This window comes from Marinitoga sp. 1197 (assembly GCF_001021165.1).
Classification (GTDB): Bacteria; Thermotogota; Thermotogae; order Petrotogales; family Petrotogaceae; genus Marinitoga.
Genome location: NZ_AZAY01000034.1, coordinates 1 through 57,671, shown reverse-complemented (window position 1 = coordinate 57,671; position 57,671 = coordinate 1). Strand labels below are relative to the sequence as shown.

At 27.3% G+C, this 57,671-nt stretch carries 49 protein-coding genes, 2 pseudogenes and 1 riboswitch (1 of these 52 running past the window's edge); of the genes and pseudogenes, 20 read left to right on the top strand and 31 right to left on the bottom strand.

All coding sequences use genetic code 11. The features are described 5' to 3' along the window. Together pfkA and pyk are read left to right on the top strand one after the other, a co-directional pair. Positions 1-277 carry the 3' end of a 6-phosphofructokinase gene (gene pfkA, locus X275_RS08895; protein ID WP_047268488.1) on the top strand. It extends 683 nt beyond the left edge of the window, so only the last 277 of its 960 coding nucleotides appear in the window; the start codon falls outside the window, past its left edge; it ends in the stop codon at positions 275-277. Between the two features lie 11 nt (positions 278-288). After that, positions 289-1,707 carry a pyruvate kinase gene (pyk, locus tag X275_RS08890; RefSeq protein WP_047268471.1) on the top strand — a complete coding sequence of 473 codons (1,419 nt, stop codon included), beginning with the start codon at positions 289-291 and terminating at the stop codon, positions 1,705-1,707. Between the two features lie 38 nt (positions 1,708-1,745). Here pyk and X275_RS08885 read toward each other — a convergent pair whose 3' ends face one another. The 4 genes from X275_RS08885 to X275_RS08870 all read right to left on the bottom strand — a co-directional run bounded on the left by X275_RS08885 (position 1,746) and on the right by X275_RS08870 (position 6,377). Further along, complete coding sequence (locus X275_RS08885; RefSeq protein ID WP_047268470.1) at positions 1,746-1,952, bottom strand: heavy-metal-associated domain-containing protein; 207 nt, start codon at positions 1,950-1,952, stop codon at positions 1,746-1,748. Next, a complete protein-coding gene (locus X275_RS08880) occupies positions 1,949-4,105 on the bottom strand; it encodes a heavy metal translocating P-type ATPase (protein ID WP_084825165.1) in 2,157 nt (718 codons plus the stop codon). Before X275_RS08880 ends, X275_RS08885 begins: the two co-directional genes overlap by 4 nt. Before the next feature lie 10 nt (positions 4,106-4,115). Continuing rightward, positions 4,116-4,475, bottom strand: a complete 360-nt coding sequence (locus X275_RS08875; protein ID WP_052913792.1) for a carboxymuconolactone decarboxylase family protein — start codon at positions 4,473-4,475, stop codon at positions 4,116-4,118. Between the two features lie 135 nt (positions 4,476-4,610). Beyond that, positions 4,611-6,377, bottom strand: a complete 1,767-nt coding sequence (locus X275_RS08870; protein WP_084825167.1) for an alpha-amylase — start codon at positions 6,375-6,377, stop codon at positions 4,611-4,613. Positions 6,378-6,803: 426 nt separating this feature from the next. Here X275_RS08870 and X275_RS08865 point away from each other — a divergent pair, with 426 nt between their 5' ends. Beyond that, complete coding sequence (locus X275_RS08865; RefSeq protein ID WP_047268468.1) at positions 6,804-8,000, top strand: DUF438 domain-containing protein; 1,197 nt, start codon at positions 6,804-6,806, stop codon at positions 7,998-8,000. A 27-nt stretch (positions 8,001-8,027) separates the two neighbouring features. Further along, a complete protein-coding gene (gene hcp / locus X275_RS08860; RefSeq protein WP_047268485.1) occupies positions 8,028-9,689 on the top strand; it encodes a hydroxylamine reductase in 1,662 nt (553 codons plus the stop codon). A 35-nt stretch (positions 9,690-9,724) separates the two neighbouring features. Here hcp and X275_RS08855 read toward each other — a convergent pair whose 3' ends face one another. Together X275_RS08855 and X275_RS08850 are read right to left on the bottom strand one after the other, a co-directional pair. Beyond that, entirely contained in the window at positions 9,725-10,396 is a 672-nt protein-coding gene (locus X275_RS08855; RefSeq protein ID WP_047268467.1) for a Crp/Fnr family transcriptional regulator, read from the bottom strand. Between the two features lie 143 nt (positions 10,397-10,539). Continuing rightward, positions 10,540-10,854: pseudogene (locus X275_RS08850) on the bottom strand (putative PEP-binding protein); the annotation flags it as partial. A 184-nt stretch (positions 10,855-11,038) separates the two neighbouring features. On the opposite strand from X275_RS08850, the gene X275_RS08845 reads away from it, so the two are divergent. The 3 genes from X275_RS08845 (at position 11,039) to X275_RS08835 (ending at position 14,019) form a co-directional block, all read left to right on the top strand. Then, a complete protein-coding gene (locus tag X275_RS08845; protein ID WP_047266233.1) occupies positions 11,039-11,506 on the top strand; it encodes a hypothetical protein in 468 nt (155 codons plus the stop codon). Positions 11,507-11,869: 363 nt separating this feature from the next. Next, complete coding sequence (locus tag X275_RS08840; protein ID WP_047266234.1) at positions 11,870-12,781, top strand: hypothetical protein; 912 nt, start codon at positions 11,870-11,872, stop codon at positions 12,779-12,781. 146 nt (positions 12,782-12,927) lie between these two features. Next, the gene (locus tag X275_RS08835; protein ID WP_197072636.1) at positions 12,928-14,019 is read left to right on the top strand and encodes a hypothetical protein; all 1,092 of its coding nucleotides are present in this window, start codon (positions 12,928-12,930) and stop codon (positions 14,017-14,019) included. A gap of 44 nt (positions 14,020-14,063) precedes the next feature. Here the strand turns inward: X275_RS08835 and ppdK are convergent, their stop codons facing one another. Genes ppdK through X275_RS08805 form a run of 6 tightly spaced genes read right to left on the bottom strand, consistent with a single transcriptional unit; the run spans position 14,064 to position 21,533 of the window. Then, a complete protein-coding gene (ppdK, locus tag X275_RS08830) occupies positions 14,064-16,730 on the bottom strand; it encodes a pyruvate, phosphate dikinase (RefSeq protein ID WP_047266236.1) in 2,667 nt (888 codons plus the stop codon). Positions 16,731-16,761: 31 nt separating this feature from the next. After that, positions 16,762-17,745: an NAD(P)H-dependent glycerol-3-phosphate dehydrogenase gene (locus tag X275_RS08825; RefSeq protein ID WP_047268464.1), complete on the bottom strand. Its 984-nt coding sequence runs from the start codon at positions 17,743-17,745 to the stop codon at positions 16,762-16,764. Between the two features lie 14 nt (positions 17,746-17,759). Next, positions 17,760-18,947 carry a UDP-2,3-diacylglucosamine hydrolase gene (locus tag X275_RS08820; RefSeq protein WP_156168751.1) on the bottom strand — a complete coding sequence of 396 codons (1,188 nt, stop codon included), beginning with the start codon at positions 18,945-18,947 and terminating at the stop codon, positions 17,760-17,762. After that, positions 18,931-19,323, bottom strand: coding sequence for a MazG nucleotide pyrophosphohydrolase domain-containing protein (locus X275_RS08815; RefSeq protein ID WP_047268484.1), 393 nt, complete (start codon positions 19,321-19,323; stop codon positions 18,931-18,933). Before X275_RS08815 ends, X275_RS08820 begins: the two co-directional genes overlap by 17 nt. An 11-nt stretch (positions 19,324-19,334) precedes the next feature. Then, a complete protein-coding gene (locus X275_RS08810) occupies positions 19,335-20,237 on the bottom strand; it encodes an ABC transporter substrate-binding protein (protein ID WP_052913787.1) in 903 nt (300 codons plus the stop codon). Between the two features lie 24 nt (positions 20,238-20,261). After that, on the bottom strand, positions 20,262-21,533 hold the full coding sequence (locus tag X275_RS08805; protein WP_047268462.1) for a hypothetical protein: 1,272 nt from the start codon (positions 21,531-21,533) through the stop codon (positions 20,262-20,264). 69 nt (positions 21,534-21,602) lie between these two features. Between X275_RS08805 and X275_RS08800 the strand changes: the two genes are divergently transcribed. Then, positions 21,603-22,733: an MFS transporter gene (locus X275_RS08800; RefSeq protein ID WP_047266241.1), complete on the top strand. Its 1,131-nt coding sequence runs from the start codon at positions 21,603-21,605 to the stop codon at positions 22,731-22,733. On the opposite strand, the gene X275_RS08795 is transcribed toward X275_RS08800, so the two are convergent. The 6 genes from X275_RS08795 to X275_RS08780 form a co-directional block, all read right to left on the bottom strand. Continuing rightward, a complete protein-coding gene (locus X275_RS08795; protein ID WP_047268461.1) occupies positions 22,716-23,486 on the bottom strand; it encodes a shikimate dehydrogenase family protein in 771 nt (256 codons plus the stop codon). The genes X275_RS08800 and X275_RS08795 overlap by 18 nt on opposite strands. A gap of 328 nt (positions 23,487-23,814) precedes the next feature. Continuing rightward, positions 23,815-24,516, bottom strand: coding sequence for a DUF3226 domain-containing protein (locus X275_RS08790; protein WP_047268460.1), 702 nt, complete (start codon positions 24,514-24,516; stop codon positions 23,815-23,817). Further along, positions 24,516-25,628: an AAA family ATPase gene (locus X275_RS08785; RefSeq protein WP_047268459.1), complete on the bottom strand. Its 1,113-nt coding sequence runs from the start codon at positions 25,626-25,628 to the stop codon at positions 24,516-24,518. Before X275_RS08785 ends, X275_RS08790 begins: the two co-directional genes overlap by 1 nt. Before the next feature lie 67 nt (positions 25,629-25,695). Continuing rightward, a complete protein-coding gene (locus tag X275_RS11550) occupies positions 25,696-25,839 on the bottom strand; it encodes a hypothetical protein (protein WP_156168749.1) in 144 nt (47 codons plus the stop codon). Between the two features lie 946 nt (positions 25,840-26,785). After that, positions 26,786-26,956, bottom strand: a complete 171-nt coding sequence (locus X275_RS11545; RefSeq protein ID WP_156168747.1) for an AAA family ATPase — start codon at positions 26,954-26,956, stop codon at positions 26,786-26,788. A gap of 212 nt (positions 26,957-27,168) precedes the next feature. Further along, positions 27,169-27,447: an AAA family ATPase gene (locus X275_RS08780; protein ID WP_052913785.1), complete on the bottom strand. Its 279-nt coding sequence runs from the start codon at positions 27,445-27,447 to the stop codon at positions 27,169-27,171. A gap of 376 nt (positions 27,448-27,823) precedes the next feature. Between X275_RS08780 and X275_RS08775 the strand changes: the two genes are divergently transcribed. Continuing rightward, a complete protein-coding gene (locus X275_RS08775) occupies positions 27,824-28,150 on the top strand; it encodes a transposase (protein WP_156168743.1) in 327 nt (108 codons plus the stop codon). A 112-nt stretch (positions 28,151-28,262) separates the two neighbouring features. Here X275_RS08775 and X275_RS08770 read toward each other — a convergent pair whose 3' ends face one another. From X275_RS08770 to X275_RS11740, 7 genes are all read right to left on the bottom strand, one after another. Then, entirely contained in the window at positions 28,263-29,156 is an 894-nt protein-coding gene (locus X275_RS08770; RefSeq protein ID WP_047268457.1) for a tRNA dihydrouridine synthase, read from the bottom strand. Next, entirely contained in the window at positions 29,150-30,154 is a 1,005-nt protein-coding gene (gene tsaD, locus X275_RS08765; protein WP_047268456.1) for a tRNA (adenosine(37)-N6)-threonylcarbamoyltransferase complex transferase subunit TsaD, read from the bottom strand. The genes X275_RS08770 and tsaD overlap by 7 nt, the downstream gene beginning before the upstream one ends. Continuing rightward, the gene (clpX, locus tag X275_RS08760; RefSeq protein WP_047268455.1) at positions 30,154-31,389 is read right to left on the bottom strand and encodes an ATP-dependent Clp protease ATP-binding subunit ClpX; all 1,236 of its coding nucleotides are present in this window, start codon (positions 31,387-31,389) and stop codon (positions 30,154-30,156) included. The genes tsaD and clpX overlap by 1 nt, the downstream gene beginning before the upstream one ends. Before the next feature lie 143 nt (positions 31,390-31,532). Next, entirely contained in the window at positions 31,533-33,716 is a 2,184-nt protein-coding gene (locus tag X275_RS08755; RefSeq protein ID WP_047268454.1) for a methyl-accepting chemotaxis protein, read from the bottom strand. Beyond that, positions 33,713-34,837 carry a 1-deoxy-D-xylulose-5-phosphate reductoisomerase gene (dxr, locus tag X275_RS08750; protein WP_052913783.1) on the bottom strand — a complete coding sequence of 375 codons (1,125 nt, stop codon included), beginning with the start codon at positions 34,835-34,837 and terminating at the stop codon, positions 33,713-33,715. Before dxr ends, X275_RS08755 begins: the two co-directional genes overlap by 4 nt. A gap of 184 nt (positions 34,838-35,021) precedes the next feature. Further along, the gene (locus tag X275_RS08745; RefSeq protein WP_047268452.1) at positions 35,022-36,362 is read right to left on the bottom strand and encodes an NCS2 family permease; all 1,341 of its coding nucleotides are present in this window, start codon (positions 36,360-36,362) and stop codon (positions 35,022-35,024) included. A gap of 239 nt (positions 36,363-36,601) precedes the next feature. Beyond that, positions 36,602-36,703, bottom strand: a riboswitch (purine riboswitch). Positions 36,704-36,753: 50 nt separating this feature from the next. Next, complete coding sequence (locus X275_RS11740) at positions 36,754-38,430, bottom strand: HD-GYP domain-containing protein (RefSeq protein WP_197072635.1); 1,677 nt, start codon at positions 38,428-38,430, stop codon at positions 36,754-36,756. A gap of 360 nt (positions 38,431-38,790) precedes the next feature. Between X275_RS11740 and X275_RS08735 the strand changes: the two genes are divergently transcribed. Together X275_RS08735 and X275_RS08730 are read left to right on the top strand one after the other, a co-directional pair. Next, complete coding sequence (locus tag X275_RS08735; protein ID WP_047268451.1) at positions 38,791-40,452, top strand: formate--tetrahydrofolate ligase; 1,662 nt, start codon at positions 38,791-38,793, stop codon at positions 40,450-40,452. Between the two features lie 10 nt (positions 40,453-40,462). Beyond that, on the top strand, positions 40,463-41,254 hold the full coding sequence (locus X275_RS08730) for a bifunctional 5,10-methylenetetrahydrofolate dehydrogenase/5,10-methenyltetrahydrofolate cyclohydrolase (RefSeq protein ID WP_047268450.1): 792 nt from the start codon (positions 40,463-40,465) through the stop codon (positions 41,252-41,254). On the opposite strand, the gene X275_RS08725 is transcribed toward X275_RS08730, so the two are convergent. Together X275_RS08725 and X275_RS08720 are read right to left on the bottom strand one after the other, a co-directional pair. Then, a complete protein-coding gene (locus X275_RS08725; RefSeq protein ID WP_052913781.1) occupies positions 41,249-41,788 on the bottom strand; it encodes a chromate transporter in 540 nt (179 codons plus the stop codon). The two genes, X275_RS08730 and X275_RS08725, sit on opposite strands and share 6 nt — an antisense overlap. Beyond that, a complete protein-coding gene (locus X275_RS08720) occupies positions 41,772-42,302 on the bottom strand; it encodes a chromate transporter (protein ID WP_052913779.1) in 531 nt (176 codons plus the stop codon). Before X275_RS08720 ends, X275_RS08725 begins: the two co-directional genes overlap by 17 nt. Before the next feature lie 141 nt (positions 42,303-42,443). Between X275_RS08720 and deoD the strand changes: the two genes are divergently transcribed. The 9 genes from deoD to X275_RS08675 all read left to right on the top strand — a co-directional run bounded on the left by deoD (position 42,444) and on the right by X275_RS08675 (position 53,031). After that, positions 42,444-43,151 carry a purine-nucleoside phosphorylase gene (gene deoD, locus X275_RS08715; protein WP_442914815.1) on the top strand — a complete coding sequence of 236 codons (708 nt, stop codon included), beginning with the start codon at positions 42,444-42,446 and terminating at the stop codon, positions 43,149-43,151. Between the two features lie 49 nt (positions 43,152-43,200). Continuing rightward, a complete protein-coding gene (locus X275_RS08710; RefSeq protein WP_047268448.1) occupies positions 43,201-44,940 on the top strand; it encodes a sensor domain-containing diguanylate cyclase in 1,740 nt (579 codons plus the stop codon). 40 nt (positions 44,941-44,980) lie between these two features. Next, entirely contained in the window at positions 44,981-46,780 is a 1,800-nt protein-coding gene (locus tag X275_RS08705; protein ID WP_047268447.1) for an ABC-F family ATP-binding cassette domain-containing protein, read from the top strand. Positions 46,781-46,784: 4 nt separating this feature from the next. Next, the gene (locus X275_RS08700; RefSeq protein ID WP_052913797.1) at positions 46,785-48,773 is read left to right on the top strand and encodes a glycoside hydrolase family 13 protein; all 1,989 of its coding nucleotides are present in this window, start codon (positions 46,785-46,787) and stop codon (positions 48,771-48,773) included. Positions 48,774-48,917: 144 nt separating this feature from the next. Then, entirely contained in the window at positions 48,918-49,232 is a 315-nt protein-coding gene (locus X275_RS08695; RefSeq protein WP_047265045.1) for an STAS domain-containing protein, read from the top strand. Positions 49,233-49,474: 242 nt separating this feature from the next. Then, positions 49,475-49,714, top strand: a complete 240-nt coding sequence (locus X275_RS08690) for a glutaredoxin family protein (RefSeq protein WP_047268446.1) — start codon at positions 49,475-49,477, stop codon at positions 49,712-49,714. 98 nt (positions 49,715-49,812) lie between these two features. Continuing rightward, the gene (locus X275_RS08685) at positions 49,813-51,312 is read left to right on the top strand and encodes a bifunctional ADP-dependent NAD(P)H-hydrate dehydratase/NAD(P)H-hydrate epimerase (RefSeq protein WP_047268445.1); all 1,500 of its coding nucleotides are present in this window, start codon (positions 49,813-49,815) and stop codon (positions 51,310-51,312) included. After that, the gene (locus tag X275_RS08680; protein WP_047268444.1) at positions 51,305-52,396 is read left to right on the top strand and encodes a hypothetical protein; all 1,092 of its coding nucleotides are present in this window, start codon (positions 51,305-51,307) and stop codon (positions 52,394-52,396) included. Before X275_RS08685 ends, X275_RS08680 begins: the two co-directional genes overlap by 8 nt. Next, a complete protein-coding gene (locus X275_RS08675; RefSeq protein WP_047268443.1) occupies positions 52,396-53,031 on the top strand; it encodes a thiamine diphosphokinase in 636 nt (211 codons plus the stop codon). The genes X275_RS08680 and X275_RS08675 overlap by 1 nt, the downstream gene beginning before the upstream one ends. A gap of 13 nt (positions 53,032-53,044) precedes the next feature. On the opposite strand, the gene codA is transcribed toward X275_RS08675, so the two are convergent. The 4 genes and pseudogenes from codA to X275_RS08655 all read right to left on the bottom strand — a co-directional run bounded on the left by codA (position 53,045) and on the right by X275_RS08655 (position 57,391). Beyond that, on the bottom strand, positions 53,045-54,313 hold the full coding sequence (gene codA / locus X275_RS08670; RefSeq protein ID WP_197072634.1) for a cytosine deaminase: 1,269 nt from the start codon (positions 54,311-54,313) through the stop codon (positions 53,045-53,047). After that, on the bottom strand, positions 54,310-55,632 hold the full coding sequence (gene codB, locus X275_RS08665) for a cytosine permease (protein WP_047265040.1): 1,323 nt from the start codon (positions 55,630-55,632) through the stop codon (positions 54,310-54,312). Before codB ends, codA begins: the two co-directional genes overlap by 4 nt. Positions 55,633-56,011: 379 nt before the next feature. Then, positions 56,012-56,598, bottom strand: a pseudogene (locus X275_RS11915) (iron-containing alcohol dehydrogenase); the annotation flags it as partial. Next, complete coding sequence (locus tag X275_RS08655) at positions 56,561-57,391, bottom strand: PD-(D/E)XK nuclease domain-containing protein (RefSeq protein ID WP_084825161.1); 831 nt, start codon at positions 57,389-57,391, stop codon at positions 56,561-56,563. The pseudogene X275_RS11915 and the gene X275_RS08655, both read right to left, overlap by 38 nt. Positions 57,392-57,671: the final 280 nt, after the last annotated feature.

Genomic DNA, 57,671 nt, shown 5'->3' with positions numbered 1-57,671 from the left:
CTACTCAGTTGCAAGACATTTTGAAAATAAAATAGGTTATGAAACACGAATAACTATTTTAGGTCATATACAAAGAGGTGGTTCCCCAACTGCATTTGACAGAATATTAGCTTCAAGAATGGGATATTCTGCAGTAAACTTTCTTTTAGAAGGAAAATTCGGAACTATGGTTGCTTTAGAAAAAGGCCAAACAGTTACTGTTCCACTTGAAAAAGTCTTAAGCGAAAAAAAGATTTTAGATCCTAAATTAATAGACTTAGTAAATACATTATCTTAAGGAGTGATTTTATGAGAAGAACTAGAATTGTTGCTACTATTGGACCAGCTACTGAATCTGAAAATATGGTTAGAGAATTAATAAAAGCTGGTGCTGATGTTCTAAGATTAAATACATCACATGAAAGTCCCGAAGTTCACCAAAAAAGAATTGAGGTAATTAAAAAAGTAAGAAAAGAATTTAACAAACCCGTCGCAATTTTATTAGATTTAGCTGGGCCTAAAATAAGGACAGGTAAATTTAACAAAGATGAAGTAACCTTAAAAGAGGGACAGGATTTTATACTAACAGCTGAAGAAATCATAGGAGATGAAACAAAAGTTTCAATAAATTACAAAGGATTACCAAAAGATGTTAAACCCGGTGATTTAATTCTAGTAAATGATGGAAAATTAAAATTAGAAGTTATAGAATCTGATGGTATAAATATAAAAACAAAGGTAAAAAACACTGCAACTATTACGCATAGAAGAGGGATCAATGCCCCAGGAGCAGATATAAAAATTCCTGCATTGACAAATAAAGATAAGGATTACATTAAATTCGGTATTGAAAATGATGTGGATTATTTTGCTTTATCTTTTGTAAGAAAACCAGAAGATGTTATTGAAATGCGCGAAATTTTAAAATCGTTAAATGCTTTAGATGCTCAGATTATTAGCAAAATAGAAACAAAACAAGCCATTGACAATGATCTTGAAAAAATAATAGAATTATCAGATGCTGTAATGGTTGCAAGGGGTGATTTAGGTGTTGAAGTTGAAGCGGAAAAAATTCCTGTATTGCAGAAGAGAATCATAAGTATTGCAAATAAAAAATCAAAACCTGTAATTACAGCAACACAAATGCTTGAAACAATGATAGAAAATCCCGTACCAACAAGAGCTGAAACTACCGATATTGCAAATGCTATTCTTGATGGAACAGATGCAATTATGTTATCTGGAGAAACTTCAATAGGAAAGTATCCTCTAGAAGCTGTAAAAGTCATGGATAGAGTAGCATTAGAAACTGAACCATATATGAATCATTACGGTGCCTTATTTTTTGATTTTGACGAAGACGACTCTACTACAAATGCTATTTCAAAGGCTGCTAATGAAATTGCTATTTCTGCCGGAATAAAAACAATTGTAGCTGTTACTGACAAAGGATATACGGCAAGAGCTGTTTCCAGGTATAGAGAGAATGTAAATATAATAGCTGTCACACATTCAGAAAAAACATATAATAGATTGGCTCTTGTTTGGGGAGTTAGGCCTATGATTGTAAATGAGTTCGTAAGTACAGATACTATGTTATATATAGTGAAACAATCATTAAAAAATGAAGGATTAGTAAAATCAGGAGAAAAAATAATATTTACTGCTGGTATCCCTTATGGATTTTCCAGCAAAACTAATTTTCTACATATTGCAGAAATAAAATAAACTGTGCATATCGCACAGTTTATTTTATTTTTTCATAATTATTCCATAACTATTTCAGCTGGGTAATCTATTTCTTCAAGTTTCTTCAATATCAATTCAACATCACAATCTGATGATTTTATATATACCTTTTTTTCATCTAATTTTACTTCAAATTCAGTAATATTAATTTCTTTCAATGCATTTGTTATTCTCATTACACAGTGATTACATGACATATCTGGTACTAAAAGCACAGTTTTCATAGTTTTTTACCTCCTTTTATCCTTAGTGAATTTAAAACAACAGTTATAGAACTAAATGCCATTGCTGCTTCTGCAATTGCAGGATGCAATAATCCGGACATTGCAGCAGGAATAGCTATTACATTATAGAAAAATGCCCAGAATAAATTAGATTTTATTACTGAAAATGTTTTTCTTGAAATTTCTACCGTATCTACTATCTTCGAAACACCACCTTTTACTATAATAACATCTGCATTATCAATTGCTAAATCTGTTCCACTTCCTATGGCAACACCTATATCTGCACCTTTTAATGCTGCAGCATCATTCATACCATCTCCAACCATAAGTGTCTTATATCCTTTTGCTTGATAATTTCTAACAACATTTAATTTATCTTCTGGTTTTATACCTGCTAAAATTTCTTCGATTCCTACTTCTTTTGCAACAGCTTTTGCAGTTTTTTCATTATCTCCTGTAGCCATAACGGGAATAATTCCTATTTTCTTAAATTCTTCTATAGCTTTTTTTGAATCTTCTCTTATCTTATCAGCAATAGCTATATATCCTAATAATTTCTTATTTTCATAAACTTCAACTACAGTATAACCTTTTTCATTTAATTTATCATATTTATTTTTTGGTTTACCAATGAAATATTCATTATTATTGTATAAAGTTTTTACGCCTTTTCCCACTATTTCTTCAATGTTTTCTATATTTATTTTCTCTTTAGATAGTTCGGAAATTGCTTTTGCCAATGGATGATTTGACATATCTTCTATAGAAGCAATAATTTTTATTTTATTTTTTGGAATACTATGTTCAACAACCTGAGGTTTTCCTTGAGTTATTGTTCCTGTTTTATCCATAATAACTACTTTCACATCTTTAGAGGTTTGAATAGCTTCAGCATTTCTAATAATAAGTCCTTTTTTAGCTGCTTCACCTGTACCAGCAACCAATGCCATTGGTGTAGCTAATCCAAGAGCGCATGGACATGCAATAACTATAGTTGCAACAAAAACAAAAACTGAAAATGAAAGAGGATCTGTTGTATTTAATATCCATGGAAAAATACTTCTCATATTTTGTATAAATAGTTGAAGTCTTTCAAAATTAAAATACCAAATTAATCCACTTATTACTGCTAAAGAAATTACTATAGGAACAAACCATAATGTAATTCTGTCTGCTAACGCTTGAATTGGAACTTTAGCTCCTTGAGCTTCTTGTATTAATTTAATCATTTGAGATAAAAATGTGTCTTCTCCCACATTTGTGACCTTTATTTTTAAAAAACTTGTTAAATTTAAGGATCCACCAATTACTTTTTCTTCAACAGTTCTTTCTACAGGTATAGATTCACCTGTTATCATTGATTCGTCAATTGAAGACTTACCTTCAATAATTTCTCCATCAACAGGAATCCTCTCACCAGGTTTTACTAAAACTATAAAGTCTTTTTTAATTGCATTTATTGGCATTAATAATTCTTCATTGCCTATCAAAATCCTGGCCTCTTTAGCTTGCATGTTCATCAATGATTTTATTTCTTTTGCGGCTTTATCTCGTAAATGAGATTCAATGAATCTACCTGTAATATGTAAAGCCATTATCATTGCTCCTATTGTTCCAAAGGATGCAATTGGAAAACCAAATGAATTAAGCAACGCTGTTATCCAGGAAGCTACTGAACCAAAAAGAATTAAGGTATCCATATTTGTATGAAAATGGCTTAATGCAATCCAGGCACCTTTTATTGTTTTTTTACCGGTATAGAATATTACGTATCCTCCTACAATAACTTCTATAACAGAAAATCCAGGGATTTCTTTCCAGAACATATGAATTAGCATCATAATAGAAATTGGAATAGTAACAAGTAAAGCCAAAATTAAATTTTTCTTCGCTTCTTGATATCTCTTTTTCTCTAAATCTTGACTCATATCTGTAGAAATATCATATCCAACTTTTTGAACAGCCTCTTTTAATTTTTCAAATGATATTTCATCTTCAGCAACAACAAAAGCAGTTTCTGTAGCCAAATTGACCGCAGAAAATTTTATACCATCCACCTTTTTCAATGCTTTTTCAACAGTTCTGGCACATGTGGCACATGTCATACCAACAACTCTAAAATTTATCTTTTTTTCTGTTTTTTCATTCATTTTATCACCCCTAATCACAACATCCTTCTTTGTCATTATTTAATTCAATTTCAATATTAGATTCAATACTATTTTCTAACTTTTTCCAATAATCATATGCAATCATAGACCACTCTTCACCGGGACATCCTCCCATTGTCATTACAACATCAAGTGTTTCAAGCAGTTCTTCTTCTGTTACGCCATTTTCATAAGCTAATTTAACATAACCTTTTACACAAGGTTCGCATTTTATAATAGCTGATATAGCCAAAGCCATCAAAAGTTTATGTTTCCCTGGCAATACACCGTCAGAGTAACTTTGTTGTCTCATTCTTACTAAAGCACCAGAAGTTTTTGCTGTTTTCTTTCTCCATTCTTTTAAATCCATTATTTTCTCCTCCTTATCCCAGTAGGTAGGGGTGTTTTCATTATACCTATTTTTTATTTCAATTATATTAAAAAAACAAGAATAAATTTCATATAATAAATCACTCCAAAAATTTGGAGTGATTTATTTATCATTTTATTGTTCTACCCATACTGAAACAGAACCACCATTTACCTTAAATTCTGCCCATCCATCAGAATTTGACCATACTTCGTCACTTCTATTTCCTAAATAATCAATAAATTTTGCATTCTTTTTTCCAACATACATCCATTTGCTTCCACCAGGACCATCTGTTAATATTACAGCCATAGCTTTTGGATGTTCTGCATCTCCCAATCTTGTCCAACCAATTATGTCCCAGTGATCTAAATAATCATATTGATCACCATATGCATATATCTTTCTTGCTTCAATAAGCTTTTTTATAATGTCATATTGTGCTGTTATTCCTGGAGCTCCATACATATCTCCGTAAAAAACACACGGATATCCATCTCTTCTTAATAATATCATTGCATATGCTAATGGTTTAAACCAGTCTTGAACTGAAGAATATAACGATTGACCAGGTTGAGTATCATGATTTTCTACAAAGGTTACTGCTTTTACAGAATTAGATTGTACAAGTGTCCCATTGAAAATATTTCTCATATCATAATATCCACCTGCATTTGAAGCATCATGAAAATGCTGATGTAGTGGCACATCGAATAAAGACATTCTACCTTTAGTTTTTGAAATATAGTTATCTAATTTATTTATATCTGTACTCCAATATTCTCCAACAGTAAATAATTCTTTTCCTGTTGTGCTTCTCATATAATCCAACCAGTCATTGAAAAAATCAAACTTTATATGCTTTACTGCATCCAGCCTAAATCCATCAACATTTGTAAAATCAACATACCATTTTCCCCAATTCTTTAGTTCTTGAACAACATCCGGATGTTCCATATCTAAATCTGCACCCATTAAATAATCATAATTTGCATTTTCAGTATCAACTTCCCAATCCCATGCTTTTCCTGTACTATTAAATCTAAAAATTGCACTTTCATGAGTATTTTCATCCCAATCCACCCCATCAAAATGATACCATCTCCATTTGAAATCAGAATATTTATTTGCCCTTCCAGGAAAGTTGAAAACTGTCCAAGCCTTTATGTCTTTATTTTCAAGAACATAATTTCTATCATTCCAGGAAACTTTATATGCATTAACCCACTCAGTATCATCTGCTCCCATTCTATGATTAAATACTACATCAGCATATACTTGTATATTGTATGTATGTGCGATGTTTATTACATTTAAATATTGATCTTTAGTACCGTATTTAGTTGCAATTGTTCCTTTTTGATTGAACTCTCCAAGATCATACATATCATATACTCCATATCCCACATCACTTTTACCGGCCTGACCTTTATAAGCAGGTGGTAACCATAATGTTGTTATTCCCATAGATGCCAGATCCGGTATTTTCTCAGAAAGTTCTACCCATAACCCTCTTTGTGTATTTTCATCATATTCTGGCAAATACCATTGAAAAGCCTGTAATATTACTCCATTTATAGGACTTGTATATTTTTTTACATCTATATAATGTGTATTATCATAAAAGGTTATCTTATATGTAGTATATGGCTGAACTTCATAATCTGTTGCGGGATAGCTTTCGCTCCAATCACCATAATGATCTATTTTGAATCGTGGAGCCCCATATCCATTACCATTATTAAATGTAATTATAATTTCCCATGTATTTGGCGCAACTTTTTGCATTAATGTTGTTCCCCAATTGTTTGGAGTTCCTCTGAAATACGCCTGAGTCCATTCGCCTTTAACAACGTTAGATGTGTTAGAAAGGCCCGTAAAATTAGAATCATTTTGTTTCATACAACCTGCAAAAAATATTAACGACAAAAAAATAATGAAAATAAAAATCTTTATGTAACGTTTCACTTTCATACCTCCCTAATTTTTTTCATTCTATACTATTATACTTTTAATAATATATTTTTAAAAATTTAATAATCAAAAGAATTCTTTAGAAAAATTACGATTTTTATATTTAATAATAAATAATTTATTTTTTTTTATATTAATAACAGAAAACCATCTCAAATTATATTGAGATGGTTTATATCAAACAATGTATTTTTATTCTACACAACAACTCATTTTTGAAATATCTCTTTTAAAATTCTGAGAGCAAAGTTTTATTATTTTTCATAGTGTAACCATGATTACAGACAAATTGGATAAAATGAGTTATAATTAATATGTAAATAAATAATATTTTTCACAAAGCGAGGAGATAATATGAGTGAATTGTTTAATAAAAAAGAATATTTAAAAAACTTGATAAAAAGAGTAAACCAGGAAAAAGATAATGAAGAATTAAAGAAGGAGTTACAAAGCATTATAAGAGAATTATCAGCAGAAGAAATTGCTTTAGTAGAACAGGAATTAATGGATAATGAAGGAATAACAATTGATCAAATCCAATCAGTATGTGATGTGCATCTTAATTTATTTAAAGAATATATAGAGAAAGAAAAAATAGAAGTTGAATCCTGGCATCCTATTTATATTTTAATGAAAGAACATGAACACATTATAAAAACCGCAGAAAAAATAAGAGATATTGCAAAAAAAATATTAGAGAAAAGATCAATTCAGGAAGCGTTTCCGCTATTTATGAATTTAAATATTCACATTGATAATCTTATGGCTGCAGAAAATTATTTTTTAAAAGAAGAAAATGTTTTATTTCCCTATATAGAAAAATACGGAATAACAAAACCTCCTGCAATAATGTGGAGGGAACATGATCAGGTAAGAGATTTAAGGAAAAAAATTATAAAAATAAAAGATAATAAAAATTTTGAAGAAATGAAAAAAGATTTATACAATATTTCATTAGCATTATTAGAATTATTTATGAATCATGTTCATAAAGAGCATTCTGTCTTATTTCCAACTGCTTTAAAATTAATTAAAAAAGAAGAATGGTTTGATATAAGAAAACAATTTGATGAAATTGGATATTGCTGTTTTGATCCAGAACCATTGGATTTAGAAAAAAGTGAAACAGAAGGTGTATTAGAAGGGAAAATAAAACTTCCAAGTGGAGAATTAACAGTAGAACAATTAAAGTATATATTAAATACATTACCAATAGATATAACCTTTGTTGATGCAAATGATGAAGTTAAATATTTTAGTGAATCTAAAGAAAGAATATTTGTTAGAAGTAGAGCAATTTTAGGGAGAAAAGTAGAAAATTGTCATCCTCCTAAAAGTGTAGATATAGTAAAAAAAATTGTTAATGATTTTAAAAGTAGAAAAAGAGATAATGCTGATTTTTGGTTAAAAATAGGAGAAAAATATGTATATATTAGATATTTTGCTGTGAGAAATAACAAAGGTGAATATCTTGGAACTTTGGAAGTAACTCAGGATATAGCACCTATAAAGGAAATACATGGTGAAAGACGTATTTATGACGAAAATTAAAATATTATGGAGGTGTTAATTATGGGTATGTTTTGTTATCAATGTGAAGAAGCTTCAAGAGGAGTAGGCTGTACAACTATAGGGGTATGTGGAAAGACTCCAGAAGTTGCAAATTTACAGGATATGTTAATTTGGGTAACAAAAGGGTTATCTTTTTGGACATTAAAAGCTAAAGAATATGGCGTTAAAGATGATGAAGCAAACTTATATGTTGCAGAAGCATTATTTAGCACAATTACAAATGTCAATTTTTCTGTTGAAAGAATGGTCAGTTTTATTGATAAAGCAATAGAATTAAGAGAAAAAGTAAAACATTTGTTTTTAGATGCATATGTGGCAAAAGAAGGTAAACCATTTGAAGAAAAAGTTCCAGAAGCTGCAGAATGGTATAAACCAGGAGGAGCAGAAATATATGAGTTAAAAGGTATGGAAGTAGGAGTTATGTTAGATGAAAATGAAGATATTAGATCTTTAAAACAATTATTAATATATGGCTTAAAGGGTATAGCTGCTTATACAGATCATGCATATGTTTTAAAATATGCAAATGATGAAATACTTTACTTCTTACAAAAAGGATTAGTTGAAACATTGAGAGAAGACATTACTGTTGACGAATTAATAAATCTTGTTTTAGAAGCAGGAAAATATGCTGTGGAAGCTATGGCATTATTGGATAAAGCAAACACATCAACATATGGTAACCCTGAAATTACAGAAGTGTATACCGGAACATATAATGCACCTGGAATTTTAGTAAGTGGGCATGATTTATTAGATTTAGAAGAATTATTAAAACAAACAGAAGGAACAGGAATTAAAGTTTATACACATGGAGAAATGTTACCAGCTCATGCTTATCCAGAATTAAAAAAATATAAACACTTAGCAGGAAACTTTGGAGGTTCATGGTGGAGACAGGATAAAGAATTTGAAGAATTTGGCGGAGCAATATTAATGACAACAAACTGTTTAGTTCCTCCAAAAGAATCATATAAAGATAGAGTATTCACCACAGGATTAGTTGGATTTGACAAATTAACTCATATTCCTAATAGAACAGATGGAAAATCAAAAGATTTCTCACCAGTAATCAAGAAAGCTTTAGAATTAGGACCAATTCCTGAAAGAGAAGGAAAAAAATTAGTTATTGGTTTTGCTCATGAACAAGTATCTCAAGTAGCAGATAAAGTAATTGAAGCTGTTAAAACAGGAGCTATTAAAAAGTTCTTTGTAATGGCTGGTTGTGACGGAAGACATAAAGAAAGAGAATATTATACAGAGTTTGCAGCTAACTTACCAAAAGATACTGTTATCTTAACAGCAGGATGTGCAAAATATAGATATAATACATTAGATCTTGGAGATATTGGAGGAATTCCAAGGGTATTAGATGCAGGTCAATGTAATGACTCTTACTCATTAGTAGTAACAGCATTAAAATTAAAAGAAGCATTTGGATTAGAAGATATTAACGAATTACCAATTGAATATAATATAGCCTGGTATGAACAAAAAGCAGTAGCAGTATTATTAGCATTATTATACTTAGGCGTAAAAGGAATAAAATTAGGTCCAAAATTACCAGCATTTGTTTCACCAAATGTATTGAAAGTATTAGTTGACAATTTTGGAATTAATCCTATTACTACTGTTGAAAAAGATCTTGAATTTTTCTTGAATAAATAATTATAAATAGTAATTCCCCTCTGAGAGGGGAATTACTATTTATTTTCGATTTTATTTTTATCTAAAATATATATTTTATTACCTTCTTTTTTTATTATACCTTCATGTTCTAATCTAGAAAAAGCTCTTGATAATGCAGGTCTTGTAACACCAAAGAGGTGTGATAATTGTTCAACGGAATATTCTAAATCAATAACCTCAGTTTTTTTATCTTCCATTTTTTCTTTTAAATAATATAAAATTTTATCTTTTAAGCTATTTAATGTTATAAACCATAATTTTTGTGATATAAAATTAAATTTTGTTCCCATATATTCTATTAATTCTATTAAAAAATCCTTATTTTTCATGCATAAATCATATATTTTATTTTTGGTAATATAAGCTACAAGTGTCTTTTCTTCTGAAATAATATCTACTGGAATTTTGGAATTTTTAGAAAATGTTGCACCTAATGCCATAATAGTTGGCGCTTTCATTTCTTCTATTTGTATGATTTTTCCATCAATTTCCATCATTTCTGTTTTTACTCTGCCATATAATAGCAACATTACTTCTTCTATTTTTTCACCTCTTGATTTAATTATTGAATTTTTTTCAAATTCTTTTATATATAATATATTATTTTCTATTAACTCTTCAATTTCTGATAATTTTAACTTCCTGAAAATAATTAATTTTGAAAATCTCTCTATTAATGGATGCATAGTATCACCTCAAAATGAACATATAAAATTTTATCTTTCTTTAATTATAACACAAACTTAGAATCGTTGTTTATTTTGATTTGAGGTTCGATATTTAAATAAAAATAACCCCGGAATTAATCTCCCGGGGTTTTATTATTATATTAGTCAGCGTAATTTACAAATTTTCCTCTTTTGAATTTAACTGCTGCTTGTGCTGCTGCTAATCTTACTATTGGAACTCTGTATGGTGAACAACTTACATAATCTAATTGTGTTTTATGGAAGAATTCAATTGATTCTGGATCTCCACCGTGTTCACCACAAACACCTAATTTTAATTCTGGATTTACTGATCTTCCATAATCTTTTGCAATTTTTACCATTCTACCAACACCTGTTTGATCAACGTGTTTGAATGGATCTTTTTCATAAATTCCTTTTTCAATGTAATCGTTGATGAATTTACCATAATCATCTCATTTACAAAAAGAAAATTTACCATTAATTTACTTTAATGTTATTATTTTTTTTTTTTTTTTTTGATATTATATTTGTATAAAACTATAAAGATAAAAATTTTTTTAATTATAAAATTTTAAGTATGATAATAATTATTTTTGCGTCAAAAATATTAATATTTATAGAAAGGGGATGAGGTTTATGAAAAAAAATTATATGGTGTTTTTTCTCGTATTATTAATTTCTATTTCTACTTTTTCCGCTAAATTTTGGGGCTGGGAAACTGAAATTGTTAATTCATGGTATTATTATACTCCTTGGAAAACTTTAGTTTCTGTAACTAATAGAACTATGGATAATATTAATGTAAATAGAACAAAAACAGTTAAGCAATCAATAATAGTAAATGCTGGTGGTGAAGGAGATTTATTTGATATATTAAAGATAAATTTTAACATTGGATCAAGCCTAGAGGTTTCTCAAACATTATCGATACAAGCAGTTTGTCGCCCAAAATATAAATTAACCTGGGATTCAAGATGGAAAAAGTATAGAGCTTGGGGAATGGCATATTATTATGAATTTTATAAAGAAAGGAAAATTACAACTTGGTCTGTTGACAAACCTTTATATGCAGAAGATAGAGTTACAACAATTCCTATAAAATAACTCGATAGCCCTATTAGTTTTATTAAGCTAATAGATGTTCATCTTAATAGACTTTCCAAAAATGAAAAATAGTAAATAAGAATATGAAAAAAACTCGAACAAAAATATTATGAAGTATAAATTGCGATTTAAAAAACAAAGTAAATAATTACTTTATCAAGGTAAATTTAGTAAGGATTATTCTTTGTTGAGGTGTCTCCTTTGTAAGACAATATCGTTTTGTTTTACTAAATAGAATAAATAGTTAACCTAATTATATTGTATCTAATAAAGATAATTTTTTTTAGATAACATGCAAATATTGTAAATATTATATTTGAGTATTTTTGAAGATGCCATATATGTGTATGAGGAGGGGCAAGTGTGAAAAAAACTATATTAATATTTATAATTTTAATTATTTTAATTGGAGAAATATATTCAGATAGTGATGTTAACTATTTTAAGATTAAAGAGGTATATGATAATGCATTAGAGAATTATTCAATTTATCCTGATTTAGGACCAATATCAGTTTCGGTTGTTGATTATCAAAGTAAAAATGCTTATTTGTTTTTCAAAAAGAAAGGAATTTTAATGAAAGTATTTTTTAATAATTCATCAGAAGAAGTTATCCTTTTTAATATTTATAATAAGTATATTAGTGAAGATGATATTGGTAACATTATAGCTTTAAGAAATAATATTATAGTATTTTCAAAAAAAGATAAAAAATTATATATTTTTTCTAATAACGGCGGTTTAAAAAACATCATTAAATATGGAAATACATTTAATGACATCAAATATATTTTACCATATAAAAATGAAAAACTGTTAATAATAAATAATTCAAATAAAATATATTTAATAGATATAAAAGGGAAAATTATATCTAATACAGATATTATAAAAAATTTAAAAATTAACGTAGCTTCGATTATAAAATATACCATAGAGAATGACTATTTTTACTATTTATCTAGTGATAATAAAATATATCGATATAGTATAAAAACCGGAGAAAATAAAAAAGAGTTAGATTGGTTCCCAAATAGAATAATAGATTTTTCTATTGATTCGAATAATAATTTATTTATTTCATATAGTGATGGAAAAAAACTAAAGGTTGCTTATGTATCTTATACAAATAAAATAGTTAAAGTATTTTATGAATTACTATTGGATGAAATATTTGAAATTAATGTTAGACTATTAAATGTTAATGATCATATATTAATAATAGGTAATAGAGGATATAGAATTTATAAGGTTAATAAAATTATTAATGAATAGGGAGTGTATATATTTTGTTAAAAAAAATTTTTTTTCTATTATTTATTTATTTTGTTATTTATGGTCTCGGAAATAATATTATCATTAATATTGATTTAATCACTAATGAAAATAAATTAAAAAAATCTCCGATCACTATTTCTAAAATGGAAGAAATAAGGGCATATAATTATTCTGGAAAAGGAATAACATTGTATTTGCCATATATAAATTTCTATTCTGATTTAAATAATCGAATAACGTCGATAAATTTTAATTTAAATGATTTTCTAGCTATGACTAATACTAAGTTGCCATTTTTGACAGAAAATAGATTAAAATATGAATTAATAAATTTTGAAATAATGGAAATAGAAGAAAAAGTGAAATTATTATATCAGGCAATTACAAATAAAAAAATTTTAAAAAATATCGAAAATATATATAATGAGGTTGAGAAACTGTTTAAAAATAATGATATAAAAATACCTAAAAAGCAAATCTATAACATAGATTTATTACTTAAACAGTTAGAACTAAAAAGAAAAAAACACTATCATCAAAAAGAAATATTAGAGATGCAATTAAGAAATACATTTTTTATTAATAAAAAGGATAATATTATTTTAGATACTAAAGACTATAAAGAAAATATACATAATTTTGATAAAAATAAATTTCTAAAAGAAGAATATTTATATAATTTACCTGAGGCAAAAGTTCAATTATATAAATTAAAAGAAAATAATGCTGAAAAAGTTGCAAATTTTTATAGAAATATATTACCAAGAATATCCCCGTATATAATAATAAATAATTTTTCAAATATAGAAACTGGTGTTATGGTTAATTATAGCTTGAATAGTTTTATAACTATGAGTATTAAGGGAAGTTTATTTTATGATTTCAATAAATATAAAAATCTTAATTCAAATATATCGTTTAATATTACTTTGAATAGCAGTGAAAAATATCAAGATTTTAATATCTCCTATTTATATAATGAAGAACAAATAATTAATAATGTAAGATTAAATATAACAAATATAGTTTATACAATTGAACAATTAGAAATGGAATTAAATATTGCAAAAGAATATCTTAATTTATTGGAAAATGATAAAAACTATGATAATTCTCCAATAGAATATTTAAAATATGTGTTAGATAAAATCTCTTATATAGAATACTATTATTCATTATTAAATGAATATAATTATAATATTTTCAGATTGGAAATACGTGAAAAATTTAAATAAAAATAACCCCGGGAGAAATATTCTCCCGGGGTTTTATTATTATATTAGTCAGCGTAATTTACAAATTTTCCTCTTTTGAATTTAACTGCTGCTTGTGCTGCTGCTAATCTTGCTATTGGAACTCTGTATGGTGAACAACTTACGTAATCTAATTGTGTTTTATGGAAGAATTCAATTGATTCTGGATCTCCACCGTGTTCACCACAAACACCTAATTTTAATTCTGGATTTACTGATCTTCCATAATCTTTTGCAATTTTTACCATTCTACCAACACCTGTTTGATCAACGTGTTTGAATGGATCTTTTTCATAAATTCCTTTTTCAATGTAATCGTTGATGAATTTACCATAATCATCTCTTGAGAAACCTAATGTCATTTGTGTTAAGTCGTTTGTACCAAAACTGAAGAATTCTGCAACTTCTGCAATTTCGTCAGCTGTTATTGCACCTCTTGGTACTTCTATCATTGTTCCCACTTTGTAATCTAAGTCAACACCAGCTTCTTCAATTAATTTATCAGCAGTTTCTCTTACTATTTTATCTAAGTATTTTAATTCATTTACTGTTCCTACTAATGGAATCATAATTTCTGGTTTTACTTTTTTACCTTCTTTAACCATTTCAATAGCAGCTAAAATAATTGCTTTTGTTTGCATTACTGCAACTTCTGGATATGTGATAGCCAACCTCACGCCTCTGTGACCCATCATTGGGTTAAATTCGTGTAGGTTTTCTACAATTTCTTTTAATTCTTCTACTGTAATTCCTAATTGTGGTGCTAATTCTTTCATTTGTTCTTCATCATTCGGTAAGAATTCATGTAATGGTGGATCTAATAATCTTATTGTTACAGGGAATCCTTCCATAGCTTCAAATAATCCTTTGAAATCTTCTTTTTGTAATGGCAATAATTCTTCTAATGCTGCTTCTCTTTGTTCAACTGTTTTTGAAACTATCATTCTTCTCATTTTTTGGATTCTGTCACCTTCGAAGAACATATGTTCTGTTCTACATAATCCAATACCTTCAGCACCAAAATTTCTTGCAACATTAGCATCTCTTGGGATATCAGCATTTGCTCTTACTCCCAATACTCTTATTTCATCAGCAAATTCTAATAGTTCAGCTACTTCGCCTTCTAATCCTTTTGGTTTAATTGTTTTTACTTTTCCTAAATAAACTTTTCCTGTTGTACCATCTATTGAAATCCAGTCTCCATCTTTTACAATAACGCCTCTTGCTTCAAATTTCTTTGCTGACTCATCTATAACTATCTCATCAGCACCAACAATAGCAGGTTTTCCCATACCTCTTGCAACAACTGCTGCATGTGATGTCATACCACCTGTTGCTGTTAATATACCTTCAGCAGCATTCATACCTCCAACATCTTCAGGACTTGTTTCTGGTCTTACAAGAATAACAGGTGTTCCTTCTTTTGCCAATTCTTCTGCTTCATCTGCACTGAATACAACTTTACCTGTTGCTGCTCCTGGTGATGCAGGTAATCCTTCACCTATTTCCTGTGCCTTTTTGATTTCATTTTCGTCAAATGCTGGGTGCAATAATTTGTCAATCTGATCAGGAGTTACTCTCATTACAGCAGTAGCTTTGTCTATTAAACCTTCTTTTACTAAATCAACGGCAATTTTCACAGCAGCTTTAGCTGTTCTTTTACCTGTTCTTGTTTGTAAGAAATATAATTTACCTTTTTCCACTGTAAATTCTATATCCTGCATATCTTTGTAATGATGTTCTAATTTATCCATAATATCTGTTAATTGTTTATATACATCTGGCATAATTTCATTTAATTTTTCCAATGGATATGGTGTTCTGATACCTGCAACAACATCCTCACCCTGTGCATTTGGTAAGTATTCACCATATTTTATTTTTTCTCCAGTATTAGGATCTCTTGTGAAACATACACCTGTTCCACTATCTTCACCCATATTACCAAATACCATCATAACTACGTTAACAGCTGTACCTAACAATTCACCTTCTTTAATACCATTAATAGCTCTGTATTTTATAGCCCTTTCATTCATCCAACTTCCGAAAACAGCTTCTATAGCAATCCATAATTGTTTTTTAGGATCTTGAGGGAATTCTTTTCCTGCCTTTTTATAAATTTCTTTGTATAATTCAACAACTTTTTTGAAGTCTTCTGCTTCTAATTCAATATCTGATTTTACACCTTTTTCTTCTTTTACTTTTGTTAATGCTTCTTCAAAATCATGATGAGGTATACCTAATGCAACATCACCAAACATTTGAATGAATCTTCTATATGCATCATATGCAAATCTTGGATTTCCTGTATTTTTTGCTAAAGCTTCAACTGTTTCATCATTTAAACCTAAGTTTAAAATTGTATCCATCATACCTGGCATTGATACAGCTGCACCAGATCTTACAGATACTAATAATGGATTATCTTTATCTCCAAATTTTTTTCCTGATACTTCTTCTAATCTTTTTAATGCAGCTTCAACATCTGCTTCTAATGTTTCTGGGAATTTTCTATCATGTTTCCAATAATAATCACAAACTTCTGTCGTAATAGTAAAACCAGCTGGAACAGGCAACCCCATTTTTGCCATTTCTGCTAAGTTTGCACCTTTACCTCCAAGTAAGTTCTTTAATTTTGCACTACCCTCGGCAATACCACCGCCGTAAAAATACACCATCTTTTTTTCCATGTGTTTCTCCCTCCTTATCAAATGTAAAGGTCTAATTTTCTTCTTTTAATTCTCTTTTCATTAATTCATGAATGGCTTTTTTAGGATTTTTGTTTAAATATAATACCTCATAAGTTTTTTCTGTTATGGGCATATCTATATTTAACCTTTTTATTTCATCATATAACGCTTTAACAGTATATATACCCTCTGCCACCATATTCATGTGTTCTATTATTTCATTTAATTTTTTACCTCGTCCAATCATTTCACCAACATATCTATTTCTACTATGTTGACTATTACATGTAACTATAAGATCACCTAAACCTGCTAATCCCATAAAAGTTTCTTTTTTAGCTCCTTTTTTTTCACCATATCTAATTATTTCCGCAAGCCCTCTTGTTATCAACGCTGCTTTGGAATTATCCCATCCACCTATTCCGTCAATAACTCCTGCTGCAATTGCAATAACATTTTTAATAGCTCCACCTAACTCAACACCAACAACATCTTCATTAGTATATACTCTAAAAGAAATGTTACTAAATATTTTTTGAACAATTTTTGCTATTTTTAAATCATTGGATGCAGCAACAATACTTGTAGGAACATCTCTTGCTACTTCTTCAGCATGACTGGGACCGCTTAACACTACATATTGAATGTCTCCAATTACTTCATTTAAAATTTCACTAATTCTTTTTTGAGAATAAATTTCTAAACCTTTTGCTAAATTAACTATAATTTGATTTTCATAAAAAGGCTTTATCTGCAATGCAACTTCTCGAATTGCCTGGGTTGGTATTGCTAACACAATTACTTCAGAATTTTTCATAACTTCATTTATATTCAATAAAGGTTTTATATTTCTTGGAATTGATATGCCGGGTAAATAATATGGATTTTCTCCATCTTTTAATGCTTTAAGTATCTTTTCTTCTCTTGTCCATATTTTTACATTATGTCCATTATTTAACAATACTTTCGATATTGCAGTTCCCCAACTACCAGAACCAATTATTCCTATATTCATGATGCCCTCCTTAATTATATCATATCTTTTATAATAAATTGTGTGTTCAAGCTTTTGTTACTTTCTTTTACTATAAAATAACTTATCTGCGTTCTTTTTAAGAATTTCGTTTTATTTTTTACAGATGTTTTTCTTACTGTATGTTTCCAGCTTCCTAAATTACAATAAAAGGTTTCCCCTATATTGTTTGGAAAAATTTCATATGACGGAATATGAATATGCCCCATTATTATCCCCTGCAATTTTGATGGAATTATAATATCATTATCAGAGTAACCAACACAATATTTTTTAGGAATATATCTACTTTCATATAAGATTTTTTTTACGTTTTTTAACAAATAATTTGTCTTTTTTGCTCCTCTAAAATAATTTATTGTTCTTACGATACTTTCTCCTATTTTTATACCACCTATCTTGTTTACAAATAAATAAGATAAAAAATGTATAAAAGGATAATTTTCTTTCAACCATTCTTTTGATTCTTTAGATCGAACAAATTTAACAAACATATCAATCCATTTATACTCAAGATCAAGTCTTATAGAATATTTATTTCTAATTTCTTCAAGCCATAAAAAGATATCCATTTTGGGTTCTATATTATCATAATCCATTAAAATTTCGTCTGGTAATACTGTTAGAATTTCATTATCAAAATATTTTGATATGAATTTTTCCATTAGTTCACCATATGGAGGTAGTATTTTCCCATTTTTAGTTAATGTTAATCTATTGAGAGGATCAAATTGATTTCCATGTATTATAAATAATTCCCAGGTTTCATCATAGTAATATGGATGAACTTCAACATTTTCACCTAAAAAATTTTTAAAATAATTTTTCATTTTTTCATCTAACAAAAGATAATAATCATGATTTCCAACAATATAATGTATGGTATTTCTCTTTGCAAATTTTCTAAATGCATCTATTAAATTTTGATGTTTTTCTTCTATTTCGTTAAATATATATTGAAAATCAAAACTTTTAATTATATCTCTAACATCATTTGTTTTTATATTATTTTCGTAAGATTGCAAAATTTCAAATCCGTCTCCTACAATATACAACTCATTATTTGAATCTGTATTTAAGTTTTCTAAAATTTTGATTAACTCAATATCATATTTAAAATCATCTTTTTTGTTTCCATTACCTATATGCAAATCACTTAAATACAACTTAACCAATATTATCACCTGTTTTTTCTGCATTTTTTCTTTCTAACCATATTTTTGCTGCCTCTTCGCGAGAAATACTTTCTTTCCAGAATAACCATGGCTTTCTGTTGGATATTTTATTAACTACACGTTTTATAACTTTATCTGAAGATATGTTATAATCCCTTTCAGCAATTTTTAATATCAAAAAAGCATCATAAATTAGATCACCTAATTCTTCTTCAAGATTATCAATATCTTCACTTAGCAAAGCCTCTTCAATTTCTTTTATCTCAGAAGAGGCTTCATTTATCATAGTATTTAAATTTATTGATTTTACCCATGGACATTTCTCAATGTTTCTTTGAACAATATCGCATAATTTTTTGAATTCTTTTAAAAACTCTTTTTTCATAAATCTACTCCTCAATAATCTAGATATAAATCCTCTGGTATTTTTGATATTGCACCATATTCATAAAGATTTTTTAGATAAATATTTGTTATATTTTTTATATCATTTGTATAAAAAATTTTAGATCTCGAAGCGGCTTTTTGCAAAACTATTTTTGGCATAGTCTGCATAATATTATATACATAATTTAAAGCCTGTTCAAAATTGTTTTTATAAAATTCATTTGCTGACGTTTTATAACCATCTAAAACCCTTTTTACAAAATTTGGATTTTCTTTAAATTTTTTATTTGAAACAAAAATTCCTGCAATTGGTAATTTTTCATCCTTTAAATTAAATAATGATGCATAAACTTTTTGAAAATCCATTTGAACTTTTATTTTTCCTTTTGTCTTAACTTCTGCAAGAGATACAAAAGGTTCTGGTAACACAGCTATATTCTCTTTTCCAGAAGCTAATAACTGTATTATCTCTGGACCACTTGTTACATATACAATTTCAAAATCAATTTTCTTAATTTTTTTTATTATTTTTAAAATAACATCCGCCGTTTGTCCTGGCCCATGAAGAGTTATTATTCTTTTTCCTTTTAAATCTTCTATATTTTTTATCTCTTCAGAAGAAATTAAATAAAATGTTTTCCATAGTGAAATACCTGCTAATTTATATTTTGCACCTTTATTTATTAATTCAACACCTAAAGCTACAGGTAACACTATAAAATCTGCCTGTTCTTTTAACACCAATGTTTGTGCCTGATCTATATTTCTCCAATAAGATGTTTGTAACGTTGGAATTTTATTGATATATAACCCAGCTGCAGGCAATAAAGTTGGACCTAAAGGGTTGTAAAAAGTACCAGCAAATAATATTAAACTTGAAAATAAAACAAGTATTAAAAAAAGTTTTTTCATATAAATTCCTCCTTTTATTGAAATTCAAAATAATTTCTCTGTAATCTTTTTTGTGTAATTAAATATATTTGATTTAATGTATATTGTTATCTCTATATTATTCCCATAAGTATTTAGAGGATATTTGTTTAATATATATATATTTCCTTCTTTTATCAAATATTTTTTTAGTTTATCCCCGATTAAAATTTCCGTTTTATTTGATTTTATTATTATTTTTTTTATTTCAATATTTTCTGCCAGATTTGTGTTTCCGTCCTGTATAGAAAACTCCAGATAAATTGAATCAGTAATTTTCTTTTCTATAAATATTATTTTTCTTGGAACACTAAAAATATTTATTTCAAGATTACCTTTCAATTTTTTATTATTATAAAAAAATTCAACAATATATTTTCCAGGTGAAACATTAGAATTTATATTAATTTTACCATCATATATTTGGATTTTTGGAGTTAATATATTATTTGATACTATTTTATAGGAAACTTCCTTATTTTTCGTAACATTGTCAAATCTATCTAAAAGCCTGTACGTTATCTTGGTCATTTTTGGAGGAAAATGTATATTATTATCATAATATGTGGCTAAATTTAAAATTCTTTTTTCAAATTCGATTTTTTCAGGTGATCCGGGTATTATCTCAAAGGTTAAATCCTTTATCTTATTATCTATTTTAAGTGCAAACCTATACTTTCCTGGCTTTGTAATATTGTACAATATTAATTCATAATTTTTATTATTAATTTTCTTTAATGTATTTTTAACATAAGGGAAAATTGAAATATTTTCAATATTCTTTATTATCTTATTTTTAAATTTATCAACATAATATAATTGAAAAGGTATCTTTATTACATCTGTTGCAAAAAAAGTTTTCTGAGGTATTCTTAAAACCAGATCTTCAGACTTTTCAGGTAATATTCTTATAGTTAAAGATGTCGATATTTTTGAATGAAAAAAGGTTATAGTATATGTCCCAGATTTTGTAAAATTATTAAAATCCAGGTAATTTTTATAAAGTTTTATAGTAGCTTCTTCAGTTTCTGGAAAAATTTTTATTTTATCTATTACTTCAGATGGTGTTGCTGCATAAGAATTGCTAATATAAACTTTAAATGGTTCTCTAAATCTTTTTGAAGCTATATATATGTTTTTTTCAACTGAAATATTGAAAATTTTTTTTGACTCTATAATTTCAGAAACATTTTTTTTGTTAAAATTAAAAAAAGAGCAACTTTGAAGGATCATTAATAATAAAAAAAATATTAAAATAACATATTTTTTTATAGACATATTGCACCTCCAACATTTATCTGCTATAATATTATACAATAAAAATTTAATTTTTAAAAGGAGGTTGAAATGACACAAAAAAAATTGCAAATATTTATTTTTATTAACATTTTTTTATTATCCATAATCGTTAATTCAATTCCACCTTTAATGACAACATTACAGGAAAGTTTTAATATGTCCGTTGGAATTTCTTCCTTTATTCCTTTTTCCAGAACTGTTGGTAATATGATAATTTCATTTTTTGGCGCATTTATTATTGCTATATTGGGACTCAGAAGCAGTCTTGTTATAGGGGTGGGATTTGAAGTTTTAGGAACAGCATTATTCATTTTTTCAAATAATGCATATATTCTTATATTATCAATGTTTTTTTTAGGAGCTGCTATGGGGCAAAGTATCCTAGCATTAATTTCAATGTTTGATCATCTCGATGAAAAATATCAAAAATATGGTATGTTTCATGCTTTTTTTGGTTTTGGAGGAATTTCTGGTCCTCTTTTTATATCCTATGTTTTAAAAAATAATATGAATTATAAAATACCTTTTATTTTTTATCTATTAATATCAATACTTATAGAAATTTTTATGCTGGTGAAAAAAGTTCCAGAAAATGTTAAATATAAAGCTTTTAAATTAACTGAAGCAATTGATATACTGGGAAGAAAATTTATTATTTATATGCTATTGATATTCACATTGTATTCAGGCACAGAAATCGGGGTTATAAACTGGGGAGCAAATTTATTTAATGATTACTTTCATTTTTCAAAAGAACAAGCTTCTATTTTCATAAGCTTTTTCTGGATAACATTTACCTTTGGAAGATTAATTACGGATAGATTATATAAAAAATTGGAAATGAAAATAACGGTATTATTTGTTTTATTTTCTATAATCGACTTAATATTAATTTTTATTTCCGGAAAATATTCTCCTTATTTTTTCTCACTACTTGGATTTTTATTGGGGCCAATTTTTCCTGCAACACAGAAATATTTAAATGCAAATTTATCTCATAGAGAGGTTGGGCTGATTTCAGGTATGGTTTCTTTAAGTATAGGCATTGGAGCTGCAGTAATAGTCCCTTTTATGGGATTCTTAGGAGACTATTCAATAATATATGGTTATATAGTCCCAATTATTTCCATGATTTTTGTATTAATTATATCTTCAGGAATATTAAAAATTAAAAATTAAATCAAAAATTTCTTTATTATATAAACCCCATATTTTTAAATTTTCTATTGCCTGATAATACCACATTTTTCTCCCATTTATAACCTTTATTTGCGCTTTTTCAAAAACTTTTTGAAGAGGCGTATGAATATATATCACATCATATACAAGCTTTAAATTTTTATTTAAATCAATAGGAATACTCTCTCCGAACATTCCTATTGATGTGGTGTTTATAAATATAGATGTTTTATATATTTCATCATTTAATTTATCAAAAGGCTTAACTCTTATATTTATTTTTTTATCAAATAATTTTTTTAATTTTATAGCCTTTTCATACGTTCTATTTATCAAAACTAATCTATCTATTCCAAGCTTATATAAACCATATAAAACAGCCTTAGATGCTCCTCCTGCACCCAAAACGAGTATATTTCCATTTAAATCTTCATTTTTTATGGAATTTAAAAAACCTACCCAGTCTGTATTATATCCTCTATTGTTATATATTGTATTTACTGCACCAAGAAATGTTGCATCATCAGATGGATTTATATATTTAAAAATTTTTTCTTTATAAGGAATTGTAATGTTAAGCCCATAATAATTTGATATTATTGTATTTATTTTTTTATCAAAATCTTCTGGTTTAATATTGATTCCTTCATATATCGCATGTATATCCATATATGTGAAATATTTATTATATATTTTTTCTGACAAACTTATTTTTTTTGGATATTGTACAATACCGAATTTTAATTCAATCACCCCTTTTTACTGATTTATAGTTATTTTATATTTTTGATGGACTTTCAAAATTTATTTTTATAAACCTTATGTTTCTTCTAAAATATATTCAAAATCCTCTATTACATTTGAATATATTATCAACTATCCTTCAGCCAGCCCGGCTTCACCCCCTGGGCAATGCAGATATCTTTACTTTGATTTATTTTATCCATCTCATTTTTTTATGGTGATATAATAATTTTTTATAAAATAATTTCATCATGATCGGTATTAATATATTTCTCATCCATATATGTAATTTTACTTAATTGAGTGACAGAAAGCGAACCGTATTTTTTCAATCTTTTTATTTAAATATTTTCGAATATACTCTATTAAACTTATCAAGTTCTTCCCAATTTATCTGTTTCATTTTTTCAGTCAATTTGTCAAGGCTCCATTCTGGAGACAAAATCGACAAAACACATCCAAGTTTCGCTTTATCTTTAAGTCTTTCATTATTACGAAATTCTTTATTTTTTTTACTTATATTATCTACACAAACTTCTAATTCATCAACAATATAATCATATTTATCTTTCAAAGAATTTATCACAAATCTTTCCATTGCTCCATTCGATTCAGGTGGAATGACAAGAAGAAAAAAATCTACATCTACTTCATCAAACATTTGATTAGAAATACTCATTTTTTCCCATGTATTAATATTGCTAATCTTGTTATTAAACATATTTAGCAAATCTCTCTCCGAATCCTCATCTCTATCAATCATAATAACTATTTTATTAATTAACTTTTGTTTATCTCTAACTTGAGATATATATTCTTTTACTTTTTCAAAAAAACTAAAAATTCTTGTTTTTCCACCCACAGAAACTATTGTAATATTATTTTCTTGATTCGACAAATTAATCTGAAATTGATTTTTCTCTAATTGGATTGTAAAAAATTCAGACCTTTTTTGATATTTATAATTTTCTTTCTTTTCTAAATGAAAACCTATAAGATGTTTATCTGTATTTCCCTCACAAATTATAAGTATATTCATCATCTCAACTCCAGATGAAATTCTTTAATATTTCTAAGTGCCTCAACTCCATTTAATTTTAATATTTTTAACTTACCTTCATATTCCTTTAGAGTAAAAACTCTTATATTATTCTTTAATATTTCTTCTTTATCTTTTAATGAAGATAAAAATACTTCTATAAATTCCTGATTGTGCGATGTTATGAACAATTGATTTTTATATTCCATACAATAATCATTAAGCGTTTTTGCTAAAATTGGTATAGATTCCGGATGAAACATCGAATCAATTTCTTCTATTAAATGTATGGAATTTTGATACATAACCATATTTCCTAATAAATAATATAATCTTCTAAAGCCATCTCCAAACAAAGAAAGTGGAATCTTTTCATTTCCTATATCTACATAAATTTTAGATGTCCCATCAGGTAAAGGAATATTGTCAATATTTTTAATAGATGGAAAAATTTCTTTCATCTTATCAACAAATTCAAAAAGTTTATTAAATCTTTTAAGGACACCATATATTTTCACTTCACTAAGAGGTTCTCTATGATTTAAAATATCATGATATACTGCAGATTTTAAAATTTCAGCGTTTTCATATTGAGGTGGAAGAACAATATTAAAGCTCTTTTTAATATTTCCATTCTCATTAACTAAATCAATTGTCATCTTACCAAAAAAGGATTTGTTCAATACATTTTCATCTACTTTCAAATTTTTCTCCTCAAATTGTTCCCCAAAAAAAGGTGAAAGTAATGTAGAATATTTGAACTCAAAAAAAGTTTTATTTTCCATTTTATTATTATAAGTTGAAAATATTTCAAACCTTAAAGTATTATTTTTTTTAAACATTTCAAAATAGTTATAAAAAAGGCTTAATATATTTTCACCGAAATCATAAGTTCCTGAAAAATTCCCACTCTGCCGTTTGGGAAAAATGACATTAAAGAAAGCTCCAAGATTTAGCCCTGCTGAATGTGCAAATATTGCTTCAAGCATAGAAGTCTTTCCTGAATTATTACTTCCAAATATTATATTAATATCTGCTAAATCATCAATAATTAATTTTTCAATTCCTCTATAATTTCTAATTTCAATCTTCTTAAATTTTTGATCTTTCAAATTACTCATCCCCTTTTACGAAACATATGCTTTGTCTTAATTATAGCATAAACAGAAAAAAATTTAATCACCATTTGATTTTTTTCATTCGTGTAAAGAAATGAAATTTTCCTATTTTTTCTCTAAATTCCGGGGTCAGACCTAATTCAGAAAAATTTGGTTTCATTCCCATCATCCTTATTATTTCTAGTTGTTGTTTTACTTTCTCCATCTTTGGTATCCTCCTTTCAAAAAAGAAGGATACCATTATTTCTTTATCTTCTTTGTACATTTTTGTTCATTTTTATTTTCCTCTTTTTGTTCTTTTTTATTTTACCATTTACATATGACGATAATGTGTTTCATTCAAAAAAAGGTCGTCCTAGTTCTATGATTTCTGATATTTCTAAATCATGCTGCGCAAGCTGTATGATTTTTTATTTTATAAATTTTTATATATATTTTTATGTTTATTTTTCTTATTTGTTTTTGCGAAGCAAAATGCTTTGGTATTATTAAGTCTAATTCAAATAATACTAATGATTCTGTTGCTTTAGAGAAAAAACTTAAATATTATGAACAATCGTTATGATTGTCTTCTTCTTGAAAAAGAGCTTCTTATTAAAATGCAAGAGGATGAAATTAATTTTTTGAAAAAAAACGACAACAACAAAGAAAGTAACTTTTATTGGAGATTTACTGCTTATTACATGATGCTTTGCATCATGGTATTTTGATTTTTTTATTTTAATAATTATATTCCATAAACTCGCTTTTCTTCGAAAAGCTGTTTATGTTCAAAGAGAATTTGTTGAATATATTTCTTTTAACGATATCGATGATGTTTATAATTATTATATTTCCTATATTTATTTTTATAATCATTTTTGCTTCACAAAAAAATAATTTTGATTTTTATAATAATTTTTAATGCTATTCATATTTTAAAATAACTATATAGTCTGTTTATAAGTAATATCTATTTATTATACTATTTTATTTTTTCGCTTTTCGAAGAAAAGCTGCAAAAGGTCTTTAAAGTATCTTACTTCTGATTTCGTTTTTTATCTTTTTAATGATAATTTTTTTGACGAAGTCAAAAACGACTTTCCTTTTTTTTACTTTTTTTATTTTATATGGTTATTTCTGTGAAAAAATGAGTTTTTCTTATTTTTTGTCTAATTTTTGGAGGTCAAGCCGCCCAATATATTACCTATGAATATTATAAATTTTTTATAATATCCTTTTAAATATGATTGCTGTATTGGTGTGTCGTATTCGTCTATTAATAATATCGCTTTTTTGCCGTAATGTTTGTAGAGGTATTGCGATAGTTTTTTTAATGCCATTTCAAATAATGTATCTTCTTTTGCTATTTTATGTATATCCTTTTATTTCTTCTAATTCTAATATTTGTCTTATATATTTTTTTCTAATTCGTTGAGTTTTTCGCTATTTATTAAATATAGATGTTCGGAATATAAATTTCTTATTAAACTTTTTATTTCTATTTTCATTGATAATTGTTCTTCTTTTTTTGCATCTTTAAATGCTAAATAAATTACAGGAAATTTATTAAATACTTTTCTATTATCTCTTTTTCTTTGTATATTTTTAAGTTTTTATATAGATGTTTGTTATCTTGATCGTTTCTGAAGAAGTATTTTAACATGCTCATGTTTAATGTTTTTCCAAATCTCCTTGGCCGGGTTATTAGTATTACTCTACCCCCTGTTATTATTTCTTTTGTTAACATGCTTTTATCTATATAGTATGCATTATCTTCTATTACTGTTTTAAAATCACTGTCTCCTATTGGCAATCGTTTCAATTTTTTCATTTTTTCATCTCCTACAGTGAAATTATATACCATCTTCAAAAAATCTAAAACCCTATTGTTTACAATACTTTCATATTATCTTTTTAAGAGGTTTGCCTCCCTGGTGTATAATATAATTAGTTAAATTATCGTTTAATTCGGTAAAATTAAACTATACACTTTTACAGGGGAGGTCAAACCATAAGTAATAATCCTAAACAATTTTATCTCGATTTTGTCTATGATGAATATATGAAATCTAATTCTTCTTTTGCTTATATCCTTACCATTTTTGATTATATTGACTGGTCTCTTGTTCCTGAAATTTTAAATCATGCTGCACAAGCAGAATGATTTAATTTAATTTTCTTTAATTTATAATTTTTATTCTTAACTTTTGCGAAGCAATGTTTCTGGTGTTGGTAGAACTGGTTATTCTCCTGTTTCTATGATTAAAGCTATTTTAATTAAAATTATTAAAAATCTTAATTCTACTTCTGATCTTATTGATGAACTTTATTCTAATCCTTATTTAGCCCAAGCTATTGGTTTTGATCCTATTAGAAATTATGTTCCTGATGAATCTACTTTTTCTATGTTTAGAAAATCTTTTGATATTAATATTATTTACCTTCTTATTACTGATCTTTTGTTTAAAGGTATGAAATTATATCATATTTACCTTTCATCAAAAAAATGCCGGAATTATCCGGCAATTTACTAAAAAATATATATTCTATTTTGTAAATGTATTTACGCAAATGATACTTTTGCATTTTTATTATACTTTAAAAATTCATTAAATAATAATATTAAACTGTTATCTTAAAACTTTCTCAAAAAATATACATATCAATTACCCTTTTTAAATCGCAATATGTGTTTATATGCGGTACTTGTTTCCGTATTTCACGAGCATTTTTCATTCCTTTTGTATAACCAATAAAAATTTTTTTAAATTTTCTTATTGCTTTTTTTTCACCATATTCATCAATCATTATTGAAATATGTTTTAATATAATATCTTTTAATTCTTCTATGTCCGGTTTTTGGTTTGAAAATATCCAAGGATTTCCTATACTTCCTCTCGCAATTACAACAAAATCTACTCCAAATTTTTCCATTAATATTTTAACATCCTCATAAGTGTATATATCCCCGCTGGCACCAAGAGGAATTTCACATACTCGTTTTAAATCTTTAAATCTTTTCCAATTTGCTTTTCCAGAATATAGCTGTTTTTGTGTTCTAGCATGAACAATGACATAATCTGCTTTATTTTTCTGTACAACTTCTATAATTTTTTCAGCTATATCTTCATCAAAACCTAATCTAACTTTAATTCCAACAGGAATATTCACACTTTCCTTTAATTTTTTTATTATCTCACCTAATTTATCTAAATCTTTTAAAAGCGCTGATCCAGCACCCTTTTTTACCACTTTTTTTACAGGACATCCTGCATTGACGTCTATCCAATTTCCAGAATGTTGGACCATTTGTCCAGCTTTGACAAAGTTTTCAATATTAGAACCAAATAACTGTATACCAATATTTTTTTCATTTTTTTTCGGTAACATTTGAAAACTTTCCTGTTTATTTCTGATAAGAGCTTCTACACTAATCATCTCAGTAAATGTAAATTCTGCACCATATTTTCTGCAAATTTCCCTATATGCAAAATCTGTATAATCCGCCATAGGGGCCAGACCAACTTTTCCAATTAACATATATCTTTCAACCCCAAATTCGGAATTGCATCTAAATTTAAATCTGCAAATTTATTTCTTATATATTTTTCATATCCAGCTCTTGCTATCATTAATGCATTGTCCGTACACAAATTTAATGGAGGAAAGTATATATTCAATTTTTTACTTTTTTCTTTTTCTGTTTTTATTTTTTCTCTTAAATAACTATTCGCGGCAACTCCACCAGCAATTATAATATCATTTATTTTAAACTCTTTTGAAGCTTTAATTGTTTTATGTATAAGCGTATCAATTAATGATTTTTGAAAAGATGCTGCAACATCCTCTATTTTAAAATTTTTATTTTGTTTTATAAAATATAATAACGATGTCTTCAATCCGCTAAATGAAAAATCATAACCTTTATTATACAATGGTTTTGGAAAATCATATACAGGCTTTCCGTTTTTAGCGAGTTCATCAATTTTTGGGCCACCTGGATAGCCAAGCTTCAACATTCGAGCTACCTTATCAAAAGCTTCACCAGCTGCATCATCTATAGTTTGTCCTATAATTTCAAAATGCAAATAATCTTTTGCTAATAATATCATTGTATGACCACCTGATACCAGAAGAATTAAAAAAGGCGGCTTCAATTCTGGAAAAGCTATAAAATTTGCATAAATATGCCCATATAAATGATTAACGCCTATTAATGGCTTATTTAAATTTAAAGCAAGCCCCTTTGCAAAATTTAAACCTATAAGCAAAGCCCCGACTAATCCGGGGCCATATGTAACAGCTACTGCAGATATTTTATCAGGCTCTATTTCTGCTTCTTCAAATGCTTTTTTAGTTAACTGATTTAAATAATTTAAATGTTTTCGTGAAGCAATTTCTGGAACAACTCCTCCAAAAATTTTATGTATATCAATTTGAGATACAACAAGATTTGATAAAACTTTATTTTTTCCTTTTAATATTGCTACTGCCGTTTCATCGCATGATGTTTCTATTGAAAAAATTATAGGTTCCATTATGCACTCTCCCGCTCTATTATTACAGGATCTTTTTCTTTTTTTACTACCTTTTCATCAATAATAATTTTTTCTACAATACCTTTTTTACTTGGCGCTTCAAACATAATATCCAGCATAACATCTTCAAACACACTTTTAAGTGCTCTTGCACCTGTTCCCTTTTTTAAAGCTAACTTAGCTAATTCCAATAATGCATCATCTGTAAATTCCAATTCAATTCCATCTAATTCAAGCATTTTTTTATATTGTTTTAAAATTGCATTTTTAGGCTCTTTGATAATTTTTACCAGATCTTCTGCACTTAAATCCCCTAATGTTGTCACAACTGGAAATCTTCCAACAAATTCCGGTATCAATCCATAATGCACAAGATCATCCTGAGTAACGTTTTTCAATATTTCTCCCAATTCCATATATTTTTTTCCTTTTATATCTGTACCAAACCCCATTGTTGTCGTTAAAATTCTTTGTTTTATTATTTCATCAAGACCATCAAATGCTCCACCAGCTATAAATAATATATTTGACGTATCAACCTTAATAAACTCTTGATATGGGTGTTTTCTTCCACCTTGAGGCGGGACATTTGCAATCGTTCCTTCAACTATCTTTAACAAAGCCTGTTGAACTCCTTCACCTGAAACATCTCTTGTTATCGATGGATTGGGTGATTTCCTTGTTATCTTGTCTATTTCATCTATATATATAATTCCCATCTGAGCTTTTTTAGGATCAAAATTAGCTGATTGCAATAATCTCAATATAATATTTTCAACATCCTCACCAACATAACCAGCTTCTGTTAAAGGTGTCGCATCAGCAATGGCAAAAGGTACTCCCAATATCTTTGCTAAAACCCTTGCCATGAGAGTTTTACCTGTACCTGTTGGGCCTATCATCAATACATTTGATTTTTCTATTTCAACATCATCGTGTGTATTGCCATAAAATACTCTTTTATAATGGTTATAAACAGCTACAGCCAGAGTTTTTTTTGCCTGTTCCTGCCCTATTACATATTTATCCAATTCTTCTTTAATTTCCGCTGGTGTGGGTAATTTTTTATCTTTTTTTACAGTTTCTTTTTTGCTATTTTCTTTCACATATTCTTCTTCTATTAAATCAGAAAATAATTCTATACATTCATTACATATATATACTCCTGGTCCAGCTATTAATGTTTCAACCTTACTGGCAGGCCTTCCACAAAATGAGCAATGCTTTTCTTTCATGTCAATTCCTCCTATGAAAATTTGTTTTCAGTCTATTTTAACATCTTGATATGGAGTTTTCAAGACTTTTTTTTAATAATTTGTTAAATATATCTTTAACAATAAAATATAAAAAAAGACCACGCATAAAGCGTGGCTCCTTTTTATATCCTAAATTTTTTAATTAGACTTTCCATATTTTGAACAGCGATTTCTAACTTTCTAGAAATTTCCAATAATTCTTCACTTCTACTTTCCAAATTTTTGAAATTTTTCTTTGAATTTCTAATATATTCATTTACATTAATTACATTATTAGAAGCCTGATCCATTGCTGCTGCCATTTCCTCAGTTGAAGCGCTTTGTTCTTCAGAACTTGATGCCAAACTGTCGACCATCGATACAATATTTTCTATTGCATTTTTTATATTTCCAAATTCATCTGATACATCATTACTTTTTATAGCAACTTTTTCTATTATATTTGAAAGGGATTCTGATTTTTCACTTACAATATCAGTTTCATCTTTTATACTTTTTAATAAATCAGAAATATTTTCAGTTGCCTGCCTTGTTTCTTCTGCAAGTTTTCTTATTTCATCAGCCACAACAGCAAATCCTTTTCCTGCTTCTCCAGCTCTTGCTGCTTCTATTGCCGCATTTAATGCTAATAAATTGGTTTGTTCTGCAATACTTACTATAGTATCAACTATTTCACCAATATTATTAGATTTTTCTTGCAACTCCTTTACCTTTTTCACATTATCTCCTGCAGCTATTTTTGCTTCATTTACTATATTATTGATTTCCTTGATGCTATTTTCCCCTATTATAACAGAATTTTCAACATCATTACTTTTTTGACTTAAATCCTGAGCAGCAGAACTTATCATTTGGGCAGCTGAAGCAACTTCTTCAATACCTGAATTTGTTTCTTCAATTGAAGATGCTGCATTATCAGATTCTAAAGAGGCTTTTTCAAGTGATTCCTCAACATTTCCTACTATTCCTTTTAATTCATTCGAATTTTCTAAAATTCTATCTTTTTCTGTATATATCATTTCATTACCTTTTATTAAGGATATAATTATTTCTCTTAACGATTTTCTCATATTCTCAAAAGAATGTTCTAATAACCCAATTTCTGTTTCAGATGTTACATCAACTTTTTCATTTAATATACCTTTTTCTATTTTGCCAATATTTTCAATTAATTTATGGACTGGTTTTGAAATTAATATTTTAATTGAAATAGATATAACAATTATTATTATTATTATAGTTATTAATAAAAAGATAATATTTATTATATTTGATCTCATTAAAGGTTGATAAATCTCATCTTCATAAACTGCTAAAACTACATATAAATCACCTATATTTTTTACGTACGCTAATTTTTTATAGAGTTTATCCGAACCTTTAACCTTTGGATACATATATTTATAAAAACCTGTTTTCGTTTCTAAAGCTAATTGAGAAATTATTTTTTTAGACTTAGGATCTATAGCTGAAGATTTTGTTCCTATTTTGTTTTTATCTTTATTCATAAAAAACGTTCCATCTTTATTATAAACAATTGGATAAGTATTATTACCAATGTATGATTTAGAATATAATTTATCATATAATTTATTTAAAAATTCCATTTTTTTTGCTTCGATTTTTTTATCAATTTCGTCAATATAAACACCAGTTCCAACCATCCATTTAAATTCTGGAATCCAGAAAGATACTCCTAATTTAGGAAATAATTTATCTTCAGGTTCTCCTGGTTTTGGCCAATAATAAACAACAACACCACTATCATTATTTTCATAAGATTTTTTTGCTTCATTTATTAATTCTTGAATTAAATAAATGCCAGTTTTATCTTTTAAATTATATAAATTTTTTCCTTCTAATGATGGTTTTACAGCATGCATAACATTTATACCATTTTCATCATATATAAAATAATATCCTTGACCATTGTCAAATCTTATTTTTCTTAATTCTTCTTTTATTTTATCTTTAGCTGAATCTTCATCTATTTTTCCATTTTTTAAATCCTCAATTATTTTATTTACCAGGCTTTTTGTTGCATCATTTATTGTTTTTATTCTATTTATTTCATCAGTTCTTAATGTATTTTCTAATGTTTTTATACTTTCATTAAAAGTTTCGATTGTAGAAGAAATATTTTCAACATTTTGTTTCATTATTCCCTCTTTAACAAAATTGTCAGTTATTTTTTTCAAATTATAATACGAAACAAATCCATTAACTAAAAATGCTAATATTACAATTAATGACACCATAAATATGGTTTTAAACCCCATAGATTGGTGAAATTTTACTTTTTTCATAATATCAGTCCTTTCATAAAATTTTTAACTTCTTCATCTATTAATATTATATCACTAAATTTTTTGATCTCAATATTTTTATCTAAAAATTTATTAATTGCTTGATATATTAATTTATATATATCTGTATATTTAATCTTTCCATCTAAAAACAATTGAACTGCTATTTCATCAGCAGCATTATAAACAATTTGTAGTTTTTGATTTCCTAAAATATCAAAAGCAAGTTTTAATGCCGGATATCTATTATAATCAACTTCTTCAAAATTTATAGGTGTCGATGTTAAATCGGGAAATTTATATTCATAGATTCTTCTGGGATAGGTAATAGAATACGCAATAGGAATTTTCATATCTGGAGTACCATAATGAAATTTCATAACACCATCAGGATATCCCACAATAGCATGAATATGGCTATTTCTATTTATTAATACATCTATATTTTCTTTTTTTAAATTAAACAAATAATATGCCTCTATTATTTCCAACCCTTTATTTACCATAGTAGCAGAATCTATAGTTATTCTTTTTCCCATTGACCATACTGGATGATTTAAAACATCTTTTACTGTAACTTCATCCAATTTATTAAGCGGCCAATCTCTTAACGCTCCTCCAGAAGCTGTAATTATTATTTTTGAAGGGTATGTATCTCCATTTTTCAATTGAAATAAAGCACTATGTTCGCTATCAACTGGTATAATTTCAGTATTGTGTTCTCTTGCATAATTTAAAAGCATATTTCCACCACACACTATTGATTCTTTATTAGCAAGACCTATTCTTTTAGCAACTTCAATTGATTTTATTGTATGTTTAATTCCAACAGCACCACCAGTAGCGACCAGAACAAAATCTGGTTTTGATTTTTCCAGCATTTTTATTGTTGAATCTTTACCTGAAAAAATTATAGTTTTATCAAAAGATTCAATATTAGCATTTTCAATAGCCGCATATTCAGGCTTCCATTTTTTTATTATTTCTATTAATTTTTCTTTATTTTTACCTGCACTTACACCAACCAGTTTAAAATCAAAGTTCTTTTTTTTAAGAAAATCTAAAACTTCCAGTGTTTGTGTTCCAATAGAGCCGGTAACACCAGTTATAGCTATTCTCACAAATTCCACTCCTTTTTTCTATTTCAAATTACATACTGTTCTTATCTAATATTATACAATATTTTATATAAAATAAAGTTTAATATTTATATTTAAATAAAAGATTTCCATCTAATGTCAGAATTTTTGATCATATTATAACAATACATTATAAAAAAACAGCCTGCATAATGCAGGCTGTTTTTTAATGCTGTAAGAATACTAAGTAATAAACAAAAGCTATAGCTAAAATCCAATTTAACCAATGAATATCTTTTCCTTTACCAGAAAATAGTTTTACTAATGGATATACAACCAAACCAAGTGCAATACCATTTGCTATAGAATATGTTAAAGGCATCATAATAATTGTAATAAATGCTGGCACTGCTTCTGTTGTATCTTCCCATTTTATTTTTGTTAAATTTTTAAGCATTAATGATCCAACAAAAATTAAGGCAGGAGCTGTTGCAGCAGCAGGTATTGTTAATCCCAATGGAGAGAAGAATAACATTAATAACATTAATACCGCTACAGTAACAGAAGTTAAACCTGTTCTTCCACCCTGCGCAATACCTGTTTCACTTTCGATATATGTAGTAACTGTAGAAGTTCCAAACAAAGCACCAACCGAGGTTCCTATTGCATCTGCCATATATGCTTTATTTGATCTTGGAAAATCTTCACCATTTTTAACAAAACCAGCACTTTGCGCTAATCCTGTTAATGTTCCAAGTGTATCAAAAAAATCCACAAAGAAAAAGGTTAAAACTACTACCCAAAAAGATCCTGTTAAAAGGTCTCCCCAGGATAATTGCAATTTCATAAATGTTGGAGCAATACTTGGAATTTTACCAACAATCCCCTGATAATGAGTAACACCAAATACAGGAAATGCTCCTATTATAGTAGAAATTATAATACCCAATAAAATAGAACCAGGAACTTTAAGAGCAAATAAAACAGCTGTAATTATTAAACCTATAATTGCAACCATTGCACTAGAATCGGTCAGATCACCTAAACCTACAAAAGTTGCAGGGTTTGAAACGATAATATTTGCACTTTTTAACCCTATGAATGCTATAAATAAACCTATACCTGCACTTGTAGCAAACTTAACATTTTGAGGTATGGCTTTTACCACAAAACTTCGTGCCCCTGATGCTGTTAAAAGAATAAATATTATACCTTCTACAAAAATAGCACCTAAAGCTACCTGCCATGGAATTCCCATTTTTAATACGACAGTATATGTAAAATAAGCATTTAATCCCATACCTGGTGCTAATGCGAATGGATAATTAGCATATAATCCCATTACCAATGTTGCTGTTGCAGCACCAAATATTGTTGCAACCATTATAGCACCAAAAAATTGACTATAAACACTTGAACCAACATCCGCTCCTGGAGCCATAGCTGTTACTAAAATATTAGGATTGACAAATAAAATGTACGCCATACTTAAAAAAATTGTCACCCCTGCCAGGATTTCCGTTGTTACTGTTGTTCCATTTTCTTTTAATTTAAAAAACTTTTCCACCCCATAACACCTCCTGAGTTATAAAAATATTAAAAATCCTTAACATTATTGTATAGAATATGAGTTACTTTATTTTTTCTATTAGTTTAAAATGGTGTTAATTTTAATTTTGGAGTTACAAAAACAACTTCGCATAATCTATAATTTTTTATAGAAAAAATTCTATATATAATTAATTAAAATATAAATAAACACCTTAAAATACAAAAAACCTCTCTGGAAGAGAGGTGTAATAAAAATCTATACAACTCTCTTCCTATAGTCAAACAGTTTACGGCTGTCTGGTAGATACTCCCGAGCCATATTCTCAGGATTATATAGGAAGATAAATATTATCAACTTTTTCATATTACTAAAATTCTATTAATTTCATCTATTAAAAATATCTTTATTATTCAACTCTATCAAGCTTTTTAACATTAATTATTTCTTTTTTCTTATATTCAGTATATATTTTATCAAATTCCTTGTGATATTTTTTAAAAATATTTAATACTTCCGGATCAAAAATATCTGGTTTTGTTTTAAAATCTCCATTGGTAATTATATTATATGTTTCTTCATGTGTATATTCATCCTTATATGGTCTTTCACTCCTCAAAGCATCATATACATCGGCAAGGGCTACAATCCTTGCTTCAATTGGAATTTCTCCACCTTTCAAACCAAACGGATATCCCGTTCCATTATAATTCTCATGATGGTACATTGCTATATTTTTTGCCATCTTAAAACGTTCATCATCCCCAAATATTCTCTCAGCAAATATTGTATGTTTTTTCATTTCTTCATATTCATCCCTTGTTAAACCACCTGGTTTATTTAAGATTTCGTGTTTGATCATAAGTTTACCTATATCGTGAAGAGGTGCATAAGATTCTATATCCTCTACAAATTTGGGATCAAATCCCAATTTTTCAGCAATTAATCGAGAATATTTCGCAACTCTTTCTATATGATTTCCTGTGATTTCATCGTATTCTTCAGCAATTGACGATAGATGTGATGAGAATTTTCTATATGATTCTTCGAGATCACTATATGCTTTTTCTAATTGCATATATAAATTTTCTAATTCTTTATTTGTAGCTTCCAACTCTTCAGTCGATGCACTGATTTCATCAAATAATTCAAGCATTTCTTTTATGGATAAAAATTCTACCTCTTTTAACTCATTTAATTCTTCGAAATAAAAATTTTCATCTCTTATAGGTTCTAAAATCTCTTCAAAATCATTCACAGAAATATTTAAAAAACTCTGTCTATCTAATATTCTTAATTCTTTTAAAAAACTTTCCATACTTTTTATTATTTTAGAAAACTCTATTTCAAATCTATGGATAAATTTAGTACTTTTAACTCTTGAAACTAAATTCCATATTATTATTAAAAACATAAATAAAGAAATCACCAAATTGTATAATAACTGAAGCGTAATATCCAATGAAGTTGTTAATTTAAGATCATTCCAATTTGTTGTGTTGTTTATAAAAATTCTATTATTTATCATTGAAATTTTTTTTATTTCCTTTACTGGAATTTTTGAATATATAATTTTCCCACTTTTACTTTGAATTGTTAAAAAATAATTTGAATCTATTTCGAATCTTATTTTGTCTAACTCTCCAATCAAATAACTATTGTTAAATTTACCACCTATATATATATGGGATTTTTCATCAAAAAGTTTATTTCTAAAAATAAAAATTCCTGAATTTTTTTTTATAATTTCAAAATAAAATTCAGTATTTGATATATTTTTTTCATCCAATTGGCTTTCTGGTAAAGTTTTTCTAATTTTTCCACTTTTATCTATTATAAAAAAATTTGAAATTCCTATATCTTTTAACAACTTTTCATCGTTTATTATACTGATATATTTCAAATGATAATAATAGTGATTCATTATGTCATTAAAATTATTTAAATTAATTGCAGATACTGACTTTAAAGTTGAATTAATATTTAAAAACATTAAAATCCATAATACAATTATAATTAGCAAAAAAATTATATTTTGTCTTATCGAATTTTGAATGTATTTTTTTATTATTTCACTGTATCTCATATTAATACCTCACAATATTTTAATCGTTAGTTTAACTAAAATTAATATATCAACTGATTAATTAATTCATATATCCTGGGCCATTATATCATATTATCAATTAATTCTCAATAATAATTATAGTAACTATTCTGTAAAATTTAAAAGAAAGTAGTTTTTTTGTATCTTTCCATATCGATTTTATATATACCTATTTTTTTGATATAATATTAATGATGTATTATAAGTTAAGTATAATATTAGAAGATATATTTAATTAATATGTGCACACGCTTTGGATCAACTTTTTTTAAAAAAACTTAAATGAAAATAAGAAATTAAAAATTTTCTATACGAACATTATATAAGAGAGGTGATTATATGTTAAATGATATTGAAATTGCTAAGAAAGCTTCACTAAAAAAGATAACAGATATTGCTATTGAACTCGGGATAGGTGAAGAATATATTCATCAATGTGGAAATCATATCGCTAAAATTTCACATAATTATTTGAAAAATATTGAAAGAAAAAAAGATGGAAAGTTAATTCTTGTTACCGCAATTAATCCAACGCCTGCTGGTGAAGGAAAAACTACCACAAGCATCGGACTTTCAATGGCTTTTAATAAATTAGGAAAAAAATCAATTGTAACATTAAGAGAACCTTCCCTTGGTCCCGTAATGGGAGTAAAAGGCGGTGCTGCTGGTGGAGGGTATTCCCAGGTATTGCCAATGGAAGATATAAATCTGCATTTCACAGGAGATATACACGCTATAACGACAGCTCATAATCTTGTATCCGCAGTGTTGGATTCACATATAAAATTCGGAAACGATTTAAATATAGATGAAACAAGGATTTTCTGGAAAAGAGCTATTGATATGAACGATAGAGCTTTACGACAGATTGTAATTGCATTAGGTGGACACTCTAATGGAAAACCAAGAGAAGATGGATTTGTTATAACCGCCGCTTCAGAAATAATGGCTGTTTTATGTCTTGCTGACGATATTCCAGATTTAAAAAGAAGACTTCAAAATATAGTGGTTGCAAGGACAAAAAAAGGTGTTCCAGTTACAATTGGTGACTTAAAGATTGAAGGAGCACTTGCAACTGTATTAAAACATGCTATAAATCCAAATCTGGTTCAAACAATTGAAAATACACCTGCATTTATACACGGCGGTCCATTTGCCAACATTGCTCATGGAACAAACTCACTAATAGCTACAAAAATGGCTTTAAAATTATCTGACTATGTTGTTACAGAAAGTGGGTTTGGTGCAGATCTCGGTGCGGAAAAATTTCTTGATTTTGTTTCTCCTACCGCTGGATTTAAACCGGATGCTATTGTTTTAGTAGCTACAATTAGGGCTTTAAAATATAATGGAGGATTAAAAGATTTTAATGAAAAAAATCTCGACGCATTAAGAAACGGAATTGTAAATTTGAAAGTACATATTGAGAATTTAAAAAAATTTGGTATACCTGTAATTGTTGCTTTAAACAAATTTGATACGGATTCTGAAGAAGAAATAAAATTTGTCGTTAATTTTGTCGAGAATTTAAACATTCCAATTTCGATAAATGAAACATATTATAAAGGGTCCGAAGGAGCCATCGATTTAGCCAAAAAAGTTATCGTTGAGTCTAATAAAAAGAGTGAATTGAATACAATATATAACTGGCATGACCCTATAGAAGTTAAAATATTAAAGTTAGCAAAAGAAATATATAGAGCTAAACATGTTGATTATGAAATGGCGGCAAGAAATAAAATTAAATTCCTTAAAAAACATGGTTATGACCATCTGCCCGTTATAGTTGCCAAAACACAATATTCAATATCTGATAATCCAAAAAAATTAGGAGCCCCTTCAAATTACAATTTTACAATTAGAGATTTTGAATTATCGGCAGGTGCGGGCTTCATAGTAGCTTTAGCAGGTGAAATAATGAGAATGCCCGGATTACCAAAACATTCCAATGCTGAAAAAATTGATATAGATGCAAAAGGCAACATTTTCGGTTTATTTTGAGGTGATAAACATGATTATTAAGGTTGATAAATTAGCAAAAGAGATTAAAAATAATATTATAACAACAAAAAATAAAAATTTAAAATTGGTAAGCGTTGCTTTAGATCCGGATAGCGCAACGCTTGCATATTTACGTTCTCAAGAAAAATTATCAAGGAAATTAAATATTAATCACGAATTAAAAATAGTATCTTCAAAAGTAGAATTAATTAAGGCAATAAAAATTTTGAATAATGACGAGTCTGTTAATGGCATATTTTTATCTCAACCTCTTCCTTTTGAACCTTATGAAGTCTTGCAATATATTGATCCTAAAAAGGATATTGAAGGTATTACCCCTTATAATTTAGGAAATTTAATATATGGAAAATCCTATTTTAAACCATGTACAGCCGATTCTGTTGTTAGGATATTAAATAATTTTACAAATCTTGATGGAAAAAATGTTACTATAATAGGCAGAAGTGTAATTGTCGGATTACCAGTTTCAATAATGCTTTCGAATAAAGAAAACAATGCTACGGTAACAATATGCCATAGTCATACAAAAGATTTAAAAGCTATAACCTTAAATTCTGATATAATAGTTGTGGCTACGGGAATACCTAAATTTTTAAAAAAAGATATGGTAAGAGAAAACAGTATAATTATTGATGTTGGAATTAATGTCAAAAACGGTTATATTGTTGGCGATGTAGAGCCTGATGTAAAAAACATAGCATATGTTACAGAAGTTCCTGGAGGAGTTGGTGAAATAACCTCTTTAATTCTTTTTGAAAATTTGACAAAAACTAAATTATAAACTATATGAAATATATGAAAAAATAACCATTCCAATTATAGCTGAACTTAGAATTATATATATTGGATCTATTTTTGTTTTTATAAATAGCATTAAAGCATACAAAGCTATAATTGCACTGATAATATTTTTTTCTATTATTATTGGCTTTAATACGGATAAAAAAGTCACTGAAATTAATACAACCGTTCCAAATCTAAGTGATTTCATTAATGAATTTTTATTTAAATTAAATTTTTTCAAAAACATTTTAGCTGTATAATAATATATAATGGCTGGCATTACCAAAAATAAAGTGTTTAAAAAGGCTCCGGGTAATCCATATTTTAAATATCCAATATATGTTGCAAGATTTACAGCAACTGGTCCTGGTGTCATCTGAGAAATAGAAATAGCGTCCTGTAAAGCTTTTTCTGTTAATAATTTATTTTCAATTATTAATTGTTTTATAATACCAAGAGAAGCCCATCCTCCCCCAAACGAAATAAACCCTATTTCAAAAAAAAGAAAAATCATTTTAAGCATTTTTATCATTCCTCTTTTCTAAAAAGTAAAAAACTATGATAGTTGAAAAAAAGGTTACAATAGTATATGAAGGATAAAAAAATATTATTGATATGGATAATATAATAATTATAATATCACATTTATTAAATTTTGTTGTTTTCACAAAATCGTATAGAATTCCTGCAACCATACCTATTAATGATGCATATGCACCTTTAGTAAAACCAGAAACATAAATATTATCTGAATATTTTTTCAATATCGAAGCGATTAAAATTATGCTAAAAAATGGTGGCATTAATATTCCAAGAGAAGATATAATTGCACCTTTTATACCATTTATTTTTTTCCCAATTAACCAGGACGTTTTAAATGCAATAGGACCTGGTATTGCCTGTACAATAGATAATATTTCTCTAAATTCTTCTTCTGTGATTAATTTTTTTGACGTAAGATTTTTTGACATTACAGGAATCATTGCATACCCTCCGCCAAGTGCAAAAGCTGATATTCTAAAAAACATTAAAAATAATTTAATCAAAGATACCACCTCTTTCTACTTAGGACTTATATTTTGTATTTTATCATAATTTTTTATTTTTGAATATTCTTCTTAATTAAAAAGATGTATAATATCCTGTTAAGATAGGTTCCAAAAAAATTCAAGGAGGCGATTTGCATGATACCTACACCACATATTGAAGTTGATAAAAAAGGCATTATTGCAGAAACAGTTATTATGCCAGGAGATCCATTAAGAGCTAAGTTTATTGCAGAAACATTTTTAGAAAATCCTGTTTTGTTTAATACCGTAAGGAATATGTTCGGATATACTGGGACATATAAAGGTAAAAAAATTAGTGTTATGGGAAGTGGCATGGGAATGCCGAGTATAGGTATTTATTCATATGAATTATTTAAATTTTATGATGTGCAAAATATAGTAAGAGTTGGATCTTGTGGTGCATACACTGATGAAATTGATTTATACGATGTTATATTGGTCGAAGAAGCCTACAGTGAATCAACTTTCGCAAAGGTTATGGGAGGTATAGATGATGAAATCTTAAAACCTTCCAATGAATTAAATAAAAAACTGGAAAATGCTGCAAATTCATTAAATATCAAAATTCATAAAGGAAGAATTCACAGTTCTGATGTTTTTTACAGGGTTAATTTTGAAGATTATAAAAAAATAAGAGATACTTATGGTTGTATAGCTGTTGAAATGGAATCATTTGCATTATTTGCAAATGCCATGGTTACTGGTAAAAATGCTGCATGTTTATTAACTGTTTCTGATTCATTAGTTACCAAAAAAGCTACTTCAAGTGAAGAAAGAATGAAATCATTTACAAATATGATGAAAATCGCTCTTGAAATGGCATAAATGGGCATTTTATGCCCATTTTATTTATAGCAAAAAATCGGGGTGAATTATGAAAAAAAATATTTATGAATATTTATTTAACTTTTCCAATAATGCTATATTTTATTGGGATGAAAGTTTAAAGTTAATAAAAGCAAATAAAAAAGCTGCAGAATTATTGGGGTATTCATCACCTGAAAAAATGCAGGGAATCTCATATTCTAAACATATAGATGACACAGAAAAAGAAATAATTCAGCGAATTAAAAAAGCATTAAAAAACGGGGAATTATTTCATATTTTTGAAAGGAAATATAAAACAATAAATGGTGATATAAAATGGGTTGAGGTTTATATTTCTCCTATTTTAATTGAAGAAAATAAATATATACTTCAGGAAGTGGACTATGATATAACGGAAAGAAAAATTCTTGAAGAACAATTAGAATTCGAAAAGAAAAAATTCGAAAATTACTTTAATCTTGCACAAACTATAAATGTGGTTCTTGATAAAAATGGAAATATATATGATATTAATAATAAAGCATGTGAAATATTAAAAGTTAAAAAAAATAAAATAATAGGGAAAAATTGGTTTGATAATTTTATTCCTCAGGAATTACAAAATGAAGTAAGAAAAGTGTTTAATAAAATACTATCTGGAAAAATTGAACCCGTTGAATATTATGAAAATGAGATAATAAATAATGATGGGGAAAAAATTATTGTATCTTGGCATAATAATTATATTAAAAAAGGAAAAAACATAATTCTTATTTTTTCCTCTGGAATAGATGTAACAAAAGAAAAAAAATATATACAACATCTGGAATATGAAAATAATTTTTCAAATGAATTCTTAAAATTATCTAATGAAATAATTTCGTCTCAATGGAACGAACAACTATATCAAAAAATTATAGATAAACTTGTTGATATAGTTCCATCTGCAGAAACAGGTGCTATGATATTTAAAAATAAAAAATATTATGAATATAAAGCTGTTAAAGGCTTTGATATTAACAAATTAAAAACTATAAAATTTAAAATTGAAAGCACTGAAAAATTTTTGTTTAAAAATCCATATATTGTTTCTAATTGGAAAGAAGAATATTCACAAAATATAAAATATAAAAATACACTAATAAAATATGGTAATTTAGAAAAAATAAAAGAAACTTTGATAATTCCTTTATTTATAAAAAATAATTTATATGGTTTTATAACGCTTGATTCGTATAAAAAAAGGTTTGAAAATATTGATAAAAATTTTGCTAAAATTATTAAATCAAATTTAGAATTTTTATTATGGAAATTAGAAGTAGATGAACAACTACGCAAATCTGCTGAATACGATTTTTTAACAAAAATTTATAATAGACAGGCTTTTATTTCTAAAATAAAAGATATTATAGCTTTAGAAAAGAGATTAAAACAAAAAATAGCATTTATTTATATGGATATAAATAAGTTTAAGGCAATAAATGATACATATGGACACAGAATAGGAGATGAAGTGTTAAAGTTTTTTGCTGAAAGGGTCTCTTCTGTATTAAGAGAAAGTGATATGTTTGCAAGAATAGGTGGGGATGAATTTATAATTGCTTTGTTTAATACTGATAAAAACGGGGCAAAAAAAGTAGTAAATAAAATAAAAAAAGATCTTAAAACACCATTTCAATTTGGAAATATCAAATTGAACATTTCTGTAAGCTTTGGATACTCGATTTATCCAGATGATTCAACCAATATTGATAAATTAATCGATAAGGCTGATAAAATGATGTATAGAGAAAAACACCAAAGATAATATTTGTTGATTTTCAAAATATTTTGTTGAGGTGAATCTAATGCTTTTTAAATTAGAAAATATTTCGCATAATTTTGGCACTCAGGATATATTTTATGATATTGACCTTTCAGTCTACGAAAAAGATAGAATAGCTTTAATAGGTGCTAATGGCTCTGGAAAAACTACACTATTGAAAATAATAAATGGGGAAATCGAACCATTGGAAGGAACTATTTTAAAAACAAAAAATTTAAAATTAGGATACTTAAAACAATTTAGAGCTGATGAATTAAATTTAACCCTTTTTAATTATGTTTTAAAAGAAATTGAAAAAAATATAAAAGATGAAATGAAAAATAAAATTGTAAGATCTGTTTTAAAAGGTATGGGATTCGATGAAAATCACTGGGATAGAAAAATAAATTCTTTGAGTGGTGGTGAATTAACAAGATTAGCGCTTGGTAGAGTTTTAGCAGGAGATTATAATTTATTGATATTAGATGAACCTACAAATCATCTAGATATATACTCTATAAATTGGCTCATTAATTATTTAAAGTCTTATAAAGGAGCTATGATATTTGTATCGCATGACAGAAAATTCATAAAAGAATTAGCAAATAGATTCTGGGAAATTAATAATTTTAAATTATGGGATTTTAAAGGAAATTATAAACAATATTTAACTCTTAGAGAAAATATCCTCATTAATATAACAAATAGAAAGAAAAACCTTGAAAAAGAAATTAATAGATTAAACTCAATGATTGAAAGGTTTAGAAAATGGGGAACAGAAAAAATGATGAAACAGGCTAAATTTAGAGAAAAATTACGGGATAAACTTTTAAAAGAATTTGAAAAAATACAATCACTACAGGAAGAAAAAATTATTAAAATAAAAATACCAGAACCTAAAAAAACCGGTTATAAAGTTTTAGAAATTAAAAATCTTTCTTTTGGCTATAATGAAAAAAAATTATTGTTAAAAAATATAAATTTCGAAATAAATGAAGGGGAAAAAATAACCATTTTGGGTAAAAATGGTAGCGGGAAATCAACATTATTAAAATTATTAACAGGTAAATTATCTCCTGTAAAAGGGAATATTAACTGGGGATATAATATAAAAATAGGATATTTAGATCAGGTTATATCCTCACTAAACAAATCGCTTGATGTAATGGGGTTAATCTGGAAAGATGTTCCACAATGGCAGGATTATGAAGTAAGAAAATATATAGGAAGATTTGGTTTTTCAGGAGAAACTGTATTTAAAAGCGTTGAGACTCTTAGCGGTGGAGAGTTAACCAGATTAGCTCTTGCAAAGTTAATATTACAAAAACCTAATGTTTTAATTTTAGATGAACCTACAAATCATCTGGATATTTTTACTATACAAACTCTTGAAGAAACACTAAAAGAATTTAAAGGTGCTATAATTATGGTATCACATGATGAAAATTTAATAAAAAATTTATCTGATAGTTTTTATTTGATTAAAAATTCATCATTATTAAAATATAAATCATTCGATGAAATATTACCAGAATTAATAAATGATTCATTTAAAATAAAAAAAGAAAATGGCTATAATATAGACTACAAAACAAATAAAAAAATAAAAAATAAAATAAAATCACTAAAAAGTGAAAAAAAAAGATTAGAAGAAAAATTCGAAAAAATAATTATAGATATTGAAAATATTGAAAATTTAATGTATTCTTATTCCCAGGATTATCAGAAACTGATAAAATTGGAAGAAGAAAAAAATAGTTTAGAGCAACAGCTTGAAAATATTACCAAAAAAGAAAATGAAATTATTCTTGAAATACAGAAACTGGAAAATATTGGAGGATGATTATATGATTTTCGGAATATATTCCGATCAAAGTAAAAATTTCTTTAGCCCAACAAATCCCAAAATAGGCAATGAAATTACTATTAAAATCAGAGTATCAAAAAAATTAGGCCCTGTTTCAGGAAAATTATATTTATCAACGCAAAAACACTCACATAAGTATAAACATTCAATTATGAAATTGGAAAAAGAAAATGAATTTTATTGGTACTTTTCCAAAAAATTTACCTTGACTAACAGATTAATACGATATCATTTTGAATTGGATTTTATAAAAATTAACAGAAAAATAAAATATGATTCTCAAGGAATAGTAGAAAAACGTCCTATCGAAGACTTTGTTATTATTCCAGATTTTGAAGTACCAGATTGGGCGATTGGAACCATCTATTATCAAATATTCCCCGACAGGTTTTATAATGGTGATCCATCAAATGATCCTGTTAGTGGCGAATACATATATGACGGAGAACCTATAAAGAAAAAGAATTGGGATGAATTGCCAGATCCTGATAAAGGACATATTGAATTTTATGGTGGAGATTTAAAGGGAATAATTGACAAATTAGATTATTTAAAAGATTTAGGAATAGAAGCAATATACCTAAACCCTATCTTTGTTTCACCCAGTCCTCATAAATATGATACCCAGGATTATGAGCATATAGACCCTCATTTAGGAGTAATAGTTGAAGATTCTGAAAACTTAGATGAAAAATATAAAGTAAGAACAACATCTAAAAAAAATCTAATAGAGAGTGATAAACTATTTTCTAACCTTGTTGAAGAAGCCCATAAAAGAAATATTAAAATAATTCTGGATGGTGTATTTAATCATTGTGGTTCATATCATAAGTGGGTTAATGAATATAAAATATATGGTGAAAATGAAGGAATTGCAAATAATAAAGAATTACCAGAATCAGAATATTTTTACTGGCATGGTGAAGAATATGAAGGTTGGTGGGGATATAAATCTTTACCAAAATTAAATTATAATAAAACAATGTTAGTCTGGAAATATATATCTCAAATAGGTGAAAAATGGGTAAAACATCCTTTTAACGCAGACGGTTGGAGGCTTGATGTAGCTAGAGATTTGGGAAAAGGCAAACGAATCAATAAAACATTTTGGAGATATTTCAGGAAAATTGTAAAAAAAGCTAATAAAAACGCTTTAATATTTGCTGAAGATTACGAATCTCCAAAAGAATGGATAGAAAGTTTATCATGGGATGGTATAATGAATTATATAGGTTCGATGGATCCTATAAGTTATTATTTAACAGGTATGGAAAAACATAATGATGATTTCAAACCAGAATTAATTGGAAATTCAGAATGGTTTATAAAACAATTAAAATGGGCTTGGAGCCAACTACCTCTAAATTCAAAGTATATATCTTTAAATCAATTGAGTAATCATGATCACTCAAGATGGGCAACTCGTACAACTAAAAAAATTGGCAGAGCTAATACTCTTGGGCATAAAGAAGCAGAATTTGACATAGATTGGGATATATTTAAAATTGGATATTTAATGGTTTTCACATTACCTGGAGCACCTGGTCTTTATTACGGTGATGAAATAGGACTACCTGGTTGGACTGATCCAGATAACAGAAGAACATTTCCATGGAAAAAATTACATGAAAATTTATACCAGGAAAATTTGAATTTTATGAAAAATATGATACAATTCTATAAAGAGCATGATGTTTTAAGAAATGGTTCAATAGAATTCTTATCTTGGGATAAAGGATTTATAGTATATAATATATGGGACAATAAAGAAAACTTAATAGTTATCATAAATATAAACAATTTTACATATAAATTCGAAATTCCAGTATGGTTATCAGAAATTAATAATGGAAAATTTAAAATTATATATAGTACAAAAACTGTTACAGAAAAAGAATTTAGCGTTTATGATGGAATATTAGAAGGAGATATTTCAGGAAAGTGTGCTATCGTACTTCAAAAAATGTAATATTTTATGTTATAATATCCGAGACAGTATTTTTAAAAGGAAATAAAAAGGAGTTTAAGATAAAGCATACTTAAAATAAATATAAAATATAAATATTAAAGCAAAGAGCGAATCATTTAGCTTCGCTAAGAAAGGAGGAGAATTATGAAAAAGGAGATATATGGTAATAGTGCAACGATTTTTTTACATGGTAGGATAGATATAAACAACTCCGAAGAACTAAGAGATGAATTAAATGAATTAGCCGAAAATGGAATAAAAAGGATATTTATAGATATGTCAAATCTTGATTATATTGATAGTAGTGGATTAGGAAGAATTTTATATTTCTTTATGAACTACAAAAAGAAGGGTGGCTCAATGGAGTTGCACAATGTGAGAAATGAAAATGTAAAAAAAGTAATAGAAATCGTTAGACTGGATAAAATCATTCCAGTGAGAGAATATAATGTTGATTAATCTCCTTATAGATGTTTAGACTTTGCTATAAAGTACATATTTTTAAACTCTTTAATATAAAAAAGTTTATCATCAATAAAATAATCTTCCTTAAAAGGAAGATTATTTTATTAGAAGCTAACTTTGTTTTTTTGTTGCTAAACTAATTTTATTTTTTACAAAAAGTACTTTTAAATTTAAATATATTATGGCATAAATATACTTAGCTATATACAAATTGTATATAATAAGGAGGGATTAAGTTGGCTCATGTAAAAATTGCTATATATACAACCTCAAGATGTCCATGGTGTAAAAAGGCAAAAAGATATTTTAAAGAATTAGGAATACCTTTTAAAGAATATAATGTGGAAAAAGATCAAAAAGCTGCAGAGAGAATGGTTAGAAAAACTGGACAAATGGGTGTACCTGTAATAGAAATTGGAAATCAAACAATTGTTGGTTTTGATAAAACAAAAATTGAAAGAATGTTAGGAATATAAAAACTGAGGCATTTTGCCTCAGTTTTTATTTACTCACTCTGAAAATTCAAATAAATGTGATAAAATTAAAATAAGACTTATTATAAGGAGGACTTTATATGCATATTTTAACTTCTGAAGAAATGAAAAAAATAGACAATTATACTTCAAAAGAATATGGAATTTCTTCTGAGGTTCTAATGGAACAGGCTGCACTATCCATTTATAACGAAATTATTAAAAATTTTAATAAAAATACACATTTTTTATTTGTATTGGGAAGCGGAAATAACGGTGGAGATGGTTTAGCAACTGCCAGATTGTTATTCAATGAAGGATATAAGAATATAAAAATTGCTATTGTAGGAAATAATAAAAGTAATTTATTCAAAAAACAATTAGAAACCATCAAAAAATTTGGATTTAATAATTTTATAGAATATAATGACGATTTCAAAAATCATGTTAGTACTGCTGATTGTATTATTGACGGATTAATCGGTATAGGATTAAAAGACAATTTAAAAAAAGAGATTATTGAAATTATCGATATTATAAATTCTAAAAAAAGGGGATATGTGATTTCTATAGATATTCCTTCAGGGATAAATTCAAATAATGGCAAAATGCATAATAATGCTGTTAAAGCAAATAAAACTATTACCTTTGGTAGTTATAAACTTGGACATATCTTTTTCCCAGGAAGAGAATACTCAGGAAAAATTGTTGTTTCTCCTCTTTCGTTTCCAAAAGATTTATTCAATATTTCTCATAGAGAGTTAGTTACAAAACAAATGGTAAAAAAGTTATTACCTGAAAGACCAAAATTTTCTCAAAAATATGATTTTGGAAATGTTTTAATTCTTGCAGGTTCCTCCGAATTTCCAGGCGCATCGGTACTTTCTGCAATAGGTGCACAAAAAATTGGCGCTGGATTGGTTAAATTAATTACACCAAGTTCATTATCTTCATCTGTTTTAGAACATGAACCAGGTATTATATATAAATCATTAAATAAAGATAAATTTTCCTTAAGGGATATTGATATAATCTATAAAAATATAAAAAAAGCTTCTGCTATTGTAATAGGGCCTGGATTAGGCCGTTCAAATGAAACTATGCAATTTGTCAGAGGTGTTGTTGAAAATTCAACTGCTCCTATTGTTGTTGATGCAGATGCACTTTATGCTGTCGATGCATTAAGATTAAGAAAGAATATAGTATTAACTCCGCATGTTGGTGAAATGCAAAGAATTGTAAGAACTGATGAAATTGAAATAAGACAAAATTATGAATACACTGAATATTTTGCAAAAGTTAAAAAGGCTACTATAGTATTTAAAGATGCTACCACAATAATCACAAATGGTGAAAAAACATTTTTTAATATTACTGGAAACACCGCATTATCTAAAGGAGGAAGCGGAGATTTGCTTACCGGTATCATCGCAGGTTTAATTGCACAGGGACTAAATGTTATGGAAGCAAGTATTGTTGCATCTTATTTATCTGGTAGAACTGCTGAAATAGTCAGTGGCGAAAAATCAGAATATTTTGCAACCCCTCTTGATATAGCTAAAAACTTATATAAAGCTATTTCGGAGGTAATGAATGATTAAAAGAAAATTGCTTCAAAAATTAAAGCAAAAACAATCTCTAAATCAAAAACAAATACAGGCATTAAACTTTATTCAAATGCCATTAAATAAACTCGATAATGAAATTAATGACTTTATATTAGAAAATGTATTCTTAAAATTTAAAGAGGATAATTTAAATTTTTATAGTTTAGATTATCTTGATTATATTTTAGAAACAACAACATACAAAATCAGCTTTTTAGAAGAAATTAAACCTATATATTTAGCTCTTGTCCCATCTTATCTTGAAGATTATGCAGAAACTTTATTTGAATATCTCGATAAAAACGGAATATTAACTATTTCAAAGCGAGAATTTATTAAAAAATATAACATCAACAAAAAAGATTATGATTTATTAATTGAAATTCTTAAAAACCTTGGACCTTCTGGATTTGCCGAAGAATCTTTAAATGATGCATTAAAAATACGAAAAGAAAAAGGAGAATTCGGATTGCCACTCTCAAATTTAGAAAATGGAGAAAATATTATATATATAAATGCTAAGCCGGATATTATTTTTTTTGAAAAAAACGGCAATATAAAATGGCAGGTAAATATTCCAACTCTCCCGGAAATAGATGAAATATATCTCAAAAATCTTAAATCGTTTAAAGAAAAGAGTTTAAGAAAGTATATTGAAAAAGAAATGGAAAAATTATATATAATAAAAAACGCTATCAATAAAAGAAAAGAATATCTAAATGTATTGGCAGAAATACTTGTTTTAGAAAATTCTAATTTTTTAAAATATGGAAACACGCCAAAAATACTTGGAATAAGAGAAATAGCTCAAAAATTAAATATTTCACCCTCCACTGTAAGCAGAAGTATTGCATCAAAATACTTTATGAATTTAAAAAAAATTATATTTCCATTTTCAACCCTTTTTAATACCAGAGATGCTCAAAAAAATAAAAAAGAGATTATACTTAATTTTATAAAAAACAATATGAATATTTCTGATAGTAAATTAGCTAAATTAATTGAAAAAAAATTAAACATAAAAATATCTCGAAGAACTGTAAATAAATATAAAAATCAATTAAGGGGTGGAAAATAATGCAAACCTTTATAATATCAGGTGGAACTCCAAAAAGTTCTCTTGAATTTTATAAAAATATTATAGGTAATTCAGATCTTCTGATAGCAGTAGATAAAGGTCTTGAATTGTTTAAAAAATTGGATATCGAACCGGATTATTTAATTGGAGATTTAGATTCCGCATCTCAAGAATCGATAGAATGGGCAGAATCAAATGATGTTGAAATTATAAAATATAGATCTGATAAAGATTTTACAGATATTGATTTAGCTCTTGATTTTGCCATTGAAAAAAAATCAAAAAAAATTATTATTTCAGGTTTTTTAGGTAATAGATTAGATCATATATTTGGAGCTTTACTTTTGTTAAAGAAATATAATACAGAAATTATTTTTAAGGAAGAATTTTTAGAAATTTCAAAAATACCTAAAAATTTTGATAAAATGGTGAGTAAAGGTGAAATATGGTCAATCTTTTCGCTGACAGAAAGAACAGAAGGAATTTATCTTAATGGTTTTAAATATCCATTAAAAAATGGAACTTTATTTTTTAACAACCCTATTGGTATAAGCAATGAAACTATAAATGAAAAAATTGAAATCTCTTATTTAAAAGGATGCCTGGTATATTTCAGATGGAAAAGCGACTCATAAGAGTCGCTTTTAATTATTCATATATACCTATCACTCTAAAACTTATTTCTTCATCATTTACATAAGATTTAGCTGGAGTTGTTTTAGCTATAATGTTTCCATTTTTTATTACATAAAGCACTTCACTTCTAAGTCTTATAGCTTCTATTTTACTTGGTGCATTTAAAATGATTAAATCAGCTTTATTTCCTTCTTTTATTCCATAGTCACTTAAATTCATAAGTTTTGCGGAATTATATGTAATTGCATCAAAGATCTCATTAATTTCATTATATCCAGTCATATGTCCAACATTCAAAGCCATAAAAGCTACCTGAAGCATATTATATCTTCCAAGCGGATACCACGGATCCATTACAGAATCGTGCCCTAATCCAACATTTATTCCTGATTTTAATAACTCTTTAATTCGAGTCATGCCTCTTCTTATCGGATAATTATCAAATCTTCCTTGAAGAGCTATATTATCAAGCGGATTCGCTATAACATTTAATTGAGCTTTTTTAAATACACTCATTAATTTATAAGCATAAGCGTTATTATATGAATGCATAGCAGTAATATGACTCGCTGTAACTCTTCCAAAATAATTTTCTTTTATAGTTTTAGCTGCTAAATATTCTACAAATCTTGATTGATCGTCATCAGTTTCATCAATATGTACATCTATATCTTTATCAAAACTTTTAGCTAAATCCATTATAATATCAATACTCTTTATCCCATCATCTCTCGAAAATTCATAATGAGGTATTCCACCAACTATATCTGCTCCAATTTCCAATGATTTTCTCATTAAATTTTCTCCATCTGGAAAACTAACTATCCCTTCCTGTGGAAAAGATACTATTTGAACATCCACTAATTCTTTCATTTCTTGCTTAACTTCAACCATTGCCTTTAAAGCTGTTAATTCAGGGTCACAAACATCTACATGAGTTCTTACTTTTAAAATCCCTTGAGCCACAGCCCATTTCAAAGCCTCTTTAGCTCGTTTTTTCACATCTTCATGGGTTAATTTCAATTTTCTTTTGCTCCATATTTCTATTCCTTCCCATAACGTTCCTGATATATTATATTGAGGATCGCCTACAGTAAGTACTGCATCAAGATGAACATGAGGATCAACAAATGGTGGCGACACCAATTTTCCATCTGCGTCAATTTCTATTTCTGCCTTTTCTTCAATTTTTCCTATTTTTATTATTTTTCCATTTTCAATAAAAATATCTTTTAATTCTTTATCTTCGCCAATATGCGCATTTCTTATTATCATTTTCATGATTCTTCACCTACAACTATTTCATGATTATTATTTATTCCAAATACTTTTAACAATATATCAAAAATTACATAAAACACAAATGCTCCTATAATACCATTAATTGGAGGAACACCGGGGCTATATTTTGCAATTAAAGCTCCTGCAATATAACCTAAAACTCCAGACCAATTAAATTTTTGAAATTTTATATTTGTAATTTTTGGATATTTCATTTTATGTTTGTAAAAAAAGTCTGCCATAATTACTCCACCTATTGGTGGAATAAACGTTCCAAGAAGAACAAGCCATGGAATAAGCCAATTATACATTCCCAATATTGCTAAAATAGTTCCTATTGCAGCGCCTCCAATTGTAAAATATCTTCTTTTCTCTGTTCTAAAAAAGTTACATCCTGCAACAGAAAAATTATAAATTGTATTATCCTGTGTTGTCCAAATATTCAAAAATAACATTACTATCCCCCAAAATAGCAATCCCTGTTTTACAAGAACATTTACTATGTCCGGCTCTTGATAAACTAATCCACCATATGCTCCAGCAAAAATCATTAACCCATTACCTATAAAAAATGCAACAAGTGATCCAAATACAGCAGAATATGCTGTCTTTGAAAATCTTGTCCAATTTGTAGATTGAGTCCCTCCACTAACAAATGTTCCAAAGATTATAGTTATAGCTGCTGCTGTTGTCATATCCTTTGTAGGTTCTATCCCAAGAATTCCCGCTAAACCTCCTGCATCCTTTGTTGCTATTGTCATACTCCATATAATTAATATCGTCATCAGTGGCACAGAAAACCTTGAAAGCCATTCCAATCCTCTATATCCAACATATGCAGTCCATGAAAAAGCAAATCCAAAAAGTATCATTAACGGTATATTCCATCCCTGGGGTAAATTGAGAAACTTTGTCAAAAGAATAGCTATTGTTGCAGTTCCCCAGGCATACCAGCCGATTTGTGTAAATCCTAAAATGAAATCTGGCCATTTACTCCCCCAATCTCCAAAACTATATCTTCCTAAAAGAACTGTACTTAATCCTGTTTTAAATGCTATATACCCTAATATAGCAACATATAATCCCAATAACAAGTTACCAGCAACTATTAAAAGCATCAAATCTGGCCAGAATTTAAAGGATACTCCAAGATTACCTCCAGCCCACATCGTTGCAGTGAAAAAAGTAAATCCTAATAAAACTACCGATATTGACCAAAACCCTTTCCTTTCTGATATTGGAACTTCAACCAACGGAAAATCTTCTGACCCTTCTTTTAACTCTTCATTCTTCTTTCCTAAAATTTCTTCATCTGCCATTTTTCTCCCCCCTTACACAAAATTCAGTTATAAAGAAATTTAATTAGAATTAATATTCTAATTTTTTATTGTTTTTATTCACTTAACAAGGTTACTTATAGGTTATTATCTCACAAAAAAAATGTTAAAACAATTTCTCTCTATAATAATCATCTTGAATTATAATAGATAAATATCAAATATACTAAATTATCTATTATTTTTTTATTTTTCATTTTTTCTTAATAATAGTATAATATAAATGTAGAGATAATAATATTATTCCATATCCTGCGTATACTAACAGAGAATTAATTTTTTCATCAATCATTTTCGATATTGAATTATATTAAAACAAAAAACGGCTCCAATGGGAGCCGTATTACAAAGGAAGAAGTGGTTACTTATTCAATAGATTCATTGAATCAAGATAAATTTGTTTTACAATTTCCTTAGTTGCTTTTATAGGTACCATTGATAACAAAATATCCAATGACAGCGTATTAAATGCTAAATCAATTAACCTTTCAATATCATCAATTGTATAACCTTCATCTGATAATTTTTTAGTCACTCCTACACTTAATAGCCATTTTTCTATACCTTTTGCTATTATTTCTGCTTCTCCAGGTATTCCTTTTAGTCATGGAACAATAGGTTCGAATATTTCCGCTAATACTTCAGGTTTTATAGGATAAATTGCTTTTACTACAGCAGGTAATAAAGTGGATCCGCTTTAGCTTCTGGTAAATATTTTGTGATTAATCTTATTGTCTCTTTTGCTAATAATATCGTATAAGGATTTGCTACCAATGTTGTTGCTGCTTCTGTAACATGATTTATAGCATCGATGGATGTAAATGTTGTTTGGCTTTCAGGTAATGTAACGGTAGTTAATGGATCGCTAATTGCATATAATGGATATATACAATCGTATACTAATGCTGGCTTATAACCTTTTTCCTCTATTGAGATAGTTCCCCATTTTTGATGGATTTTCAAAATTAGTTTTTATAAACCAAATATGTAATTTTATCCCATTTTCTTCTTCTAAATTATATTCAAAATCTTTTATTGTATTTGAATATATTATTAACCATTCTTCTTTTAGCCCTTTTCTTTTTATATATTCTTTTATTTGTCTTTTGGATATTTCGTATTCATATTTTATTATGTTCGCTTTTATTTCTATTAAATATTCTTTTCTGTTATACATTACCATTAAATCTATTCTTCCTCCGCCTATTTGCGTTTCTGGATATACTTTTCCTCCAAGTAATTCTATGTATGCACTTAAAAATTGGTCAAGATTATATTGATACACCCCTTCATAATAGTTTCTGCCTTTGAACATTACTGCTCCTCTACTTTTTATGTATTCTGTATATCTTTTTAGCAGTTCATTTAGTTTTAAATTTTTATTCTCATCTATATATTTATTTAAATCTTCTTCAAATTTTAGCATTTTATTTCTTTCTCCATTAGTTTGTGGTTTGAAATGATTGTATAATTTTTTATAATATAACGGTACTTTTACACAACATTTTCCGTCACAGTCATCTATTACCCCATTTAAATATAAAAACTTGATTCTATCATCGCTTATATCAAATTCAATGCTTTCTGGTTCAAATAATATTTTCATCATTAATTCTTTTTCTTTTTTCGCTTTGTTTATTATATTTGATATGTTTTTGTCTATATATACTCTCATATAATCATATAATGTTTTTTCAAAATGTTTTTCTGTTATTATTTTTTCTCCTTTTGCTTTTTTCATTACTAAATCATATGCAAGTCCATTGGTTAATCCTGGTTGTCCTGCTGCGTTGTGCCATATTAATTCTTTTACTTTTTCATCGAATATTTGCCTTCGTATTCACCCCTTACAAGATTTGGACAAAAAATAAGAAAGTGATATCATAAAATTGAAAAAAAGAAAGGGGTGTTTTTTAATGAGAAAACGAACTAATTATGAACCAGAATTTAAGTTGTCCGTCGTTAAAGAATATCTTTCTGATGATTCATTAACTCAAAGAGATATTTGTGAAAAGTATTTT

Excerpts from the sequence above, each read along its gene's own strand:
- pyk (WP_047268471.1), top strand. The coding sequence starts at position 289 with ATGAGAAGAACTAGAATTGTTGCTACTATTGGACCAGCTACTGAATCT.
- X275_RS08885 (WP_047268470.1), bottom strand. The coding sequence starts at position 1,952 with ATGAAAACTGTGCTTTTAGTACCAGATATGTCATGTAATCACTGTGTA.
- X275_RS08880 (WP_084825165.1), bottom strand. The coding sequence starts at position 4,105 with ATGAATGAAAAAACAGAAAAAAAGATAAATTTTAGAGTTGTTGGTATG.
- X275_RS08875 (WP_052913792.1), bottom strand. The coding sequence starts at position 4,475 with ATGGATTTAAAAGAATGGAGAAAGAAAACAGCAAAAACTTCTGGTGCT.
- X275_RS08870 (WP_084825167.1), bottom strand. The coding sequence starts at position 6,377 with ATGAAACAAAATGATTCTAATTTTACGGGCCTTTCTAACACATCTAAC.
- X275_RS08865 (WP_047268468.1), top strand. The coding sequence starts at position 6,804 with ATGAGTGAATTGTTTAATAAAAAAGAATATTTAAAAAACTTGATAAAA.
- hcp (WP_047268485.1), top strand. The coding sequence starts at position 8,028 with ATGTTTTGTTATCAATGTGAAGAAGCTTCAAGAGGAGTAGGCTGTACA.
- X275_RS08855 (WP_047268467.1), bottom strand. The coding sequence starts at position 10,396 with ATGCATCCATTAATAGAGAGATTTTCAAAATTAATTATTTTCAGGAAG.
- X275_RS08845 (WP_047266233.1), top strand. The coding sequence starts at position 11,039 with ATGAAAAAAAATTATATGGTGTTTTTTCTCGTATTATTAATTTCTATT.
- X275_RS08835 (WP_197072636.1), top strand. The coding sequence starts at position 12,928 with ATGGAAGAAATAAGGGCATATAATTATTCTGGAAAAGGAATAACATTG.
- ppdK (WP_047266236.1), bottom strand. The coding sequence starts at position 16,730 with ATGGAAAAAAAGATGGTGTATTTTTACGGCGGTGGTATTGCCGAGGGT.
- X275_RS08825 (WP_047268464.1), bottom strand. The coding sequence starts at position 17,745 with ATGAATATAGGAATAATTGGTTCTGGTAGTTGGGGAACTGCAATATCG.
- X275_RS08815 (WP_047268484.1), bottom strand. The coding sequence starts at position 19,323 with ATGAAAAAAGAGTTTTTAAAAGAATTCAAAAAATTATGCGATATTGTT.
- X275_RS08810 (WP_052913787.1), bottom strand. The coding sequence starts at position 20,237 with ATGAAAAAACTTTTTTTAATACTTGTTTTATTTTCAAGTTTAATATTA.
- X275_RS08805 (WP_047268462.1), bottom strand. The coding sequence starts at position 21,533 with ATGTCTATAAAAAAATATGTTATTTTAATATTTTTTTTATTATTAATG.
- X275_RS08800 (WP_047266241.1), top strand. The coding sequence starts at position 21,603 with ATGACACAAAAAAAATTGCAAATATTTATTTTTATTAACATTTTTTTA.
- X275_RS08790 (WP_047268460.1), bottom strand. The coding sequence starts at position 24,516 with ATGAATATACTTATAATTTGTGAGGGAAATACAGATAAACATCTTATA.
- X275_RS11550 (WP_156168749.1), bottom strand. The coding sequence starts at position 25,839 with ATGGAGAAAGTAAAACAACAACTAGAAATAATAAGGATGATGGGAATG.
- X275_RS11545 (WP_156168747.1), bottom strand. The coding sequence starts at position 26,956 with ATGGCATTAAAAAAACTATCGCAATACCTCTACAAACATTACGGCAAA.
- X275_RS08780 (WP_052913785.1), bottom strand. The coding sequence starts at position 27,447 with ATGAAAAAATTGAAACGATTGCCAATAGGAGACAGTGATTTTAAAACA.
- X275_RS08770 (WP_047268457.1), bottom strand. The coding sequence starts at position 29,156 with ATGTTAATTGGAAAAGTTGGTCTGGCCCCTATGGCGGATTATACAGAT.
- tsaD (WP_047268456.1), bottom strand. The coding sequence starts at position 30,154 with ATGGAACCTATAATTTTTTCAATAGAAACATCATGCGATGAAACGGCA.
- clpX (WP_047268455.1), bottom strand. The coding sequence starts at position 31,389 with ATGAAAGAAAAGCATTGCTCATTTTGTGGAAGGCCTGCCAGTAAGGTT.
- X275_RS08755 (WP_047268454.1), bottom strand. The coding sequence starts at position 33,716 with ATGAAAAAAGTAAAATTTCACCAATCTATGGGGTTTAAAACCATATTT.
- X275_RS11740 (WP_197072635.1), bottom strand. The coding sequence starts at position 38,430 with ATGAGATACAGTGAAATAATAAAAAAATACATTCAAAATTCGATAAGA.
- X275_RS08735 (WP_047268451.1), top strand. The coding sequence starts at position 38,791 with ATGTTAAATGATATTGAAATTGCTAAGAAAGCTTCACTAAAAAAGATA.
- X275_RS08730 (WP_047268450.1), top strand. The coding sequence starts at position 40,463 with ATGATTATTAAGGTTGATAAATTAGCAAAAGAGATTAAAAATAATATT.
- X275_RS08725 (WP_052913781.1), bottom strand. The coding sequence starts at position 41,788 with ATGATAAAAATGCTTAAAATGATTTTTCTTTTTTTTGAAATAGGGTTT.
- X275_RS08710 (WP_047268448.1), top strand. The coding sequence starts at position 43,201 with ATGAAAAAAAATATTTATGAATATTTATTTAACTTTTCCAATAATGCT.
- X275_RS08705 (WP_047268447.1), top strand. The coding sequence starts at position 44,981 with ATGCTTTTTAAATTAGAAAATATTTCGCATAATTTTGGCACTCAGGAT.
- X275_RS08700 (WP_052913797.1), top strand. The coding sequence starts at position 46,785 with ATGATTTTCGGAATATATTCCGATCAAAGTAAAAATTTCTTTAGCCCA.
- X275_RS08695 (WP_047265045.1), top strand. The coding sequence starts at position 48,918 with ATGAAAAAGGAGATATATGGTAATAGTGCAACGATTTTTTTACATGGT.
- X275_RS08685 (WP_047268445.1), top strand. The coding sequence starts at position 49,813 with ATGCATATTTTAACTTCTGAAGAAATGAAAAAAATAGACAATTATACT.
- X275_RS08680 (WP_047268444.1), top strand. The coding sequence starts at position 51,305 with ATGATTAAAAGAAAATTGCTTCAAAAATTAAAGCAAAAACAATCTCTA.
- X275_RS08675 (WP_047268443.1), top strand. The coding sequence starts at position 52,396 with ATGCAAACCTTTATAATATCAGGTGGAACTCCAAAAAGTTCTCTTGAA.
- codA (WP_197072634.1), bottom strand. The coding sequence starts at position 54,313 with ATGAAAATGATAATAAGAAATGCGCATATTGGCGAAGATAAAGAATTA.
- codB (WP_047265040.1), bottom strand. The coding sequence starts at position 55,632 with ATGGCAGATGAAGAAATTTTAGGAAAGAAGAATGAAGAGTTAAAAGAA.
- X275_RS08655 (WP_084825161.1), bottom strand. The coding sequence starts at position 57,391 with ATGAAAAAAGCAAAAGGAGAAAAAATAATAACAGAAAAACATTTTGAA.